Genomic DNA, 45,767 nt, shown 5'->3' with positions numbered 1-45,767 from the left:
CACACCCACACCCAAGATCGCTAACAATCCATCGGTGGATCCGGGCTCAGGTGAACAAAAGCGCCGTTCATCGTTTTTTCGGGGCTAGCTGACGGACTGGACGATCACGGCGCCGTTGCCGACGGTGTTCTCGTCCGACGTGCGCACCTCGAGCTCACCGCGCAGCACGCGGCCGGCACCGGGCTGGCCGAGCGGCGTGAGGACGCCCGACGCGTTCCACGACGCACCGGCGGCGCGGTCGGCGTTGCTGTCGGTCACGGTCAGCGTGCCGAGACCGGCGGCGGTGTAGACGTCGAAGTAGTCGTACTCCGTGGTGCCCGCGGGCACCGAGTAACCATCCACCTGGACGCGCCACAGACCGGCGGCCGGAGCGTTGACGGTGACGGACTCCTCGGAGTCACCGTCCGCCGACTGACCGGCGACCACGCACGTGCCGGACGTGCAGTTCAGCACGAACAGGTCGAGGTCGGCAGACGCGTCGGCCGGGTTGCCGATGGTGGCCGTCAGCTTCGAGGCACCAGCGGGAACCTGGATGTCGAAGAAGCTGGTCGCCAGGTTCGCGATCGACGGACGGCCCGACTTGGCGCTGCCGACCGCGCCCGCCACGAGCCGGCCGTTGAACGCGGCCTGCGTGTTCGTGACGGTGTAGCTGCGGTTCAGCGGGACGCCCAGCGCCGCGGACGCGATGACGTCCGGGTTCGGGCTGATCGACGTGCCGAGCACGGACGCGGTCACCGAGTACGGCGCCAGGTCGGCGTCGGAGGTGCGGCGCGCCTCGACCACGATCTCCCACACACCGGCCATCGGGCTGGTCACCGTGCGGCTGGTCGGGGTGCCACCGGAGCAACCGGCACCCGCGTCGGGGTTGTAGCAGTTGGTCGAGCTGGTCACGTCGAGCGGAACGCCCTGCGGGGTGAAGCGCAGGAAGCGGACCTGGCCCTTGCCGGCCTCGGCGCCACCGGCGTTCATGTCGACCTTCAGCGCGGTCGTGCCCTTCGGCACGTTCACGAAGAGGCTGGTCGACTGGTTGCGCGCGATCGTGCCGGACTTGGTGACCGAGAACTGGTTGGCGGCGTTGAAGGTCTGCGCCGCGAACACGGTGTTCAGGGTCTGCACGTCGACACCGGGGGTCTCGACGTCGTCCAGCTGCAGGACGGCGCTGTGCACGCCCGCGCTCGTCGCCTTGATCTTCACCGGGAACTGGACCGGCTTGTTCAGCGGCAGGTCGACCGTCTTGGCCGCCTTGAACGTGCCGTCGTTGCCCTTCCAGGAGACGTTCCACGTCTCCATGTGGTCGTGACCGGTGGTGCGGGTCAGCGTGTAGGTGCGGGTGTACTCCTGGCCCGCGGTCACGCCCTCGCGGTCGTGGATGCCGACACCGGTGTTCGGGGTGGCCAGCAGTCCACTGAGGACGGTGTTGACCGGAACCGAGGTGGTGACCTTGTTCGGCACGCCGTGCTTGTCCAGCAACGACCACGCGGCGTTCGTGTTGAACAGACCGGCGCCCTGCTCGTAGGCACCCAGGGTGCTCACGAAGTTGGCGCTGCGCTGGATCGCGTACCGCAGCTCGGCGCTCGTCGGGCGCTGGCCGTTGTGCTCGGCCTTGTAGGCGCTCACGAGCAGCGCGGCGGCACCGGTCGCCTGCGGGGCGGCCATCGAGGTGCCGTTGAACATCGCGTAGCCGGCGGGGAGGGTGTAGGTGCCCGCCACCGGGCCGGGCTGCTGCCAGCGCGGCGTGGTGGAGATCGCCGAACCCGGCGCGACGATGTTCGGCTTGAAGCCGCCGTCCTCACGCGGGCCGCGCGACGAGAAGCCGTGCAGGTTCTGCTTCTGCGCGGTCTTCGAGCCGTAGTTGGAGAGCCAGGTCGCGCTGGTGATGTAGGAACCGACGCTCACGGCGTCCGTGGCGACCGACGGGTCACCGACGGTGTTGGCGCCGGCACCCGAGTTGCCCGCCGAGATGAACAGCTGGACGTTGTACTCGTTGATCGTGCGGTTGTAGAGCTCCGCACGGGCGTTGTTGCCGTCGTTGAGGGCCGGGAGGCCACCGATGGAGATGTTCACGACGTCGGCGCCGTTGCGCGCGGCGTAGAGGACACCGTCGATCAGGCCGGAGCTGGTGCAGGACGGCGTGGAGAGGCAGGCCTTGATGGCCATCAGCTTCGCACCGGGCGCGGCACCGGCCATCTTGCCGTCGAACAGCTTGTAGGCCGAGGTGATGCCGGCGACGTGCGTGCCGTGCGCGGCACCCGAGATGCCCAGGTTGACGTACGGCGTGCCCGCGTTGTCGTAGATCGAGCGGTCGGTCTGCACGACGAACGCGACGCGGTCGACCACCGGGGTCGCGGGGTTGTCGGTGCCGAAGAAGCCGACGTCCTGCTTGACCTTGTAGTCGAGCATCCGCTTGTTGTTGGTGAAGTCGCCGTCACCGTCGGTGTCGACGAAAACTTCCTTCGTCGTGATGTCCTGGATGACACCGAACGAGTCGGTGCGGTCGCCGTCGCGGTTGATGTCACCGCCGGTCTCGGACGCGGCCGTGCCCAGGTCGCCCGCGGTCTCGCGGAAGAGGCCGAACGAGTAGGGGCCGCCGGTCGCCGGCGCGGTCCACTCACGGCCGCCGTTGGTGAACTTGCCGACGACGCCCGTCTTGGTCATGGTGACCCAGGTGCCGTCGCCGGAGTTCGTGGCGTTCGCGTTGTACCAGTCGATGATCTTGCGCTCACCGGTGCTGGTCGTCTGCAGGGCCGGGGTGTCCAGGTCGATGCCGGAGTCGATCACGGCGATCGTGGTGCCCCGGCCGTCCCACTGCGGGTGCGCGGTGGCGAACTGCGCCGCCTGCGTGTCCTGCGTCGGCATGTACGGGTTGGTGCGCGGCGTCTTCGGACCGGGCGGCGTCTGCGGCGCCGGCTGCTCCATGCCCTGCGGACGCGGGTCGTCGAGCGCGATGAGGCCGTCGACGTCCACCGTGCTGACGGACTTGAGCTTGGCCGCCTTCTCCGCGTTGTCGCGCGGGATGGTGACCTTGACGTAGTCGACGTCCTTCTCGGTCTTCTGGACCGTGGCGCCGAGCGCCTTCAGTTCGCTGACCGCGGCATCGGTCTTGCCGTCCTCGGCGGCGACCAGCAGGTCGACGGTCGGCTTGCCCTCGCGGGCGGCCTGGTCGACGAGCTCGCGGTCCTTCTTGTCCAGCTGCTTGTCGGCGGCCGGCTTGTCCTGCTGCGCTGCGTTCTGCGCGATGGCGGGGGTGGCGGCGAAGCCGAGCCCGGCAGTGCCCAGCACCGCGGTCAGCAAGACCGTGCCGGTGCGGCGTCTCCAGTTCTTCACGGCGCGAATGCCCTTCGTGGGGTAAAGAGTGCTCAGAAGCACATCTCTTCGCCTCGCGAGGGGCAATAGTCTCCCCGGAGCATTCTGTGGTTCCACATTGGACTGTTCAGCGGCTTGTCAGGGCAACGTTTTAGTGCCGCACGTTTCGCATTTGCCGTGGAACGAGCAGTTGCCCTCCAGTCAAGAGCTGATGGAGGGGAATGTCAAGGCCTGTGTCAACGGTGAATGACGTTGCCGTGTAACAGGATCCCGTCAGCGAACGATGGACTGATCGCTATTTCCGCGCAACAGCGACCGCAATCTCGACCGCAGGCGCCCGACGATCCCCTGGCCGGTCGCGAGCGGTTTCGGCTGCGCCCCGCACGCCGGGCAGTTCTGCCGGTGCACGGCCAACGCGCGCTGGAGTTCCTTGATCTGACTCGCGGTCCGTTCGGGCACGGAGTCCTTTTTGATCGACAGCAAACTCAGCTCGGTGAGCGTTTCCGTGCGATGCCTCAACCGCACCACGGGCGCGATCGTGTGGAAGAAGATCAGGTTGCGCCGCCGCACGGGCTCGATCGCGGCAATGCCGCACCACGGGATCACCGTGCGGCCTTCGAGGTCGGTCGACACGATGCCCTCGTCGGTGAGCCGCGTGCCCATGGCAAAGCCGCGCCACGCCACGGCGCCGCCCATGACAAGCCACAGGCCGCCGAACACGATCGCGTACCAAGGGCCGTCGAGCATCGCCACCGGGCCTGCCAGGGCGACGGCGGCGCCGAGCCCGAACAGGACCCATCTCCACCTGGTGTGCATCTCCCCATCCTGTTTACCCGATTCGGGCGCATAGCATTGTTCGGTGCGAAACCAGGACCTGCCTCTGCGGGCGGAGTTCCGCGGTCTGCCCGAGGTGCCCGCGGGTCAGGTGGTCACCGGGCTGATCCCGCATGAGCCGCCCAACTTCCAAACGCCTGTCGCGCTCGCGTTGTTGAGTGAGCCGGTCTGTGTGCTGACCGGGCAGCGCGGGGTGGGCAAGACGCAGCTCGCCGCGGCTCATGCGCGGCAGCGGGTGCGGGACGGGTGGCTGGTGGCGTGGATCGGCGCGGAGACCGAGGACCAGATCAGGGCCGGGATGGTCGAGCTCGCCGACCGCCTGGGGTTGTACCGGCCGGAGGACGGCGCTGACATCACGGCCGCGAGGGTGCGCAACCACCTGCAGACGCGGCCTGGGCCGGCGCTGCTGGTGTTCGACAACGTCGTGTCGCTCGACGCGGTCAGACCCTATCTGCCGGCTGTCGGCGCGACCCAGGTGGTGATCACCAGCACGGTGCGCGGATCGCAGATCAAGGGCGAGGTCCCGGTGGAGGTCTTCGACCAGGAGACCGCCTTGCGGTTCCTGCGGGAAGCGACGGGGCTCGACGACGGCGTCGCCGCTGCCGAACTCGCCCACGAAGTCGGCTACCTGCCGTTGGCCCTGGCGCAGGCGGCGGCGCGGATCAGGTCTGCTCGCTGGGGCTACCCGAAGTACCTGGAGAACTTCCGGAAGTTCCCGGCGGAGAAACAACTCAGCAGGCGGGACGGCGACCCGTACCCGCTCGGTGCGGCCACCGCGGTGCTCATGGCGTTGGAGCCGTTCCAAGACAGCGAGCTGGTGGCGGTGCTGTCCCTGCTGTCCCCCGAGGGTGTTTCCCGGCAGGTGCTCGGCGATGAGGCCGACGACGAACTGGCGCGGTTGTACGAGGCGTCGCTCGTGGACTTCGGAGGCGATTCCTCCGTGCGCATGCACCGGTTGGTGCAGCGGGTGATCCGCGACCGCAGCAAGGGCACGACCGCCGAACTGAAGGCGTTCGTGAACGCGGTCAAGCTGCTCACTCACCGAGCGGATTTCGGCGACGGCTGGCGGCATCGCCGCCTCGGCAACGAACTGGTGCGACAGATCGAAGCGTTGTGGGCGAACACCGGCTCCACGCTGCGGCTCGAGGTGTTCGAACTCGTGCTCACGCTCCGACTCTGGGCAGCCAAATTTCTACGGGACGTCGCCGATTTGAGCTCGGCGGCATCGATCGCGGAGAGCTCCTACGCAGAAGGTCGCACGCGGCTCGGCGAAGGGCACCAGCTCGTCATCGACCTCCGAGACGAGATCGCGAACGCCGACGGCAACCTGCCCGACAACGACCTGCACCTCATGCAGGCCGAACTCACCACGGCCCAGAAGACCCTCGGCGAGGACCACCGGGTCACTCTCGACACGGCTCGGCGGCTCGGACGGCGCTACCTCGATCTCGGCCGGGCCGACGAGGGTGTCGCGGTACTCGAGCAGGTCGCGGAGCTGTCACGACGGCGCCCGCGTGACACCGGGGAGGCGCTCGACCTGGCAGACGACCTCGCATCCGCGTACGTCGCCGCAGGCAGAGCAGACGACGCGTGCACGATCATCGAATCAGCTCTGCAGGACAAGCTGACGACCCTGGGGCCGGTGTCGCCGTCGACGCTCCACACGATGATGTCGGCCGTGAACGCCTACGTCGCTGCCGGACGATACGACGACGCGGCAACGCTGTGCAGCCAACTGGCCACCGCGTCCTCGGACACTCTCGGCCTCGATCACCCGCTCACCCTGATGGCCGCCAGCATGTTCGGAGTCGTTCTCCGCCTGCGCGGGGAGCGCGAGAGCTCGGCGGACCTGCTCCTGGCCACGTCCGAGGTGGTCGAGCAGTTGTTCGGGGAGGACCACAAGCTCACGGTGATGATCAGGCAGGCGCTCGGGCACATTCGGCGAGACTGAAGGCTGATCAGGCGCTACCTTGCGCCCATGGACCTCAAGCTGGTCGCCGACGAGCTCTACGGGCTCCCCCCGAAGGAGTTCACCGCGGCCCGCAACGCCGCCGCCAAGCAGGCGGGCGACAAGGACCTCGCCAAGGCCATCGCCGACCTGCGCAAGCCGACCGTGGGCGCTTGGGCGGTGAACCGGTTGGTGAGGGACGCGCCGGCGGGGCTGGAGGAGGCTCTGGGCCTCTCCACGGCGCAGCTGACCATGCGGGAGCTCGGTCGCAAGCGCAAGGAGCTGCTGGAGACGCTGGTCTACCGCACGCTGGAGCTGACCGGGCCGCTCGCCGACGATGCCGTCACGCAGGTGCGGAACACCCTCACGGCGGCGATGTCCGATCCCGAGTCCGCTGAGCAGGTGCGGGCGGGGCACCTCACCAAGGCGCTGGAGTACTCCGGGTTCGGGTTCGCGACGCCGCTGCCGGAGCCCGCGAGCACCGACGGCGAGGACGCGCTGGCCCGCAAGCGGCGGGAGCGGCAGGAGCGCAAGCGGGCCGAGGCGCAGCAGGCGTTGGACGAGGCCGAGCAGGCCCTCGGGGAGGCGCAGGCCGACCAGCTGGCGGCGCAGCGGGCGTTCGACCGGGCCGCGGAACGGCTGGAGGAGGCCAAGCGGATCTCAGCGGCGGCGGAGAAGGCGCGCAAGGCCGCCGAGCGCAGGCTCACGGAGCTGAGCTAGAGCGGTCCAGGGAGCCCCACTCGTCGGAGTGCTGGGCGTTGACCATGTCCTCGCACTCGCTCAGCGCTGAATCGGCCACCCAGGCGAGCGGCTCCAGGCAGCGGACCAGGGGCTCGTTGTCCGGGCCGCGGCCCACCTCCTCGCCGCGGAGCACCCAGGCGCGCACGTCAGGGCCTCGCAGGTCGCGCAGGTGGCGGTAGTCGAACAGGCGGCGTGCCACCCACAGCTCGCGCGAGCGGTCCTCCCACCACGGTTCGACGCGCAGCGGGCTCGCGGACAGTCCTGGCAGGTCAACGCCGGTCAGGGAGTCGCGCGAGGTCGAGGCGGCGTCCGCGTCCGGGCCCTTGGACCAGCGGATGTAGACGTCGTCACCCAGAAGGCCGACCAGGTCGGCGAGATTTGTGATCGTGGGCAGTTCATCCGTCACACCTGGTGACATACCCCGGTCGAACCTGAAGACAACCTGAAGGAATTGAGCCTGGTCACAGTGAAAGGCGACCGGAACACCACGCTCCGGTTGTACGTTCAACAATGTGGTTGGCCGCGGGCGCTGGAGCCCGCGCCAGGACGATCCGGCACCCCCAGGCTGGAAAAGTCCTTCCGCAGGCGTCGTGCGCTCGCGCCGCGGTCAACCCGCCGTCGACCGGCACTCCGGAAACCCCCCTCACCGGTAGTGGCGGTCGACGGCACCCTCTCAGAGGTTGTACTGGTCGTGCCGGGCGTAGAACGCCTCCAGCTCCTCCGGCGGCAGCCCCTTGGCCTCTCCGACCTCCAGGAAGAACTTCTCGCGGGCGATCCCCGGCGAGAACAGGATCAGCATCCGGACGGGCGCGTCGCTGTCGTTGCGGAACGCGTGGGGCCGGTTCGGCGGCACGTAGAGGAAGTCGCCCTCCCCTCCCTTGATCCACTCGTCGCCGTCGAACAGCGAGATCTCGCCTTCGAGCACGTAGAACGACTCGGAGAAGGTCTTGTGGAAGTGCGGGCGGGCGCCGGGCTGGCGGGCCTCCATCCGCCACTCGAACAGGCCGAACTCGCCGTTCGTCACCGATCCGGGTGCCACGAACCTGGTGGTCCTGGTGCTGAACCCCACTTCAGAAGCCGGCCGGAAGGTCATCGTCGTCTACTCCCCAGAAAGTGAACTTGATTCAGGTCTCGTGCGTGACCAGCGGTGGATCTATGCTCGCCCGATGGCACATGACGCGGATGTCATCGTCGTCGGCGCAGGCCTCGCAGGTCTCGTCGCGACCGCAGAGCTCGCGGACGCGGGCCGCAAGGTCATCCTCCTCGACCAGGAGCCGGAAGCGTCGCTCGGCGGCCAGGCCTGGTGGTCGTTCGGCGGGTTGTTCATGGTGGACACCCCCGAGCAACGCAGGCTTCGGGTCAAAGACTCGCACGACCTGGCGCTGCAGGACTGGATGGGCTCGGCGGCGTTCGACCGGGAGAGCGACCACTGGCCACGGCTGTGGGCGCAGGCCTACGTGGACTTCGCCGCCGGGGAGAAGCGCTCCTGGCTCTACAACATGGGCGTGCGGTGGTTCCCGTTCGTCCAGTGGGCCGAGCGCGGCGGGTACCTGGCCGACGGGCACGGCAACTCGGTGCCGCGGTTCCACGTCACCTGGGGCACCGGTCCCGGCGTGGTCGAGCCGTTCGAGCGTCGGGTACGCGAGGGTGTGGCGAAGGGGCTCGTCACGCTGAAGTTCCGGCACCGGGTCACCGGCCTCAACGTCACCAACGGCGTGTGCGACGGCGTGTCCGGCGAGGTGCTGGAGCCCTCGTCGGTCGCCCGCGCCGAACCGAGCTCGCGCACGGTCGTCGGCGACTTCTCGCTCAGCGCCCAGGCCGTCATCGTCACGTCCGGCGGCATCGGCGGCAACCACGACCTGGTGCGGCGCAACTGGCCGGAGCGGATGGGCACGCCGCCCAAGTTCATGCTCGCCGGTGTGCCGGACTTCGTGGACGGGCACATGATGGAGGTCGCGCAGAAGGCCGGCGCCTCGATCATCAACGCCGACCGCATGTGGCACTACCCCGAGGGCATCGCGAACTACGCGCCGGTGTGGTCGCGGCACGGCATCCGCATCCTGCCCGGCCCGTCACCGCTGTGGCTCGACGCGGACGGCAACCGCTTGCCGATCCCGCTGTTCCCCGGCTTCGACGCACTGGGAGCGTTGCAGCACATCACCTCGCGCGGCGACGAGCACTCGTGGTTCGTGCTGAACAAGAAGATCATCGGCAAGGAGTTCGCGCTGTCGGGCTCCGAGCAGAACCCGGACCTCACGGGCAAGGACACCCGCGCGGTGCTCAAGCGCGCGCTGCCGGGCGCCGTCGCGCCGGTGGAGGCGTTCGCCCGGAAGTCCAAGGAGTTCATCCAGGCCGGCACGGTCGCGGAGCTGGCGCGCGGCATGAACGCGTTGACCGGGGACGACCGCATCGACGCCGCCGCGCTGGAGAAGACGATCATCGAACGCGACCGCCAGGTGACCGCGGGCCTCAGCAAGGACATGCAGGTCAACGCGATCCGCGCGGCCCGCCACTTCCTGACGGACAAGCTGATCCGCGTCGTCGAGCCGCACCGGCTGCTCGACCCCAAGGCCGGTCCGCTGATCGCCGTCCGGTTGTCCGTGATCACGCGGAAGACGCTGGGAGGCCTGCACACCGACCTGTCCTCGCGGGTGCTCGACACCTCCGGCGAGGTGCTGCCGGGGCTGTACGCGGCCGGTGAGGCAGCCGGGTTCGGTGGTGGTGGCGTGCACGGGTACCGGGCGCTGGAAGGAACCTTCCTCGGCGGCTGCCTGTTCTCCGGCCGGGTGGCCGGGCGTGCGGCGGCCGACGCGGTCTCTTAAGTTGCACAGGTCGAACTGAGACGAAGCACTCGCCGTTCCTTGCCGCGTAATGAAGTTCCCCGCGGAAAGGAACGGCGAAATGCTGTTACGAGGTGGAATCACGGCTGCGCTGGTCGTACTCACGATGGCGGGCACAGCCGTGGCGGACCCGTCCGCTCAGGTCGTCGGCGGCACACGGGCGTCCATCAAGGACAACCCGTTCGCGGTGTACCTGGCGCCGACGGCCGACACGCGCGACCCCCGGTGCACCGGTGTGGTGGTCGCACCGGACAAGATCCTCACGGCCGCGCACTGCGTCGACGAGGGCGTGACGGGTCCGAAGCCGATCCCGTTGACCAAACGCGTGGTCGTGGCGGGGCGGGAGAACGTCCACAGCACAGGCGAGGGTGTCGTCGCGAAGCTCACGAAGATCGTCATCAACCCGAAGTACGACGGCATCTCCTTCGACTCCGCGGTCCTGACCCTCGACCGCTCGCTGAAGCAGAAGCCGATCAGGATGGCCGGTGCCGCCGACCGCCACCTGTACGCACCGGGCAGGTCCGCCACCGTGATGGGCTGGGGTGCGGTCAAGGAGGGCGGCAGCACCAACGGCTACCTGATGAAGGCCTCGATCCCGATCCTGGACGACGAGACGTGCCGCGTCTTCTGGGGCAAGGACGACGAGGGCAACGACTTCTACGAGAACCGGTCGATGCTGTGCGGCGGCCACCAGGAGGGCGGGATCGACGCCTGCAACGGTGACTCCGGTGGTCCGTTCGTCGCCGGCGGCAAGCTGATCGGCCTGGTGTCGAAGGGCGTCGGCTGCGCAAGGCCTGACCACCCGGCGATCTACGCGCGAGTCGACGCCATCAACTCGTGGGTCGCAAAAGAGATTTCGCACTGATCTCGCGTGGTGGACGCGGGTTGACGGTCACCCGGCTTGCGGCTGTGCTGGAAGGCATGACGCAGATCGGTGTTCTGGTCGGCAACCCGCGGCCCGCCTCGCGCACTCTGCAGGCGGCCCTGGCGTTGCGCGAAGCCCTCGCCGCGACACTCGGCGTGCCCGTCGAGGGGCCGGTCGTCGAGGCGGCCGCGCTGGCACCCGCCGTCTTCACGGACCCGGACACCGTCAAGGCCGCGCTGGACACGGTGGCGCAGGCGGACGTGCTGGTGGTCGCGACGCCGACGTACAAGGCCGCCTACACCGGGCTGCTCAAGGCCGTGCTGGACCAGGCACCCGCGGGGTGGTTGCGGGGCAAGGTCGTCGTACCGCTCCAGATCGCCGCGTCCGACAGGCACGCGCTGGCCGTCGAGGTGCACCTGCGGCCCGTGCTGGCGGAGCTGGGAGCGCTGGTGCCCCAGACGGTGTTCCTGAACGAGGCCGCGCTACCCGCCGACGTCACGGACTTCGACCTGGACGCCCTGAAGGTGCTGCGATGAAGGAGCAACTGCGCGACGCGTTGAGGCATCACGCCCAGGCGGTCACCATCGTCACCGCGAGCGGCGCTGACGGGCCGGTCGGCACGACGGTCTCGTCGTTCACCTCGGCCTCGTTCGAGCCGCCCCTGGTCGTCGTGTGGATCGGCGAGGGTGCGTCGGTGTGGCCGGTTCTGCGCACCGCGCCGTTGTTCGCCGTGCACCTGCTGGACGCCGGGCAGACCGAGCTCGCGACGCTCTTCGCCACTAAGGGCGTCGACCGGTTCGGCGCCGGCACGCGCTGGCAGCCCGACGAGGACGGCGTGCCGCGGCTGCTGGACGCGCCGGTGCGGTTGCGCTGCCGGACCGCGCGGCGGATCGCGGTCGGCGATCACGTCGCGCTCGTCGGCGAACCGCTGGACATCACGCACTCGGACATCGACGCGCCCCTGGTGCGGCACCAGGGGCGCTACACCTCAGTCGCCTAGCGTCCGCAGGATCTCCCGCGCGAGGGTGTCGTTCTGGCGGAACGCCGGGGCGTTCGTGTTCGGGCGTGCGAAGGCCGCGAACGCTTTCTGCGTGGTGTAGGGACCAACGGCGAACCGCACCGGGTCCTCCTCGCCGCGGTCGTTGATCAGACGGCCCTCCGCGGACACCCGCACCAGCCCCGCGTCGTCCTCCGAGATATCGCCGACCGCGCGCAACGACTTCAGCACCGGGTCGGCCGTGCGCGAGAGGGTGTGCGTGGGCAGGCGTGCTTCGATCAAACCGTTGGCACGCACCACGTCCGGCGTTGTCGGGCTGCCCGCCAGGAACGCGCCGTCCACCGCCTCCACCCACATGTCGGCGCCGACGAACCGCACGATTCCCGCGCGGGACAACGCCAGCAGCTCCTCCAGCCGATCCGGTGGCGGGCCGGAGGCGAGGTAGCTGAAGTAGCCGTGCCACCAGCCGTCGAACGGCATCAGCCGCGGCAGCTGGCCGTAGACCGACAGCAGCGCCAGGAACGCACCCAGATCGGCGCTGTACCGCGGATCCGAGCGCCGGGCAACGTCCGCCTCGACGTACGAGCGCAGGTGGTGCTGGAACTCCTCTCCTGACGCGAAGGTCAGCCCGGCCAGCGGGCGGTCCAGGCGTTCGAAGTCGATGCGGTCGGCCGGATCAGGCACCGCGAGGGCCTCCAGCTCCCGCATCTCGGTGCTGTACCAGGGCAACGCCGCGAAGCTCACCGCGAACTCGGTGAACGGCATCCGCACCAGGCCGGGATGACCGGTGAAGAGCTCGTGGTAGTGACCCCACGCGATTTCCTTGGCCATCAACGGCCACACGTCGGCGCGGAAGTCCAAACTTCTTCCCTTCAACGCATCCGCGACGAAGAAGTGCGGTAGCGAAGGCCGGGTTCCCTGCAGTCGGTAGCCGGTCTTCGAGTGGTAGGGGACGCCACGCCGCGAGCCCACGAACAGGCGCGGCTCCGAACCCGAAGGCAGATAACGCACTTCGCCGCCAGAGCGGACGAATCTGCCGCCACGCCCCTCGGTCAGCAGCACCATGAGGTCGATGAAGGCGAGGCCGAAGCCGCGCATCACGACGTCGCCGGTGACAGCGGACAGATCCGCGTCGGCGGAGTACAGCGGAGGAAGGTAGACCAGGCCGTGCTCCTCGGCGTGCTCGGCCAGCTTGCGGTGCTCCGGCTCGGGTTCCGCGTCGAGGTGGCCGAGCGCCAGCACCAGCACGTCGGCCCGCAGCGACTCCCCGCTGTCGAGCCACACCCAGTTGCCGACGACCTTCAGCGCCCGTGCCGGATGCACCGACACAGAGATGTTCGCAGGCAGAGATTTCCGGACGTGGTCGAAGAACCACGCCAGATATCCGCTCTGCACCTGACGTGAGGGGAACGACGTCGGCTCGACGCCACCCCACTCCGCCAGCGTCGGGCCGGGGCGCACGGGGCCCGCGCCGTCGAAGCTGGAGTCCGTGAAGACCGTGACGTCCTCGGCCATGGAGTTCATGCGCAGCAACGGAGACTGCGCGTGCCTCCACACCCGGCCCGCACCCGGCGGGTGCGGATCGACGACGTGCACGGCCAGCTCCAGCGACGGCGACTGGGCGGCGATGCGTTCCAGCAGACCGGCGGCACGAGGGCCGCCACCGATGACGACGAGTGTGCGCATGCGCGTCTTTCCGTTGGAGGGCAACGAGAAACAAGCCGCGCCCCTCAACGCGAACACCTCCACGGTACCCCGCGTGTGCAAGCAAATCCCGCTCTGTGGACACCGTTGCGAGCACCGATCGTCCGGTGCTGGACTCGGCTGGCGTCTCCCTCAACGCACCTACCAGCTCTGGGGAATCCGCCATGCCAGTTGAGTTTCTCGGGATCGCCGCCACGAACAACGGCTCGGAGACGACGCCGCGGACCGGTGGTTCCTTCGACAAGGACTACACGATCAGGCTCGCTCGGGCGCACGAGGACCACGGCTGGGACCGCGTGCTGTTCGCGTACGGGTCGGGCTCCCCCGAACCCGCCTCGGCCGCCGCGTACCTGGCGGCGAAGCTCGACAAGCTGCAGATCCTGCTGGCGCACCGGCCGAACGTGTCGTACCCGACGTTCGCCGCCAAGACGTTCGCGACGCTCGACCAGATCAGCGACGGCAGGCTGACCGTGCACTTCATCACCGGCGGCACGGACCACGAACAGCAGCGCGAGGGCGACTACCTGACCAAGGACCAGCGCTACGGCCGCACGCGCGAATACATCCAGATCGTCAAGAAGGCGTGGCTCAGCAGGGAGGCGTTCGACCACGACGGCGAGCACTACCACTTCGCCGACTTCGTGAGCGACGTCTTCCCGGTCCAGCAACCGCGGCCGAAGGTGTCGTTCGGCGGCTCCTCCCCCGCGGCCTACGAGGCGGGCGGCGCGGAAGCGGACATCTTCTGCCTGTGGGGCGAACCGCTCGCCGAAACCGCCCAGCAGATCGAGTCCGTCAAGCAGGCGGCGAGGAACGCGAGCCGCACCGACGTGCCGAAGATCCAGGTCGCGTTCCGGCCGATCATCGCGCCCACCGAGGAACTGGCCTGGGAGAAGGCCTACCGCACGCTCGACCGGATCGAGGCGCGCAAGGCGAACGGCCCGCTGAGCCGCCGCCACTCGCTGACCAACCCGGAGAACACCGGCTCCCAGCGGCTTCTGGCCGTGGCGGAACGCGGCGAGCGTTTCGACCGTGCACTGTGGACGCCCACCGCGAAGGCGACGGGCGGCGCCGGGAACTCCAACGCGCTGGTCGGCACCCCGGAGACGGTCGCGCAGGCGTTGCTGGACTACTACGACCTCGGCGTGGAGATCCTGTCGGCGCGCGGCTACGACCTGCTCGACGACGCGATCGACTTCGGCAGGTACGTGATCCCGCTGGTGCGCGAGGAAGTCGCGAAGCGGGACCGGGCCAGGGCCGCGTGACCACTCAGGAGGCGATTCACTAGTTCAAACGAGTGAATTCAGGGGAAAACCCACGATTCACGCGCGGGGATTCGGGTTCGGTTGGACAGGCGAAGCGTGATCAGTAAGCTTGTCTGTTGGACCCACACCCGGTGGTGGTATCGCGCGGGCTGTCACCCGTTCGACCGAATCTGGCGGAAGTGGGCCGCGCAGGCGTATCGATTGGCGTCGGACGATCGATCAGCAGATCACCCCGGTCCCCACGAATGGCCAGCTGAGCTGAATGAACACGGTCGACAGCCGAGAGCACGCTGTTCACTGGGCGGCGGCGATCTCCAGCACGCTTCTCGCGAACCTCACGCGCGGGAAACTCGAGGAACTGCTCGGCGAGTACGTCGAGCAGCTGCTCACCGGTGGTGCCGCCGAGGCTCGGCGGGTCGGCCGGTCGATGGTGGAGCACGACTTCGTCTCGTCGTCGACGCTGGAGGAGACGCTCGCCCACCTCGGCGAGCACGCGCCGGTCACGCCGGCCCAGCTGGCCGCGCTCGCCGCCGGGTACGCGGAGGGGATGCGCGACCGCACGCTCGACCAGCAGGAGATCACCCGCACGGCCGCGATCAACGCGATGCGCCGGGCCGAGAGCGCGGTGCGGGCGAGCGAGGCCAAGTTCCGGGCGATCTTCCAGAGCTCGGCTTTCCCGATCGTGGTCGTCGACCTCGAAGGGCAGATCATCGACGTCAACGAGGCGTTGCTGACCATGCTCGACTACAGGCGCGACGACATGCGCACGATCACCGGCCGCGAGCTCGCCCACCCCGACGACCGCGAGGCGTTGCGGGAGGCCGGGCAGCGGCTGATCAACTCCGATCTCGACCACCTGAGGGTCGAGGCGCGGATGATCCGCAGCGACGGCGAGACGATCCAGACGCACATGGCGATCTCGTTGGTGCGCGAGAACGAGGGCTCGCCGCCGTACTTCGTCACGATGATCGAGAACATGAACGAGATGCGCGCGCTGCAGACGCAGCTCGTCCGCCAGAGCCTCAACGACGTGCAGACCGGACTGCCGAACCGGGCGCAGTTCCTCGGCTGGATCGAGGGCGCGGTCGGCTCGAAGGGTCCGGAGGCGCTCGCGTTGGTGCAGGTCGACATCGACGGGTTCCGCGGCGTGAACGACGCCTTCGGCCACGAGGCCGGCAACCGGGTGCTGATCCACGTCGCGACGCGGCTGCGGGCGGTGTTCACCGAGGACGTCGGCAAGGTCGCGCGCATCGGCGAGGACGAGTTCGGCGTCCTGATCAAGGATCCGCGGGACGTGCGCGGGGTGATCGCGCTGGTCGAGGAGTTCACCAGGCAGCTGGAAGAACCGATCTGGATCGGCGCGCACGGCGTCGGCGTGACGACGAGCATCGGCATCGTGGCGCGGGCGGCCCGCGGCGGTGACGCGGTGGACCTGTTGCGGGCGGCGGACGTCACGGTCGGCTGGGCGAAGCGCGACGGCAAGGCGCAGTGGGCTTTGTACGACAGGGAACGGGATCTGCGCGACAAGGAGAGGTACGCGCTCGCCGCGTCGATCCCCGGCGCCCTGGAGGAGGGCCAGTTCCGGGTCGACTACCTGCCCGTCCACTCGCTGGCCGACGGATCGGTGCTCGCACTGGAGGCGAAGATCGTCTGGAACCACCCGGAGCGCGGGGTGCTGTGCCCGGACGTGTTCATGGACCAGGCCTCCGGCAACGGCATGATCCTCCGCCTCGTGCACTGGGCGCTCTCGGAGGCGTGCGAGCAGGCGGGCCAGTGGTGTTCCGCTCTGGGCGCCAGGACCCCGGCACTCTCCATCGACCTGCCGCCGAGGCTGTGCCAGGAACCCGAGCTCGTCGCCGAGGTCGCCCGCGTGCTGGACCGGACGGGGCTGCCCGCGTCGTTGCTGCGCTTCGAGCTGCACGAGCACCTGCCGTCGTTGCTGAACGACGAGCAGCTGGAGGAGCTGACGATTCTGGCCGAACGCGGCATCGGGCTCGTGCTGGACCAGGTGAACGGCGGCAACGTCGGCGTCGACCGGCTGCGCCAGCTCCCGCTCAGCGGCGTGAAGTTCACCGGCTCCGTCGTGCGCGGCCTGGACGCCGGCGCGAACAAGCTGGACGAGAGCGCGTCGGTCGCCCTGCTGAAGTGGGCGTCGGTCCTGCGCCTGCCGCTCTACGCCGAGGACGTGCGGACCGCGGCCGAGGCGGCCCGGCTGGCCGAGCTGGGCGTGACGGGCGCGCAGGGACCGCACTTCGGGCCGCCGCTGCCGGCCTCAGCCGTTTCCGCGCTTCTTCTCAGCTAGTTCTTATCAGGGATTCTTTGGCTTTTCCCACAGGCTGCTCACATGATGGCGGTCCATCGTGGAGCCATGACCGAGCAGAGCTTCCCCGCGATGAGCGGGTCACTGGTGGAACCGCAGCCAGCCGTTGCGCCGGCGCCGAAGTTCTGGCGCCGCACGGCCCCGATGCTCACCGCGGCGGCACTCGTCGCGGGGTTGTTCGGAGGTGTGACCGGCGCGGTCATCGCCTCGCCGGACTCCCCTGCCTCCTCGCCGTCGTCCGTGTCGGCGCAGACGGTCCTCAACCAGTCCACAGTGGATTGGACGACGGTCGCCGCGAAGGTGCTGCCCTCCGTCGTCCAGGTGAACCTCCAGAACGGCCTCGGTTCCGGCGTGATCCTGACCGCCGACGGCCAGATCCTCACCAACAACCACGTCGTGGCGTCCTCCGGCGGCCAGCTCACGGTGACGCTGAACGACGGCCGCCAGGTGCCCGCCACCGTCGTCGCGACCGACCCGTCGTCCGACCTGGCCGTGATCAAGGCCTCCGGCGTCTCCGGACTCACGCCGATCAAGTGGGCCGACTCCGACGGCGTCAAGGTCGGTGACGCGGTGATGGCGATCGGCTCGCCGTCCGGTCTGCAGGGCACGGTGACGACCGGCATCGTCTCGGCGCTGGACCGCAAGGTGACCGTGCCCGGCGAGGGCCGGCGCGCGTCTTCCGTGTCGTACCAGGCGATCCAGACCGACGCGTCGATCAACCCAGGTAACTCCGGTGGTGCGCTGGTGAACGCGGCCGGTGAGCTGATCGGGATCAACTCGGCGATCTACTCGCCGGCGGCGAGCAGCGGGGAGGCCGGGAGCGTGGGGATCGGGTTCGCGATCCCGTCCAACACGGCCAAGCAGATCGTGGACAAGCTGAGCTGACCCAGGGGGGAGGTCGGGGCCGCGGCACCCGCCGCGGCCCTTCCCCGTGTCAGGACAGCCAGTCCGGCCGCAACGGCATGTGCGACTTCGTGCCGTCGAGCTTCACCCCGAGCACCTGGTGCAGCTGGATGTTGTTCCGGTCGAACCCGAGCCGCGACGCCGCGAGGTACAGCCGCCACACCCGAGCCCGTGCCTCTCCGACCTCCTCGACGGCCTCCTCCCAGTGCGCCTCCAGGTTGCGGCTCCAGGCCGCCAGGGTGAGCGCGTAGTGCTCCCGCAGGTTCTCCTCGTGCCGCACCTCGAACCCGGTGTCGTGCATCTGGGACACGATGTACCCCGGCCCGACCAGCTCGCCGTCCGGGAACACGTACCGGTTGATGAACGGCCCGGACAGCGACCTCTCCTTGTTGTTCGGCCGCGTGATGCAGTGGTTGAGCAGCCGTCCGCCGGGCTTGAGCTTGCTGTACAGCGACGAGAAGTAGCCGGGCAGCTTGGCCTTGCCGATGTGTTCGGTCAGGCCGATCGACGACACCGCGTCGAAGCCCGTCTCCCGCACGTCGCGGTAGTCGAGGTGGCGCACCTCGGCCAGGTCGGACAGGCCTGCCTCGACGATCGCCTTCTGCGCCCACTCCGCCTGGTTGCGCGACAGCGTGACGCCGATCGCGCGCACGCCGTACTCGCGGGCCGCGTGCATGACCATGCCGCCCCAGCCGCAGCCGACGTCCAGCAGTCTCATGCCGGGCTTCAGGCCGAGCTTGCGCGCCACCAGGTCGTGCTTCGCGAACTGGGCTTCCTCCAAAGTGGACTCGGCGGTCGGGTACACCGCGCAGGTGTAGGCCATCGACGGGCCGAGGATCCACTCGTAGAACTGGTTCGACACGTCGTAGTGGTGGGCGATGGCCTGCTGGTCGCGGGCCTTGGAGTGCCGCAGGCCGCGCAGGCGGGTCTCCTGCGGCGGCGGGGTCACCTTGTGCGACAACCGGATCCGGCCGAGGAAGCGGAGCAGCTCGACGCGTTGCAGCCACGGGAGTTGCCGCAGGGAGAACTCCGAGAGCTGGGAGAGGCCGGCGTGCACGTCGCCGAGGATCTCCAGGTGACCGGTCACGTAGGCGCGGGCGAGCCCGAGCTCACCTGGTGCCGAGGCCAGGTAGGAGAGTGCTTCCGGCGTCTTGATGTCGATGGCGACCGACGCGGCCGACGGGCCGGCGGTGCTGCCGTCGTAGGCCTGGAAGCGAACGTCGCTGCCACCCGTGATGCGCTGGAAAATGGAGGCCAACCGCATTCATCGTCCCCTGACACACTTGGCGTACAGATCAGGCAAGCGGTTCGTCTGGTCGTACCGGGACTTCACGGACCGGTAGTGCGAACCGTTGTAGTGCCGCCAGAACTCGTCCTCGCTGTAGTAGGAGTCCGAGTACAGCGACTTGTGACCGCCCAGCCGCGCCACCTCGCGCTCGATCAGCCGGTTGCGGTCACCCATCTTCTCTCCCGGCCGCACCGGGACCTCCGACCAGAACCCGACGTTGACGTACAACGTGTCCGGGTCCATCGGGTAGAGCGGCCAGCCCGTGGTGTCGCGCAGGCGAACCGGGCACAGCCACACCGGCGAGATGCCGATCTCGCGGTCGAAGAAGTCCAGGAAGTCGGCCAGCGCCGAGACCGGGATCTCCACGTCCTGGATCACCGGTTCGACGTCCACCCGCGGCCTCAGCTGCCGATGCTTGGCCACGAGCTTGCGGTACACGTCCGAACGCAGGTAGCGCTTCGGCCACAGCCGCCGCACCACCGGGTTCTGCGCACCGAACGCCCGCGAGCACCAGAACCAGTCGGTGTCCCAGCGCCACAGGTAGTCGTGGATCGTGAGGTGGTCCGTGCGGCGCTTCTGGATGGACCGGTAGTAGATCTGGTTTCCGGTGTAGTCGGACGTGTACGGCGCGATGTCGGCGTAGTGGCCCAACGTCAGGTACATCTCGCCACGCGAGAACACCGTGCCGTCGACGAAGTCCGCCGAACCGTCCGAACACACCTCCTCGATGACGGCGGCGCATTCGGCGAACGAGCCGAACGGGACGTGCCGCAGCCGCACGTACTGCCGCACCGGTTCCAGCTCGATCTCCAGCCGCAGCGCGTAGCCCAGCGTCCCGTAGGAGTTGGGGAACGCGCGGAACAGGTCGTCGTCCGGTTTGGCGACCACGACCTCGCCGTCGCCGGTGAGGATCTCCAGCTCGCGCACGGACTCGTGCGGGAGTCCGTTGCGGAAGGACGTCGACTCGATGCCCAGACCGGCGACCGCACCGCCGATCGTGATGGTTTTGAGCTGCGGCACGACCAGCGGCATCAAGCCGTGGCGCAGTGTCGCGGCGACGAGATTCTCGTAGGTGGTCATGCCCTGCACCTGCGCGGTGCGTCCGACCGGGTCCACCGCCAGCACCCGGTCGAACCTGCCGACGTCCAACCCGCCCGACTGCTCGGCGCGGAACCGGAAGAGGTTCGACGTCTTCTTCGCGAGCCGCACCGGCGCACCTTCGCGCATCGCGGCGTACTGCGCAGTCAGCGCAGCTACGGCCGTGCTGTGCCCATGGTCACTCACCAGAACGACGTTATTCCTCGTCAGCGCCGTTGGCACGCCCAAAAGCCCGAATGGGCCAGCGATCTTTCGTCACACCCTGCCCAAAGTTACTACTCAGTAGTAGCGTGCTGGGCATGGCTACGCACGAGGTGACCAACCAGGTTCCGCCGCTGAGCGGTCACGACGTCGCGGACGACCCGGCGCTGCTCAGCTGGGTCGACAACGCTGAGCTGCACTCTTTGGGCAAGCTCGCGGGCAGCGAGGAGTGGCAGGAGCGCGGCAGGCTCGCGAACACCTACCCGCCTGTCCTGCACACGCACGACCGGTACGGGAACCGGATCGACGAGGTCGAGTTCCACCCTGCGTGGCACGAGCTGATGACCGTCGCTGTTACGCACGGGTTGCACGCGTATGTCGACGGCGGTCACCTCGAACGCGCCGCCAAGTTCTACGTGTGGTCGCAGGTCGAGGCGGGCCACGGATGCCCGATTTCGATGACTTGTGCGGCTGTGCCCGCTTTGCGCGTGGCGCCGGAACTGGCCGCGACGTACGAACCGCTGCTGACGGCCCGCGACTACGACTTCGGACTCAGGCCGCCCCTGGAGAAGCGCGGCCTGATCGCCGGCATGTCCATGACCGAGAAGCAGGGCGGCTCGGACGTGCGCGCGAACACGACCGTCGCCAAGCCGGTCGACGACGGGTACGTCCTGACCGGCCACAAGTGGTTCACCTCGGCCCCGATGTCCGACGTGTTCCTGACGCTGGCGCAGGCACCCGGCGGGCTCACGTGCTTCCTCGTGCCGCGGGTGCTGCCGGACGGCACGCGCAACCGGTTCTTCCTGCAGCGGTTGAAGGACAAGCTGGGCAACAAGTCCAACGCGTCCGCCGAGATCGAGTACGACGAGGCGTTCGCGTGGCGGATCGGCGACGAGGGCCGCGGTGTGCGGACCATCATCGAGATGGTCAACATGACCCGGCTGGACTGCGTGCTCGGCTCGGCGGCGGGCATGCGGGCCGGGCTGCGACAGGCGGCGCACCACGCAGCGCACCGCAAGGCGTTCGGGAAGTACCTGATCGACCAGCCGGCGATGCGCAACGTGCTGGCCGACCTGGCCGTCGAGTCCGAGGCCGCGACCACCACCGCGATGTGGCTGGCGCAGAACCGGCCGCGGCTCGGGCTCGCCGTCACCAAGTACTGGGTGTGCAAGCGCGGCCCGGCACACGCGGCCGAGGCGCTGGAGTGCCTGGGCGGCAACGGGTACATCGAGGACAGCGGGATGCCGCGGCTGTTCCGCGAGTCGCCGCTGATGTCGATCTGGGAGGGCTCCGGCAACGTCGCCGCGTTGGACGTCCTGCGCGCGATGAAGAAGGAACCCGAGTCGGTGCAGGAGTTCCTGGCCACGGTGACCGGTGTCGACCCGCGGATCGACAGGGCGCTGAACGAGCTCGGCACGGCCTTGTCCGATGTGGACGAGTCGCAGGCGCGCCGGGTCGTGGAGAAGATGGCGTTGATCCTGCAGGGCGCCCTGCTGATCAGGCACGGGCACCCCGCGGTCGCGGACGCGTTCGTCGCATCCCGGCTCGGCGGGGACTGGGGAGTCGCCTTCGGCACGCTCCCCAGGTCCACCGACTTCGCCGCGATCATCGACCGGGCAGTGCCGAAGCTCTAAGCAGGACACCCGTTGGGCTGACGCGGCGAGTCCGGCCCGTACAGGTCGCCGGTCAGGAACACGCACGCCGGCTGCTGCTCGAAGTCGTGGATGTCGGTGAGCTCCAGGATCGTGAAGTTCCGCCGCTCACCGATCCGCGACGCGCTGAAGTCCGTGCGCCCGGTGGCCCCGAAGAACTCCAGCTCGCGGAACTCGCCGCCGATCGCCCCGCGGTGCGGCGTGTGCTGCGGCAGTCCGGCCAGGCGGGACTGCGCGTTGCGCACGGCGTCGAGGAAGAGCCCCGCCGCGTCGTAGGCGACGCCCATGTGCTCGCCCGGCCACGGCTTGACCGGCTTGTCCTCCGGCGGCAGCGAGGACTCCTGGATCTCGCGGTTCAGCCTGCTGTAGCCCGCGCAGAAGGCGTCCAACGGCAGGCCGCCGCGCGCCTTCGGGTCCGGTTTCCCCTCCACGCAGGGCTTTCCGGCCAGCACCACGAGTCCGGCCATGCTCACGTACGACACCCGCATCCCCGCCAGCGAGTCGTGCACCCTGCTGGCCTTCTGCGCGATGAACCGGATGATGGCGTCGTCGGCGACGATCCGCGGCAACCGGTTCTTGTCGTAGCAGTCCCTGCCGATCGCCCGCAGGAACTCGCCGAAGTCCTCCTCGCGGCCCGCGAAGAAGACGAGCTCGCTGGAGTGGTCCTCGACGCACTGCGACGGCAGCTCCTGGGGGCTGCGCGACCACGGGGTGGCCTGGAAGCGCACCTGGGCGTTCGCCAGTTCCTTGCCCAGCACGTTGACGAGGTCGTCGAGGTAGACGTCGCCCTTGTTCAGCGGCGGGTGGTAGATCGTCACCTTGGTCGAGCCGACGTGCTGTGCGTACCGCCGGACGAGGTCGGCCTGCCGGACGTTGCCGGGGATCAGCTGGAAGTACATCGACGACTTGCTCGGCAGCGACGCCTCGGTGAGCGTGGTGCCGATCGTCGGCACGCCGAGCGCTCCCAGTTCGGTGATGACGTCACGGGTCTCCGCGACGCTGCGGTCGAGGCCGACCACGCCGATGATGCTCTGATCGGACTCCAGCAACGGGGTCAGCATGTCCCGCAGCACGTCGGGCGCCCGCTTCATCGTCGCGCCGCCGTTCGCGATCACGACGCGCAGCAACGGTTCCGTGCGCGACCTGTCGTTCTGCTGCCGTTGCTTGAGCAGCATGCCCTCCAGCTCCTCCGCCCTGGAGTGGTCGGCGTCGGGGTTGGTGTCCTTGTGGGTCAGGCTGGAGAAGTAGATCAGCGAGACGAACGGGCGGTCTGGATCGGCCTCGTGCAGCCGGACCGCCTCCTCGTTCTGCGCGAACACCGCCTGCTGCGTCCACCGCAGCCGCTCGTTGGAGCCGAACACCTGGCTGTTGTTGTCGCTGTAGCCCACGCACTCGACGTTGCCGTCGACGTCCATCAGCCTGGTCGACACCCCCGGCGAGATCGCGGAGCCGACGATCGAGCAGTTCGCGTTGATGTGGTTCTGCACCGTCACGAACCCCGGGAGCAGCAACACCACGGCCACCGCCGCGATGATCGCCTCCAGCCGCCGCGACCGCGCGAGCCACCGCACCGGTGGCGCCTGGAACGAGGGTGTGCCCTTCCACTTCACCGCGTCCGGGTCCGGGAACGGCAGTTTGATCATCAGGTAGCGGGCGTCCGGCGCGAGCATCTGCCGTTTGCGCGGCAGCTCCTCCCGCCACGTCGTCAGCGCGTCCTCCGCCTCCGCCGGCGCAACGGGCGTGGTGCCGAGCTGCCGCGACAGCGCGGGCTGCACCGAGCTCGCCGCGATCACCAGCAACGGGTCGAGCTCGCCGGTCTCGTTGCGGACGTGGTTGATCAGCTCCAGCAGCTCCCAGCCGCCGTTGTCCTTCGACACGCCGTCGAGCAGCACCGGGATGTACGCCGTGCGCCGCCACCCGGCCCGGCGCGGCCAGAACCGCCCGCGCCGCCGCCGGTACGCGATCCGCAGGTCCTCCAGGAACGCGTGCACGAGCAGCAGCTTGATCTGCTCCTCGTTCTCGGACTCACGCCGTCCGAGCGTGAGCCGCTCGGCGAACCCGAGGAACTCGATGGAGTGGTTGGGCAGCGCGAAGTTCTGCTTCCGCATGAACCACTTCGACTCGCGCGCGAGCCCCGGCACCCGCTTGCCGAGCCACCGGAAACCGGCCTTGCTGCCCACCCACGCGACCAGCCCGAGCCCCAGCCGCGTGACGAGGTTCGGGATGAACGCGTCGACGGCCCGGTTCAGCGCCTCGCCGTCCTGGGTGGCACGGCCGGTCCACTGGCGCAGCAGCTCGATGACGCTCGCCCGGTCGTCACGCCCCGGCTTGCGCGGCAACCGCCTGCCGGTGAGCCAGTCGACGAGCCGGTAGTGGTCGAACCGGGTCAGCCGCTCACTGCCGACGTGGATCGCCGACAGCTGAGAGGAGAGCTGATCGAGCAACGGCAACAGCGGCGGCGTCTCCCGTGCCTCCGGTGGCCATCTTTTGGCCACCTCCGCAGGCACCGCGGACACATCGACATACGCATGCGGTATTGCGGGGCGCCCCTCGTCGAGCTTGCGCTCGAGGGTGCGCAGAAATGGCGTCGGGCTGGCTTCGCTCTCCAGGTACAGCAAGGGAAGTGGCTGGTCACCGACCACTTCCTCGGTTGTGCTGCGGAAGAAGAAACCCGGCCGGTCACAAAGAGTGCGAATGACTTCGAGGAGCACTCGCAAACCGGGAAAGACGGGCTCGGTCCGGCTACCTGTCATCTGCACCCTCACACTCGCGCGGAAGGGAGACGACGGTAGCCGGACTCGGCGATTCGAACCGGCGCTTTCGCGTTATTTAGATGGAACGGACTAAAGACCGAGTTCGCGGGCGATGAGCATCTTCTGCACCTCGGACGTGCCCTCGCCGATCTCCAGGATCTTGGCGTCGCGGTAGAAGCGGCCGACCGGGTACTCGTTCATGAAGCCGTAGCCGCCGAAGATCTGCGTGGCGTCACGGGCGTTGTCCATCGCCGCTTCGGACGACACCAGCTTGGCGATCGCGGCCTGCTTCTTGAACGGCTCGCCGCGCAGCATCCTGGACGCGGCCTCGTAGTAGGCGAGCCGCGCGGTGTGCACGCGGGCCTCCATCTCGGCGATCTTGAACTGGATCGCCTGGTACGTACCGATCTTCGCACCGAACGTCTCGCGTTCGTGGGCGTAGCGGACCGACTCGTCGACACAGCCCTGGGCGAGGCCGACCGACAGCGCGGCGATGGCGACACGGCCTTCGTCCAACGTCCGCAGGAACTGCGCGAAACCGCGGCCGCGCTCACCCAGCAGGTTCGCCGCGGGCACCCGGCAGTCCGAGAAGGACAGCTCACGCGTGTCCGAGGCGCACCAGCCGACCTTCGAGTACTTCTTCGACACCGTGAAGCCCGGCGTGCCGGACGGGACGATGATCGACGAGATCTCCTTGCGGCCGTCGGGCAGCGTGCCGGTGACCGCCGCGACCGTCACCAGGCCCGTGATGTCCGTGCCGGAGTTCGTGATGAACGCCTTGGTGCCGTTGATGACCCACTCGTCGCCCTCAAGGCGCGCGGTGGTGGCCAGCGCACCGGCGTCCGAACCGCTGCCGGGCTCGGTCAGGCCGAACGCGCCGAGCTTCTCGCCGGACGTGAGCGACGGCAGCCACTCGGCCTTCTGCTCGTCGGTGCCGAAGCGGTAGACCGGCATGGCACCGAGCGAGGTCGCGGCCTCGACCGTGATCGCGACGGACGAGTCGACGCGCGCGAGCTCCTCCAAGGTGAGGCACAGGGCGAAGTAGTCGCCGCCCATGCCGCCGAACTCCTCGGGGAACGGCAGACCGAACAGGCCCATCTGCCCCATCTTGGCGATGATCTGGTACGGGAACTCGCCCCGCTCGTAGTACTCGCCGATGACCGGGGCCACCTCGTCGCGAGCGAACTCCTCGACGGTCTTGCGCAGGTCCTCGTACTCGCTCGGGAGCCTGAAGTCCAACATCGGTGTCACTCCTCGTGAGAGACGACGAGAGCCAGCACCTGATCGAGTGCGACCTGCTGGCCCGCTTGCACGTTCACTTCGGCGAGCACGCCGTCGACCGGTGCGGTGACGGTGTGCTCCATCTTCATGGCCTCGACCACGAACAACGCCTGACCTGCTGTCACCTCGTCGCCCTGCTGGGCGCGGACCACCAGCACGGTGCCCGGCATCGGCGACTTCACCGGACCGCCGGACGCGGCGGCGCCACCCGAGGCGCCGACCAGGAACTCGGCCTCGGTCAACGCCCAGGAGGCGCCGTCGTGGCCGAGCCACAGCACGTCCCCGTCGCGCGCGATCGCGTACCGCCGCGACCCGACGAGCAGGTCGCTGCCCTCGCGGCGAGCCCGTGCCCGGACCGGTTCTCCCTTGCCCACAACGACTTCATCGCCGCGAACCCGCACGTCGACGTCGTTGATCCGCCACGTCGTCCACGCGTGCTCGCCGACGCGCCACCCGGACAGCTGGTCCCACGGGTCGTCGCCACGCGGCTCCAACGACCGTTCCAGGCCGGCCGCCACGTACACGTCGTCCGGGATCTCGGCGGACGTCAACGAGTCCAGCTTCCGCTCCACCAGACCGGTGTCCAGCGCGCCGGAGCGAACGTCCTCGTCCCACAGCAACGCCCGCAGGAACGGGATGTTCGTCGTGACGCCGAGCAGCACCATCTGTCCCAGCGCGTGGTCCAGGCGCCGCAACGCTTCCTCGCGGGTGCGGCCGTGCGCGATCACCTTGGCGAGCATCGGGTCGTAGTCGGAGCCGACGACAAGTCCCTCGTACAGCCCGGAGTCCACGCGGACGTCGGTCGGTTCGCGCAACGCCAGCACGCGACCACCGGTGGGCAGGAAACCGCGCGCCGGGTCCTCGGCGTAGACCCGCGCCTCGACCGAATGCCCGGTCAGTTCGACGGAGAGGTCCAGCACCTCGCCCGCGGCGACGCGGAGCTGCCACTCGACCAGGTCGACGCCCGTGACCATCTCGGTCACCGGGTGCTCGACCTGCAGCCGGGTGTTCATCTCCATGAAGAAGTAGTCGCCAGACGCACCGTCCACGATGAACTCGACCGTGCCGGCGCCGACGTAACCGACGGACTTGGCCGCGTCGACCGCGGCGGATCCCATCGCCTCGCGCACCTCGGGCGTGAGGAACGGCGAGGGTGCCTCCTCGATGATCTTCTGGTGCCGCCGCTGGAGGCTGCACTCGCGCTCACCGAGGTGGATCACGTTGCCGTGGGAGTCGGCGAGCACCTGGATCTCGATGTGCCGCGGGTTCGTGATGAACCGCTCGATCAGCAGCGTATCGTCGCCGAACGACCCGCGCGCCTCCCGCCGGGCCGACTCGATGGCTTCACGCAGGGTGTCTTCGACGTGCACCAGCCGCATGCCCTTGCCGCCACCGCCGGCGGAAGGCTTGAGCAGCACGGGAAAGCCGATCTCCAGGGCGGCGTCGACGATCTCGTCGTCCGACATCCCCTCGCGGGTGCGGCCCGGCACAACGGGAACGCCCGCCGCCGACACGGTCAGCTTCGCGCGGATCTTGTCGCCCATCGCGTCGATCGCCGACGCGGGCGGCCCGACGAACACGATCCCCGCTTCGGCGCAGCCCGCCGCGAACGCCGTGTTCTCGGCGAGGAAGCCGTAGCCGGGGTGGATCGCCTGCGCGCCCGTGGACACGGCGGCCGCGACGATCTTCTCGATGGACAGGTACGAGTCACGTGCCGCCGCGGGCCCGATCCGCACGGCCTCGTCGGCCAGCCGGACGTGCAACGCGTCGGCGTCCGCGTCGGAGTACACGGCGACGGAACGGATCCCGAGCGACCGCAGCGCGCGGATCACCCTGACCGCGATCTCCCCGCGGTTCGCCACCAGAACGCTGTCGAACATGATCACATCCGGAAGACGCCGTAGGAAACATCGTCGATGGGGGCGTTCGCCGCGGCGGACAACGCCAGCCCGAGCACCATGCGGGTGTCGCGCGGGTCGATCACGCCGTCGTCCCACAGCCGCGCGGTCGAGTAGTACGGGTTGCCCTGGTCCTCGTACTGCTGACGGATCGGCGCCTTGAACGCCTCCTCGTCCTCCGCCGACCAGGAGTCGCCGAGCTGGTCACGACGGACCGTCGCGAGCACCGACGCCGCCTGCTCGCCACCCATCACGGAAATGCGCGCGTTCGGCCACATCCACAGGAACCGCGGCGAGTACGCCCGGCCGCACATCGAGTAGTTGCCTGCGCCGAAGCTTCCACCGATGATCACGGTGAACTTCGGGACGCGCGCACACGCCACCGCAGTCACCATCTTGGCGCCGTGCTTGGCGATGCCACCCGCCTCGTACTCGCGGCCGACCATGAACCCGGTGATGTTCTGCAGGAACACCAGCGGCACGGAACGCTTGTCGCACAACTGGATGAAGTGCGCGCCCTTGACGGCGGACTCGCCGAACAGGATGCCGTTGTTGGCGACGATCCCGACGGGGTGGCCGTGGATCCGCGCGAACCCGGTCACCAGGGTCGCGCCGTACTCCTTCTTGAACTCCTGGAACTTCGAGCCGTCCACGATCCGCGCGATCACCTCGCGCACGTCGTACGGCGTCCGGGAATCCGTCGGCACGACACCGAAGAGATCGTCCGTGACCACCGGCGCCTCGACCGGCGCGACGTCCCACGGCCGCTGAGCCCGCGGCCCGAGCGTCGAGATGATCGACCGGACCATCCGCAGCGCGTGCGCGTCGTTCTCCGCCAGGTGGTCGGTGACACCGGACGTGCGCGAGTGCAGTTCGCCGCCGCCCAGGTCCTCGGCGCTGACGACCTCACCGGTCGCGGCCTTCACCAGCGGCGGCCCACCGAGAAAGATCGTGCCCTGGTTGCGAACGATGATCGCCTCGTCGCTCATCGCCGGCACGTACGCGCCACCCGCGGTGCACGAGCCGAGCACGGCGGCGATCTGCGGGATGCCCTTGGCCGACATCGTGGCCTGGTTGTAGAAGATCCGGCCGAAGTGCTCGCGGTCCGGGAACACCTCGTCCTGCTTGGGCAGGAACGCGCCACCGGAGTCGACGAGGTAGATGCACGGCAGGTTGTTCTGCAGCGCGACTTCCTGCGCGCGCAGGTGCTTCTTGACCGTGATCGGGTAGTACGTGCCGCCCTTGACCGTGGCGTCGTTCGCGACGATCACGCACTCACGACCGGAGACCCGCCCGACGCCGGTGATGATGCCCGCGGCCGGAGCCTCGTCGCCGTACATGCCGTTCGCGGCCAGCGGCGACAGCTCGAGGAACGGCGAACCGGGGTCGACCAGCGTGTCCACCCGCTCGCGCGGCAACAGCTTGCCGCGGTCGACGTGACGCTGACGTGCCTTCTCAGGGCCGCCCAGTGCGGCGGCGGCGAGCTTGCCGCGCAGCTCGTCGACGAGCGCGGTGTGCTCCTTGGCGTAGCGGTCCGACGGCTCGGCGGCGCTGCGCAGGACAGGTGCGTCCATGCTCCCCAGACCTCAGGTTAGCGGGCGTTAACCAGGCCATGTTAACGCCCGCTCACCTGGCGGTCCACCGGAACGACTGGAGAGTGACCCGAACGCAGGTCAACGGCTATTTCGAGCACTCTCACGTTCCGGAATCTAGCCGACGACCGCCCGCAATGCGGGCAGGTAGCCGCTCTGGTGACCGGCCTTGTTCGGGTGGTACGACTCCTCGATCGGCCAGCTCAGGCTGTTCAGCCACCAGCTCGACGAGCAGATCTCGTGCCCGGTGAACGCCCCGCGCACGTCGATGTAGCCGAACCCGGCCGCCGCCGCCCGCGCGCTGATGGTGTTGTGCAGGGCGTCGGAACCGGAGTTGATCGCGGACCGCTTGGTGTCGCTCAGCCCGACGTTGCACGTGCCGGGCACCTTGTAGATGCGCGGGTAGCCCAGCACCACGACGCGTGCCGACGGCGCCTTGCCGCGAACCGTGCCGTAGGTGTTGTCGAGCAGGCCGGGAAGGGTGTTGGCGATGTACGTCTTCGCCTGGTTCACCCGGTTGACGCAGTCCTGGTCGGAGCCGAAGGTGCACGTCGTGATCACGTCGGTGAAGCCGGCGTCGTTGCCGCCGACCTGCAGGGTCACCAGCGTGGTGGACGTCGAGAGCGCGGCAGCCTGGCCGTTGATGACGTCACCGGTTCGCGCGCCGGAGCACGCGACCGACTTGAAGCTCGCGGGCGCTGTCGCCGCCGCCCACAGGGCCGGGTAGGCGAGCGGGCCGCGCTTGCAGCTGCCGCTGGTGCCGTCGTAGGTGCCCGTGCCCAGGCCGGACGCGTACGAGTCACCGAGAGCGACGTAGTTGACGGGGGCAGCGCTCGCGGGATTGGCGAGGGCGATGACGGCCGCGGCGGCGGTGACCACCGAGGCGATGAAGTGAGCAGGGCGCATCGAAGACTCCCGAAGGGGCCGCAGGGATGTGATGCATTGCACGCCAATGGTTACCCACGAGTAAGACCTGTGTGAAGTATTGGTCAAGAGTCAACATTTGGGCCTTGTACCAGTTGAAATTCCACCCATCGGACGACTAGGTAAACGGCTGCTAACCTCCCCGTGTGGCCGAGAAACCCTCACGTCGGGACCAGATCCTCACCGCCGCGGCCGAGCTCTTCGCCCGGCACGGCTTCCACGGCGTGGGCATCGACGACATCGGCGCGGCCGTGGGCATCTCCGGCCCGGCGCTGTACCGCCACTTCCGCAGCAAGGACGCGATGCTCGGCGAGATGCTGACGTCGATCTCCGAACGGCTGCTCGACGGCGGCCAGGCCAGGGTGGACGCGGCGGCGAGCGCCGACGAGGCGTTGCGGGCGCTGATCGGCTGGCACGTCGACTTCGCGCTGGACGACCCGGCGCTCATCACCGTCCAGATGCGCAACCTCGCGAACCTCACCGACCCGGACCGCCGGCGGGTCCGCGCGTTGCAGCGGCGTTACGTCGAGGTGTGGGTGGAGACGATCCGGCGCACCGTGCCGGAGTTCGACGAACCGACCGCGCGGGCGGCCGCGCACGCCGTGTTCGGGTTGATCAACTCGACGCCGCACAGCGCGCATCTCGATCGCGACCAGATGGCCGCCCTGCTGTCCCGCATGGCGCTCGCGTCCCTCACCCCGGTCGTCGTGACCTCCTGAATTGGCGATCAGCCGAGACCCTTCCGTAACCTGGCGCGACGATGGGCGCGCGCACACTCCTCCTCCGGCTCCCGGCCTGGTTCCGGTTCACGGTGATCACGCTCGCGGTGTTCGTGTGCGGGGTGATCGCCTCGCGCCCCGCCACCGGCGACGACGGCGTGCCGCCGAGCGGTGACGTGATCGCGGCGGCCAACGCCGTCGACGCGTTCGTGGCACCGTCCGCCACGCACGACCCGAAGATCAACCTGCCGCCGGACTTCGCGCGGCACATGGGGCGCGACCCGAAGACGGTGACGGCGCCGGACGGCACGCTGCGGGTGGTCGACGCCTCGGGTGGCTGCTCCGGTCCGGCCGGCGACACCGAGTGGGACTTCAGCGTCGGCTGCCGCGCTCACGACCTCGGCTACGACCTGCTGCGCTACGCCGAGGACAAGGGGCATCCGCTCGGGCAGAACGCGCGCAAGGCCCTGGACGACCGGCTCACGGCCGACCTGCACACCCAGTGCCGCCTCAACCCGCGCGGAGCCGAACAGAGCTGTCACGCGGTCGCCGAGACCTACGCGATGGGGCTCAAGTTCAACTCGTGGCGTCAGCGGTGGGGGCCGCCGGGGCACGAACCCGTGGTGGCGTGGGCGTTCGGCAGTGCGGTCGTCGCGTTCCTGTGTTTGATGGCCGCTGCTCCGCAGACGGCGGCGAGTTCGCCTTCAAGTCGGTCGTCCGGCCGCCGCTTCGGCCCGAATCGCCTTCGGCGGTTGACCCGAAGGGGCGACCGGACGACCGACGCGAACTCGCGAAAACCTGTCGTGGAAGACCGGACGGCCCTTGTTGCGGAGGATCGGTACTCCACTTTCCTCAGACTGTTCAGCCTCGTCTTGCTGGTGCTCGGCGAAACCATCGCCACGCTCGCACACCTGCGCGGTGTCGGCACGCCGTGGCTGTGGGCGTTGCAGGCGGTACCGCTGTTCTTCTTCGCGGGCGGGCACGCGAACCTGAGGTCGTGGCAGGCGCACGAGGGCGGCTTCGGCTGCTGGGTGTCGAGCCGGACGTCGTGGCTGTTGCGGCCGGTGCTCGCGTTCGTGCTGCTGTGGGTGGTGTTGTTCACCGCGTTGAACCTGATGGACGTCAAGGTCGACGCGTACAGCCGCCTGATCACGCATCCGTTGTGGTTCCTCGGGGTCTACCTGCTCGCGGTGGCCGCCACGCCCGCCGCCGCGTGGCTGCACGAGCACTTCCGCCGCGCCACGCCGTTCGTGCTGATGCTCGTCACGCTCTGCGTCGAGGTCGCGCGCACGTCGACGGACTGGAAGACCGGCGGGTACGTGAACCTGATCGTCGGCGCGTTGCTGATGCAGCAGATCGGGTTCTTCTACGCGGACGGCACGCTGCAGAAGATCTCCCGCCGGGTGCTGGCCGCGCTGGGCGCGATCACGGTGCCGGCGCTGGTGTTCTTCAGCGACTACCCGCGCTCGATGATGGTGCTCGGGGTGGCGCAGGTGTGCCTCGCGCTGCTGGCCCGCGGGCGCGTCACGACGTGGCTGGAAGGCCGGTCGTGGCACGTCGTGAACTTCGCACGCCGGGCACCGATGACGGTGTACCTCGCCTATCTGACGGGGGTCGGCGCGCTGGTCGGGCTGCTCGGGCTGACGCAGGCGCCGATCTGGCTGGTCTTCGGGCTGGTGCCGCTGATCCTGCTGTTCCACCGGTTCGAGCGGCGCCTGGTCAGGTTCCCGAAGCTCGCGCACGAGTCGCACCGCACCCGGCTCGCGACCGCGATGGGCGTGGTGTTCGGGACGCTCGGCGTGCTCGGGTTCGTGGTGAGCGGGTTCCTCGGCGACGGGACGCTGGTCCTGCTGCCGGTGGACCCCCTGCAGAACGTCATCCACCTCCTGCTCGGCTGGTACCTGATCCACACCGCCCGCACCGGCAGCTGCGACACCCGGTTGCCGTGGCTGCTCACGGCGCTGGCGTGCGTTCCGCCGATGCTGGCGCTGGAACCGACCCCTCCGGTGGTGGTGCTGCACGCCGTGGCGATCGGCCTCGCAGTGCTCGGAGCCATCCCCAGGTCACGACCGCGCACACCGGCAGCCACAGCACTCGTTGCCACACCCAGCCCGGATGATCTGGTGGCAGCTGCAGCCACGGCAACGTCAGCACCACGGTGATCAGCGCGCTCTGATGCGCTAGGAAGATCCCCAGCGCGCGTTTGTTCAGCCACCGCACGGGTTTCGTCGTACCGAGCCTGGTCAGCACCGGCGCGATCGTCAGCACCAGGCCGATCTGGGCGAACGCCAGCGCGAGCGTCGCGTAGTTCGGCGGGTTCAGGTTCGAGACGGCCGCACCGGGGATGCCGACCGCCGACGCCGGATAGCCACCGACCGTCGTCAGCAACGCGTACCCGGCGGCACCGAGAACGAGCAGCGGTGGACCGGGGATCTTCCTGCGTGCCAACGAGTGGCCGAGCTGCCAGGCCGCCCACCACACCGCGTACGGGACCACGAGCACCAGCACGACCGGGACGAGCACACCCCACGAGTACTCGTCCAGCTTGCGCACCAACGGTTTCATGGCCAGCAGGACCAGGTAGACGCCGAGGAACCACAACGGCGTCGTGACCAGGAAGCCGATGTTGTAGGCGGTGTCCTGGTCGACACCGCGCATCGACAGTCCGAAGAGGACGGCCGTCCACGCGCCGAGCATCAGCAGCGTCGGTACGGCGAGTTGCTTCAGCCTGACCAGGAACGGCGTCCGCGAGTGTGCCGCCGCGAACCCGCCCGCGAAGAAGAACAGCCCCAGCGTTTGCAGGATCCACGAAACCGGCGTGAGTTCGGGCATGTGCTTGAGCGGGCTGTCGATGTACATGCCCGTCGGCGTGTCCACCAGCGCGGTCACGAGCCAGTGGCCGAGCACGACGGTGACCACCGCGATCGCGCGAACTGCGTCTATGAACGGGTTTCTCACTGCTGCTTCTCCCCCGAAGCGATCTTCACGAGCGCGGCGAGCGTCTCGCTGCCCGGCTCGTAGTAGGTGTCGTGCTTGCCGCCCTCGAACCGCAACACCGCGGCCCCGAAGCCGTCACTCGCCGGATCGGTCCCGTGCCCGAGGTCGAACAGCCGCACGTTGGGCACGAACCGCATCCAGTCACCGCTCGACCGGATCGCCCACACGTGCGCCCGTGTCCCCAGCTCCGCCACCGATTTCGCCCGCACACCAGGACTTCCGGTGAACACGATGTCGTCCACGGCCAGCTCGTGCGCCGCCAGCGCGACGACAACCGAGCCGTAGCTGTGCCCGAAGACGTGGATGCGCGCGTTGGTCTGCAGTGCGCGAACGAAGTCCACGAGTGCCGTGGCGCCTTGCCGTGCGAGGCCACCGGTCGCGGCGTCCACCCCAAGCCCTTGCGGCGTCCGGTATCCGAGCCACGCGATCACCGCGAGGTCGTCGCGGTGCGCCTGCTCGTACAGGTTGGTCGCCATCCTCCCGACGGTCCGTTCGAACCTGTCGACGTCCACATCGGACCCGGGAACGACGATCACGACGTCACGTGCCGTGGCGAGGTCGCCGACGATCGCGACCCGGCGGGCGGCGTCGCCGCGCCACTGCGCGATCGACGGCGCGACCGACGGGACGGCGATCAGCAGGAGGAACAACACGACTCGGCGCATGAACAGAAGCTAGGAGGACGACGAGCCGCCGATCGTCCCTCTGACGTGCCGTTTTGCCGTTGCTACCCCGGTACTACGAGCCCGCTCTCGTACGCCGCGATCACCGCTTGGGCGCGGTCGCGGAGGCCGAGCTTGGTGAGCACGCGGCTCACGTGCGTCTTGACCGTCTGCTCGGCGAGCACGAGGTGCGCGGCGATCTCGGTGTTCGACAGGCCCTGCGCGATCAGCACGAGGATCTCGGTCTCGCGTTCGGTCAGCACCGCGAGCTGGGCAGGCTTCACGCGTTCGGTGCGGCGGGACTTCACGAAGTCCTCGATCAGCCGCTTCGTGATGGACGGCGCCAGCAGCGCTTCTCCCGCCGCCACCACGCGGACGGCGTTGAGCAGCTCACGCGCGGGCGCGTGCTTGAGCAGGAAGCCGCTCGCACCGGCCTGCAACGCCTCGTAGACGTAGTCGTCGAGGTCGAACGTGGTCAGCACGAGGACCTTCACGTCCTCGGCGCCGTTGAGCAGCAACCTGGTCGCGGTGAGTCCGTCCATCTCGGGCATGCGGATGTCCATCAGCACCACGTCCGGTTTGACCGCCCGCGCCAACGCGACGCCCTGCACGCCGTTGCCCGCCGCGCCGACGACCTCGATGTCGTCCTGGGCGTCGAGCAGCGCGGAGAACCCCTCGCGCACCATCTCCTGGTCGTCCACCACGACCACCCTGATCACTTGTCCCCCAACGGAATCCGCGCGCGCACCAGGAAGCCGCCGTCCTCGGTCGACTTCACGGTCAGCGTGCCACCGTGCACGGCGACGCGCTCACGCATGCCCACCAGTCCCTGCCCGCTGCCACCGCCCCTGGACGGTCCCCCAGCGGTGTTGATCACCAGCACGTCCAGCTGATCGTCGTCGCGGTGCACGTGGACGGACGCCTTGGAGCCGGGCGCGTGCCTGGTGGCGTTCGTGAGCGCCTCCTGCACGATCCGGTACGCGGTGAGCCCGACCGCCTCCGGCACGTCGTCCACGTCGACCTCGGCCTCGTCACCGGGCCGCACGAGCTCGGGGATGCGGCTGATGCCCGGCTGCGGCTCGCGTTCCGGCTCCTGGCCGTTGGTCCGCAGCACGCCCAGCAGGCGTTGCATGTCGGTGATGGCCTCGCGCGCCGCCTGGCCGAGTTCCGCGAACTCCCGTTCGGCTTCCTCGTTCAGTCCCTTGAGGCGGTAGGGCGCGGTCTCGCACCGGACGACGACCATCGACATGTGGTGCGCCACGACGTCGTGCATCTCGCGTGCGATGCGGGCACGTTCCTCAAGGGCGGCTTTGGAGCTTCGTTCTTCTTCGAGCTCCTGTTCGGCCCTGCCACGCGCACCGAAGAGGTAAACCGTCGCCGTGATCAGGGGCACGGCGAAAGCCCACTCCGCGCTGTACCGCTCGACGATCGGCACCAGCAGCATGCTGATCAAGGTGACCGTGACGACGATCCCTCGCGAGTAGAACGCGGCGACCGCGACGAGGAGCGGCACGGAGGTCCAGTACTGGAAGCTCGCGGCACCGGCCCCGTCCATGAGGAAGGCGACGAAGAAGTACCCGGCGGCCGCCAGCCGCCACGCGTAGAGCGGCGACCAGATCAGCAGGACGTACGGCACGAACGTGAGCACGAATACGACGACCCACCAGCCGTCCGAATCGTCCTGGCGCACGTACGCCACGCTGCCGACGACCGCCCAGACGAACGCGTAGATGATCAGCGCGGCGTGCGCGGGGAGGCGTAGCCGCCCGAGCACTTTGGCGAGCACTCGGGTTCGATCGGGACCGAGCACCGTTCGGTACAGCGTGCGAAACACCACCCGATGCTAGGTGGATTCGCTGATTCCCACATTGACCTGCGGAGTGACATACCCCGGTAGCACTCTGATCAAGATGGGGCATTGCGGACGCGTCACACCGCGCGGTAGGCAGTACCTGTGAGACCACCACAGGATCCAGATCGCTGGTCACGGCTGACCGCCGTGGCCGGTGAGGCGCTGGCCGCGGCCAGGGCCGGTGAGGACGCTGTGGCGGTGGACCTCGTGACCGGCTACCTCAGCGGGTCACCGGAGGGCAACGAGGAGATCAGGGAGCTCGTCCTGCTGCTGTTCGCGGAGTGCAGCAGCATGGTCGGCGCGCTCGGCTCCGGCGGCGCCACCCCGGTGAAGATGCAGGTCTTCGACGAGGAGGGCCGCGAGGTCCAGATCGACGACGCGGACCCGCCCGTGCGCACCGCGATCCGCGCGCTGCTGGCCGAGGTGCACGGCGACCAGGACGCGGCCTCGGAGCAGATCGAGATCGCACTGGCCAACGGGGCACCGCAGGAGCTCGCGACGGTCGTCCTGCAAGCCCTGCGGTGGACCCTGAAGCTGGCGATCGAGTGCGAGACGCGCGACCTGCCCGTCGCGTCGTGGATCACCGCGTCACTGGACGACCAACCCTGACGTGCAACAGGGCGTCCACGCCGGCCAGCAGGTGCTGGTCGAGCGGGAAGTAGCCCATCACTTGCGACGTGTCCTGCCGCGTCCTGCCCTGCGGCTTGTCCGCGGTCATGCCCCAGGTGGTGAATCGGCCCTGCAACTGGCCTTCGAGGGTGTCCTTGTCCGGTTCACCCAGCCCGAAACCGTCGTTGCGGCCGAGGGTGCCCGCCATGACCGTGTACTGGTCACCGAGCACCGGCGCCACGAGCGCACCCGCGGAGAACCACTCGATCCGCTCACCCGCCATCTCCATCGAACTGTTCGTGCGCTGCAGGTGAGCGTTGTGGGCGTGCACGAACGTCGGCCCCCTGCCCGCCTCGATCCGCCGGATCTCCAGCAGGTTCCGCGCCATCACGCCGTCCCGCATCTGACAGAGCCGGGTGATCCGCACCCCCAGCGGGTTCGGCTCCGCACACTGCCGGTGGTACCTCAGCAGGCTCAACCCGGCCGTCAGGTACGCCTCCGCGCGCACCCAGGCCTCGTCGGCCGTCTTCCGCTGATGCAGCTGCCTGAGCAGCCCGGTGCCGATCTCCCGCAGCCTGACGGCCTCCTCCGACCGCCCCGGCGACTGGGCGAAGTCCAGCACGGCCTCGTCCCTGCTCCACTTCTCGTCGTCGATCGTCAGGTCGACGTCCACCCCGAGGTAGTCGCGGGCGTGCTCGAGGTAGGGCCGCGGGCTGGGCGCGCTGGTCGTCTCGGTCTGGAAGTCGAAGCCGTGGAACGAAAGGCGCTCGGCCTCCGCCTTGCCCGCGTTGTACTCGCGCATCCACTGCACGAGCTCGCGGTTGGCAGGCCAGTTCTCGCCGAACGAGTGGGAGAACCCTTCCTTCATGACCGTGTCGAGGTCGCCCGGCCCGCCGTGCACGTAGTCGTTGACGAGCATCCCCCTGATCCGGCAGGTCTCCAGCGCGATCGACCGGTAGCCCAGCCCGGCCAGCTGCTCGAACAGCTCGTTGCGGATCCAGGTGTGCGCGTGCTCCAGATGCGTCGGCTCACCGAGCGCGAAGATCTCGGTGAAGGGGCTGATGAACTCACGAATGTCCTGACTCATGTGGCTCAACCGTAACATTGAAAGCTCCGTTGAAACTTTCACGCAGTTTCTCCTGCTTTCAGCCTCTAAAGTCTCAACCGTGCGTCCGTCCGACCTCGCCCGCGAACACGGCCTCTCAACGCAAGCGGTGCGCAACTACGAGCAGTCCGGCTTCATCCCACCCGCCGAGCGCACCCCGTCCGGCTACCGCGTCTACACCGAGGTCCACGCCGCAGCGCTGCGCACGTTCATCGCCCTGATCCCAGCCTTCGGCCACGCGACAGCGGGCCAGATCATGAACGCGATTCACGCCAACTCCCTCGACGACGTCCTGCACACCATCGACCGCGGCCACGAACAACTCCTCCGCGACCGCGAGACCCTCAACGCGGTGAGCCGGGCCGCCGAGGACCTGACCGACTTCGAGCCAGTCCTGCACCCACGCTCGATCGGTGAACTGGCCAGACGCCTGAACGTCACCCCGGCCACACTGCGAGCCTGGGAGGAGGCCGGCATCCTCGTCCCGGCCCGCGAACCCACCGGCCACCGCGTCTTCACCGCCGAGGACGTCCGCGACGCCGAACTGGCCCACCTCCTCCGCCGAGGCGGCTATCCCTTGTCCCGCATAGCGCTGGTGGTGGACCAAATCCGCACGGCAGGCGGCACCGACACCCTGGCGGCAGCCCTGACCGACTGGCGCCACCGCCTGAACACCCGAGGCCGCGCCATGCTCACCGCCGCCGCCCACCTCGACGACTACCTGACGGCCCGCTCCACCCCACAGCCCACGAAGCAGGACGCTTAGGCTGATCGCATGCGCACAGCACTGGTCGGCTACGGACTAGGCGGGGCGGCCTTCCATGCCCCGTTCATCGCCACCACCCCAGGCCTGGAACTCTCCGCCGTGGTCACCGCCAACCCGGCCCGCCAAGCCGAGGTCGCCGAGCGCTACCCGTCCGCCCGCCTGCTGTCCTCTCTGGACGAAGTCTGGTCCGGCAAGTTCGACCTGGTCGTCATCACGACCCCGAACCGCTTCCACGCCACCCACGCCCGCCAGGTCCTGGAACACGGCCTCAACGTGGTGGTCGACAAGCCGTTCGCCGGCTCAGCCGCCGAAGCCAGAGCCCTGGCCTCCATAGCCTCCTCCAGGGGCCTGATGCTGGTCCCGTTCCACAACCGCCGCTGGGACGGCGACTTCCTGACGGTCCAAAAACTCCTGTCCACCAACGCCCTGGGCAAAGTCCACCGCTTCGAGTCCCGCTTCGAACGCTACCGCCCGGAAATCAAGTCCTCGTGGAAGGAATCCGGCGACCCAGCCGACCTGGGCAGCATCCTCTTCGACCTGGGCACCCACCTGGTGGACCAGTCCGTGGCCCTCTTCGGCCGCCCCCTGACCGTCCACGCCGAAATCGCCACAGTCCGCCCCGGCGCCCGAGCCGACGACGACGTCTTCCTCTCCCTGTCCCACGAAAACGGCGTGCGCTCCCACCTCTGGATGAGCGCCCTGGCAGCCGACCTGGGCCCCCGCTTCCGCGTCCTGGGCCACGACGCGGCCTACGTCAAACACGGCATGGACCCCCAGGAAGAGCGCCTGAAGGCAGGCGAATCCCCCACCACCGAGGGCTGGGGCGAGGAACCCGAGGAATCCTGGGGCACGCTGGGCGGCAAACCACTCCGCACCGAACCGGGCGCCTACCAGGACTTCTACGCCTCAGTCGCCGCCGGGGTGGCCCCGGTGTCGCCTCAGGACGCCGTCACGGGCCTCGAAGTGATCGAGGCGGCCAAGCAGTCGGCGGCCACCGGGGACTCAGTCGCTCTCTGACCAAAGGGCAACCCCTCGCGTGCCTCCCTCACCTGGTGCAAGCAGCGCCACCACGACAACTTCCTGTCCGACCACGACCTGTGGATGCACCTGGGCTTGCTGACCGAGGTGCTCCCCTCGTTCATCTGCGCGTCAGAGGAAGCGGACCGCCGACGCTACCTCTTACAAACCGGCCAGGATCGGCAGATACAACACAGAAGCCGCCCCACGCCGATACAAAGCAGCCGGCCACCACAGGGGACTCGGTCACTCTCTGACAGGCTCACGCTGCCACCGCACCAGCTCACGTAGTTCGTGCTGAGGCACGGCTGGGCGTTGCAGGGACCAGACAGTCACGCCTGGCTTGTGCGGGTGGGAGAGTGCACGGACGACCCGCCAACCCTGCGACTGGTAGTACCGCACGAGCCCGAGATTGTCCTCGCCGACCGTCAGAACACCCCGCCGGGTCCACCGCTTCCCGTTCACCGCGGCATAGTCGAGCGCCCAATAGGCAATCAACACGCCGAGCCCGGCTCCGGCGAATGATGGATCGGTGACAGTGGTCTGCAGGAAGACAGATGGTTCAGCGATCTCGTCTTCAGCCCACCCCAGATGCGGCACCGTGAAGGTGGCCGTTGTCATGCCGACGATCCGGTGGTCCTTGGTCAGGACGAAGACCGGCCAACGACCTGTACCGATCTGCTCGGCCAACTGACCCGCCCTCGCGTGCCAGGACTGCCAGCGCTGTCCCCGCTCGCGCATCCACACCGCTCGCGATCTGATCATCTCGGCTGCGGCCGGGCGATCGGCCTCTCTGCCAGGCCTCATCTCGAACACGCCCGCCCCGGACATCACGACACCATGCTTCGCACGCCGAGCTCCATCCGGAGAAAGGCGAAGATGGAAAGGTCCATCTCACCACCATCGGCGATTCGGTCATGAACGGCACGCAGCTCGTTCCCGTCGACATATCCGAGATCAACCAAGATCGAGTGATGTAGTCGCTGCTTCAGCAAGGACATGCCGAACTCGGCAAGCGCGTACTCCATCACGTGCGTGAAGTTCTCCCGAAGGGGTGGGTTGACCACATCGGCCGAGAATGCCAGCCGTCGCAGTCGTTCGCGAGCCAGGTGCTTGCGCATCCGCCATTCGACGGGCAGTTGCTCGCAGAAGGCAGCCAGCCGGGGCGAGCAGAGAGGCGAAACCTGCCACATCCCGGCTGCCATGTACTGCGGCGTGCGTGACGCGAAGCCCAACAACGCGGAAGGGTTGAGGACAGTGGCGGGAGCCAGGTTCGAGTCCACTGCCTCCAGCTGCTCGAGGGTGCGCTCGCCGAGCCAGGTGGGCAGAGGTCGATGGGGGTTGTTGCGGCCAGGACGAGTTCCCAACGCCGCCCACTCGGCCTCACGCAAGCTGAAGAGCTGATCACCACCATCGCCCGTGAACACTGTCGTGACTCCGCGACCACGAGCGAGTTCGAGGATGTGTTCCAGTCCTTCGTGGTACGGCTGAGCGAGCGGATGCAGCGGCTCTCCGCTCGCCCTCGCCCCGAACGGCCGCAGCGGTGGGTGGTCCAGCGCATCGACCCGCAAGTCCTGGAAGCCGCAGTGCTCGATCATCTCGCGACGACGCCTCGACTGCTGCCGCCCGATGTCGCCGCCGAAGATCAGCGCGTAGGCCAGGACATCACGGTGACCGAGAGCCGCCAACGTCATCGCCACGTTCGCGGAATCAAGACCGCCGGACAACTCGACGGCGGTTTCCCGGGAGACGAAGGGCCACGCGGAGACAGCCCGCTCCAGCTCCTGCTCGAAAACGTCGACGAGGTCGACGTCCTCCCGGATGTCTCGGGGCAGTGCGTGCTTCGCAGGTTCCGGGTACCTCATCCGCAGACCAAGGACTCGCGTGTACTCCGCCTCCGCGCGTTCGGTGAGCTGAAAGACACCTTCGAAAGGCGTCTCACGGCTGTACCGCAAGCGGTACGTGAGTCCTCGCGTCACCTCCAACGCATTCAATCGATCGGCTCGCACGTAGGGCCGAAGTTCAGGCAGGGACCACGCTCCGCGGAGTTGCTGCCCCACCTCAACCAGGTACACCGGAGCACTTCCCCACTGACCCGCTCGAACGCAGAAGGTGCCCTCATCGTGATGATGCTCCACAACCAGGGACTCCAGCGGCCACGTCCGCATCTCCGACCGATACTTCTCATAAGTCGGTGGGTCAACGAACTCCACGTCATCCGACAAAGGCACGGCCAGAGCCGACGCCTGACGCTCTCGTGTGATCAACAGCGTCGACCCGCCGTTCGTGACAGCGAACTGCTCCAGCAGCGGATGCTCGAACGGCTTGATCCAACTCGGGCCACACATCCAACGGCCGTCGCCCTTGCGCCACCTCAGATCCGATGTGGACAGGTCGAGCCGGAAGTCCAACACTGCGCACCTCCGTTGCAGCGCCGAGGGCGGCGACGCAGAACGGCCGCCACCCCAAGCGGTTGATCACATCTCGTCGTACTCGTCGCTGGTGTCGGAACTACCTGCCTCCTTCGTGTACTCGCTGATCACTTCGAGTACGAAAGGACCGGTGAACACGTGCGCGAACTCGTCCATCTCCCCTCCTCTCACACTTTCGATCCGTTCATGGAGACGCGAGTACCGGTGAGTTCCGCGACTGGAACCAAGGTGCAGCCCCGAAGCTCACGAACAAGGGCAGTGGCCACAACCCGGCGAACAACGGGGTCGTCGTAGGACACGTTGGCCGCTGCGACTGCAACGGGAGCGGGCACTCCATTCCGGTAGACCGCACCCCGTACGCCCGCGATCGGGAACTCACGAACCCGGACAGCCACAGCGCCACGCCGTAGCGCAGGACAGAGCTTCAGCGAGATCGCGAAACAAGGCACGCAGACAGGCGGTTCGACCGAAGCCATGCCTTCCGGCCAGCCCGGCCAGTCATCCTGGTAGTCCCGCAGCAGCCAGAGGACGCCGTCCTCCGTCTGATCGGCAGGACCGGCACAGACCTGACACAACAACCTGAGCATGGCGCGCCGTTGACGCAACGGATGAACCCTGCCGAACTCCGGTCGTCCGACCTGCCGGCGCACCGCAACTCGATGCCACAACACTCCACGGGAATCTCGATCGGTCAACAACTCGTCCGCGTAGCCCACGCCGCAACCAGGGCGTTCTACCAACTCGTACGGCAAGTTCTGTTCGGCGCTCCAAGCCGTGACGTAGGGAACGACGCGCATCCACTGTGGCGCCATGCACTTCTTCCTCACCCAGGAACACGATCAGTTGGTGAGCAACACCGTCGCAGTTGAGAGGGCTTCTGACACCTGTACCGCGGACCGACAACAAACGGATTGGTGGGTGCGCTGACCTGCGACGATGACCGAGCAACCAAGGTTGCCCACTGTGATGGGTAAGATGCCCAGTGTAGTTGCCGATCCTCGGATCGAGGGGCACCCGTGGTCACTTCGTCCAGCTCACCGCAAGGGCACACGCGTGGGAACAAGCACGTGAGCCCGCAAGCACGAGGCCGCGAACTGGCCGCCCAAGGCAGGCGCCTGTGGTCCGAGCTGGGTTCGGTGAAGCTCGCGGCAGCGGAACTGGCTGCGAGACATCCGGATGTACCGAGCTTGCAGGCTCATCGATACGCGGCGGGCTTGTCGCAAGATCAAGCAGCAGTCCGCTACAACGAGGTCACCGGGAATCAGACCAGTCTGGGCGGCACCACGATCAACGCTTGGGAGACCTGGGCGCGCAGCCGCGGACAGGGCTCGCCTCCGTCGATATCAGCACTGCTCATCTTGTGCGCCGCCTACGGCCGAGGACCGCTGGGGGTCGCCGACGAGAACATCAGCCCCATCGAATTGATCGCCGAAGCGTACGAACGACTCGGAGCCGAGGACCAACTCGCCCTCAAGCAGTACACAGTAGACAGACGTCCCGCAACGGACGCATCACGGAACACCACCGTCACGCCCGTTCGCATTGCCAGCTCCCACAAAGCACCAGCACAGGTAGGCCCCGAATTCACACTGACGGTGCCCACCGTCGAACACGGCAACCCGGACATCTGCGTCTTCAGCTTGCCCAACCCCCAGCCGGGACAACTGCTGGATCTGACCTGGGACACCTTCGGCTACGGCGTGGAACGCCTGTCGCTGCAGATCAAGAATCTCGGCAGACGACTCGATGCCGACATCTGCTTCGGAATCAACGAAGCCGGCCTGGTGATGGCGACCTTCCTCGCCTCGTCGCGTTTCTCCCGCTGCCCCATCGGCTACCTGCGCTGCAACAAGGTCCGCGACGGCATAGAGCTGGACGTCAACTCGTTCTACCCAGAAGCCGCCGAAGCGTCCACGATCATCATCTGCGATTTCGAGGTCAAGCACGCTGACGTCATCGGCTACATCGCCCGGCAACTGCGCACCCGCTACCCGAAGGCAGAGCTCTACTTCGCGGTCTTCGGTGCAATGACCAAAGACCGAAATCTCGAGGTCTCCGGCTTCGACGACCTGACCGGCGCGAAGATCATGCGCGCCGCGAACTTCGAGGCGATCTTCATCGCCGCAACCATGAGCCCACCCGGCATCGAGCCACCTCTAGAGTTGCGATAGACAGCAAAGGGCGACCCACCACATGACCACCGATAGCCCGATCCCGGAGCTGGCGCTGCGCATCGCCGACCTGGTCACCGGCATGATGAACGAGATCCGGCCGCGCCTCGTGCAGGCAGCACTGACCGGTCAGCGCGCAGAAAACGTGAACCTGCGCCACCACGACAACTTCCTGTCCGACCACGACCTGTGGATGCACCGGCGCTACAAGGACTTGCTGACCGAGGTGCTTCCCTCGTTCATCTACGCGTCAGAGGAAGCGGACCCCCAGATCGTCGGACCGGACCAGGAACCGGATCTGTGCGTGCTGGTCGATCCGCTGGACACCAGCGAGCTCGCAGTACGAGCGTTGCACGGCTACACCCACATCATGATCTACTCACGATCCCTGAAACGACCGATCCTGGCTGTCGTAGGCGACATCTTCCATCATGTGCAGCTCTACATCGCAGCACGCGACGACAACGGCGACGATCACGCGTTCGCGATCACCGCGGACGGCGAGCAACACCCGTTGAACCGACCCTCGCACGCCCATCTACCGGAGGCGCTGGTCACCAACTACCTCATGCGCCCCGCCGAGCGATTTCAGCCTCTTGCAGGCCAGCAACAGTTCCTCGACGCCCTCGCCGCACCAGCAGACAACGGCAAGAGCAAGGGCCGCATCGGCGTCGACTTCGGGTCCGTCAGCCTCTGCCACGTCGCCGCAGGGTTCACCGACGCGACGGTGGAGTTCGCCAAAGGCTTCGCCGTGTGGGATCTCTCTCCAGGCCACTACATCCTGCACGCTGCAGGAGGCGTCACCATCGACCTAGAAGGTCGCCCTATCCCTCTGGACCACGGCCTGAACAGCCTCCCCGAAATCAACAAGACCATGAGCACCCGCCGCAAGTTCATCGCCGCAGGCAACCACGAACTGGCAGAAGAGATCCGCCGCGCCATCCATCCCTGACGCGACAAGCCGAAGCCGAAGGCGAGGCCAGCGAAGGCGGAGCCGAGCCCCAAGCGATGGCGCAGCCGAGCAGTCCTTGGC

At 68.3% G+C, this 45,767-nt stretch carries 36 protein-coding genes and 1 pseudogene; 17 read left to right on the top strand and 20 right to left on the bottom strand.

What is annotated here, in order from left to right:
* Positions 1-84: 84 nt before the first annotated feature.
* Complete coding sequence (locus tag IEZ09_RS38880) at positions 85-3,324, bottom strand: S8 family serine peptidase (RefSeq protein ID WP_189258852.1); 3,240 nt, start codon at positions 3,322-3,324, stop codon at positions 85-87.
* Positions 3,325-3,576: 252 nt separating this feature from the next.
* The gene (locus tag IEZ09_RS38875; RefSeq protein WP_189258851.1) at positions 3,577-4,056 is read right to left on the bottom strand and encodes a hypothetical protein; all 480 of its coding nucleotides are present in this window, start codon (positions 4,054-4,056) and stop codon (positions 3,577-3,579) included.
* 106 nt (positions 4,057-4,162) lie between these two features.
* On the opposite strand from IEZ09_RS38875, the gene IEZ09_RS38870 reads away from it, so the two are divergent.
* Together IEZ09_RS38870 and IEZ09_RS38865 are read left to right on the top strand one after the other, a co-directional pair.
* Positions 4,163-6,088, top strand: a complete 1,926-nt coding sequence (locus IEZ09_RS38870; protein WP_189258850.1) for a tetratricopeptide repeat protein — start codon at positions 4,163-4,165, stop codon at positions 6,086-6,088.
* Positions 6,089-6,115: 27 nt separating this feature from the next.
* Positions 6,116-6,805, top strand: coding sequence for a hypothetical protein (locus IEZ09_RS38865; protein ID WP_189258849.1), 690 nt, complete (start codon positions 6,116-6,118; stop codon positions 6,803-6,805).
* Here IEZ09_RS38865 and IEZ09_RS38860 read toward each other — a convergent pair.
* Both IEZ09_RS38860 and IEZ09_RS38855 read right to left on the bottom strand, forming a co-directional pair.
* Positions 6,789-7,232 carry a DUF6098 family protein gene (locus IEZ09_RS38860; RefSeq protein WP_229813334.1) on the bottom strand — a complete coding sequence of 148 codons (444 nt, stop codon included), beginning with the start codon at positions 7,230-7,232 and terminating at the stop codon, positions 6,789-6,791. The two genes, IEZ09_RS38865 and IEZ09_RS38860, sit on opposite strands and share 17 nt — an antisense overlap.
* A 267-nt stretch (positions 7,233-7,499) precedes the next feature.
* Positions 7,500-7,919: a cupin domain-containing protein gene (locus IEZ09_RS38855; protein WP_189258847.1), complete on the bottom strand. Its 420-nt coding sequence runs from the start codon at positions 7,917-7,919 to the stop codon at positions 7,500-7,502.
* A 73-nt stretch (positions 7,920-7,992) separates the two neighbouring features.
* Between IEZ09_RS38855 and IEZ09_RS38850 the strand changes: the two genes are divergently transcribed.
* From IEZ09_RS38850 to IEZ09_RS38835, 4 genes are all read left to right on the top strand, one after another.
* Complete coding sequence (locus IEZ09_RS38850) at positions 7,993-9,648, top strand: FAD-binding dehydrogenase (protein WP_189258846.1); 1,656 nt, start codon at positions 7,993-7,995, stop codon at positions 9,646-9,648.
* A 79-nt stretch (positions 9,649-9,727) separates the two neighbouring features.
* Positions 9,728-10,531, top strand: a complete 804-nt coding sequence (locus IEZ09_RS38845) for a S1 family peptidase (protein WP_189258845.1) — start codon at positions 9,728-9,730, stop codon at positions 10,529-10,531.
* A gap of 56 nt (positions 10,532-10,587) precedes the next feature.
* Positions 10,588-11,067 carry an NADPH-dependent FMN reductase gene (locus tag IEZ09_RS38840; RefSeq protein WP_189258844.1) on the top strand — a complete coding sequence of 160 codons (480 nt, stop codon included), beginning with the start codon at positions 10,588-10,590 and terminating at the stop codon, positions 11,065-11,067.
* Entirely contained in the window at positions 11,064-11,531 is a 468-nt protein-coding gene (locus tag IEZ09_RS38835) for a flavin reductase family protein (RefSeq protein ID WP_189258843.1), read from the top strand. The genes IEZ09_RS38840 and IEZ09_RS38835 overlap by 4 nt, the downstream gene beginning before the upstream one ends.
* Here the strand turns inward: IEZ09_RS38835 and IEZ09_RS38830 are convergent.
* A complete protein-coding gene (locus tag IEZ09_RS38830) occupies positions 11,520-13,214 on the bottom strand; it encodes an FAD/NAD(P)-binding protein (RefSeq protein WP_189258842.1) in 1,695 nt (564 codons plus the stop codon). The genes IEZ09_RS38835 and IEZ09_RS38830 overlap by 12 nt on opposite strands.
* 182 nt (positions 13,215-13,396) lie before the next feature.
* Here IEZ09_RS38830 and IEZ09_RS38825 point away from each other — a divergent pair, with 182 nt between their 5' ends.
* From IEZ09_RS38825 to IEZ09_RS38815, 3 genes are all read left to right on the top strand, one after another.
* On the top strand, positions 13,397-14,494 hold the full coding sequence (locus tag IEZ09_RS38825; protein ID WP_189258841.1) for an LLM class flavin-dependent oxidoreductase: 1,098 nt from the start codon (positions 13,397-13,399) through the stop codon (positions 14,492-14,494).
* Between the two features lie 262 nt (positions 14,495-14,756).
* Positions 14,757-16,796 (top strand): putative bifunctional diguanylate cyclase/phosphodiesterase, encoded by a 2,040-nt coding sequence (locus tag IEZ09_RS38820; RefSeq protein WP_189258840.1) that lies wholly within the window; start codon positions 14,757-14,759, stop codon positions 16,794-16,796.
* A gap of 66 nt (positions 16,797-16,862) precedes the next feature.
* Positions 16,863-17,699, top strand: a complete 837-nt coding sequence (locus IEZ09_RS38815) for a S1C family serine protease (protein ID WP_189258839.1) — start codon at positions 16,863-16,865, stop codon at positions 17,697-17,699.
* A 49-nt stretch (positions 17,700-17,748) separates the two neighbouring features.
* On the opposite strand, the gene IEZ09_RS38810 is transcribed toward IEZ09_RS38815, so the two are convergent.
* Entirely contained in the window at positions 17,749-18,981 is a 1,233-nt protein-coding gene (locus tag IEZ09_RS38810; RefSeq protein WP_189258838.1) for an SAM-dependent methyltransferase, read from the bottom strand.
* Positions 18,982-20,232: an FAD-binding oxidoreductase gene (locus IEZ09_RS38805; RefSeq protein WP_189258853.1), complete on the bottom strand. Its 1,251-nt coding sequence runs from the start codon at positions 20,230-20,232 to the stop codon at positions 18,982-18,984. It abuts the gene before it with no gap.
* Between the two features lie 170 nt (positions 20,233-20,402).
* Between IEZ09_RS38805 and IEZ09_RS38800 the strand changes: the two genes are divergently transcribed.
* The gene (locus IEZ09_RS38800) at positions 20,403-21,938 is read left to right on the top strand and encodes an acyl-CoA dehydrogenase family protein (protein WP_189258837.1); all 1,536 of its coding nucleotides are present in this window, start codon (positions 20,403-20,405) and stop codon (positions 21,936-21,938) included.
* On the opposite strand, the gene IEZ09_RS38795 is transcribed toward IEZ09_RS38800, so the two are convergent.
* The 5 genes from IEZ09_RS38795 to IEZ09_RS38775 form a co-directional block, all read right to left on the bottom strand.
* On the bottom strand, positions 21,935-24,451 hold the full coding sequence (locus IEZ09_RS38795) for a hypothetical protein (RefSeq protein ID WP_229813333.1): 2,517 nt from the start codon (positions 24,449-24,451) through the stop codon (positions 21,935-21,937). The two genes, IEZ09_RS38800 and IEZ09_RS38795, sit on opposite strands and share 4 nt — an antisense overlap.
* 348 nt (positions 24,452-24,799) lie before the next feature.
* Complete coding sequence (locus IEZ09_RS38790) at positions 24,800-25,951, bottom strand: acyl-CoA dehydrogenase family protein (RefSeq protein ID WP_189258835.1); 1,152 nt, start codon at positions 25,949-25,951, stop codon at positions 24,800-24,802.
* 5 nt (positions 25,952-25,956) lie between these two features.
* Entirely contained in the window at positions 25,957-27,870 is a 1,914-nt protein-coding gene (locus tag IEZ09_RS38785; protein WP_301326360.1) for an acetyl/propionyl/methylcrotonyl-CoA carboxylase subunit alpha, read from the bottom strand.
* A gap of 2 nt (positions 27,871-27,872) precedes the next feature.
* Positions 27,873-29,462, bottom strand: a complete 1,590-nt coding sequence (locus tag IEZ09_RS38780) for a carboxyl transferase domain-containing protein (protein ID WP_189258833.1) — start codon at positions 29,460-29,462, stop codon at positions 27,873-27,875.
* A gap of 135 nt (positions 29,463-29,597) precedes the next feature.
* Positions 29,598-30,386 (bottom strand): SGNH/GDSL hydrolase family protein, encoded by a 789-nt coding sequence (locus IEZ09_RS38775; RefSeq protein ID WP_189258832.1) that lies wholly within the window; start codon positions 30,384-30,386, stop codon positions 29,598-29,600.
* Between the two features lie 164 nt (positions 30,387-30,550).
* Here IEZ09_RS38775 and IEZ09_RS38770 point away from each other — a divergent pair, with 164 nt between their 5' ends.
* Both IEZ09_RS38770 and IEZ09_RS38765 read left to right on the top strand, forming a co-directional pair.
* Positions 30,551-31,123 carry an SACE_7040 family transcriptional regulator gene (locus tag IEZ09_RS38770; RefSeq protein ID WP_189258831.1) on the top strand — a complete coding sequence of 191 codons (573 nt, stop codon included), beginning with the start codon at positions 30,551-30,553 and terminating at the stop codon, positions 31,121-31,123.
* A gap of 41 nt (positions 31,124-31,164) precedes the next feature.
* A complete protein-coding gene (locus IEZ09_RS38765) occupies positions 31,165-33,285 on the top strand; it encodes a phospholipase A2 (protein WP_189258830.1) in 2,121 nt (706 codons plus the stop codon).
* Here the strand turns inward: IEZ09_RS38765 and IEZ09_RS48030 are convergent.
* The 4 genes and pseudogenes from IEZ09_RS48030 to IEZ09_RS38750 form a co-directional block, all read right to left on the bottom strand.
* A pseudogene (locus tag IEZ09_RS48030) lies at positions 33,245-34,012 on the bottom strand (acyltransferase family protein); the annotation flags it as partial. The gene IEZ09_RS38765 and the pseudogene IEZ09_RS48030 sit on opposite strands and share 41 nt — an antisense overlap.
* A 65-nt stretch (positions 34,013-34,077) precedes the next feature.
* Positions 34,078-34,785: an alpha/beta hydrolase gene (locus IEZ09_RS38760; RefSeq protein ID WP_189258829.1), complete on the bottom strand. Its 708-nt coding sequence runs from the start codon at positions 34,783-34,785 to the stop codon at positions 34,078-34,080.
* 62 nt (positions 34,786-34,847) lie between these two features.
* Positions 34,848-35,501 (bottom strand): response regulator, encoded by a 654-nt coding sequence (locus tag IEZ09_RS38755; protein ID WP_189258828.1) that lies wholly within the window; start codon positions 35,499-35,501, stop codon positions 34,848-34,850.
* Positions 35,498-36,616, bottom strand: a complete 1,119-nt coding sequence (locus tag IEZ09_RS38750; RefSeq protein WP_189258827.1) for a sensor histidine kinase — start codon at positions 36,614-36,616, stop codon at positions 35,498-35,500. The genes IEZ09_RS38755 and IEZ09_RS38750 overlap by 4 nt, the downstream gene beginning before the upstream one ends.
* 120 nt (positions 36,617-36,736) lie before the next feature.
* Between IEZ09_RS38750 and IEZ09_RS38745 the strand changes: the two genes are divergently transcribed.
* Positions 36,737-37,243 carry a hypothetical protein gene (locus IEZ09_RS38745; protein ID WP_189258826.1) on the top strand — a complete coding sequence of 169 codons (507 nt, stop codon included), beginning with the start codon at positions 36,737-36,739 and terminating at the stop codon, positions 37,241-37,243.
* Here IEZ09_RS38745 and IEZ09_RS38740 read toward each other — a convergent pair.
* The gene (locus IEZ09_RS38740) at positions 37,215-38,330 is read right to left on the bottom strand and encodes an erythromycin esterase family protein (protein ID WP_301326361.1); all 1,116 of its coding nucleotides are present in this window, start codon (positions 38,328-38,330) and stop codon (positions 37,215-37,217) included. The two genes, IEZ09_RS38745 and IEZ09_RS38740, sit on opposite strands and share 29 nt — an antisense overlap.
* A gap of 79 nt (positions 38,331-38,409) precedes the next feature.
* On the opposite strand from IEZ09_RS38740, the gene IEZ09_RS38735 reads away from it, so the two are divergent.
* Complete coding sequence (locus tag IEZ09_RS38735; protein ID WP_229813332.1) at positions 38,410-39,114, top strand: TioE family transcriptional regulator; 705 nt, start codon at positions 38,410-38,412, stop codon at positions 39,112-39,114.
* Positions 39,115-39,123: 9 nt separating this feature from the next.
* Complete coding sequence (locus tag IEZ09_RS38730; protein WP_189258823.1) at positions 39,124-40,131, top strand: Gfo/Idh/MocA family protein; 1,008 nt, start codon at positions 39,124-39,126, stop codon at positions 40,129-40,131.
* Positions 40,132-40,377: 246 nt separating this feature from the next.
* On the opposite strand, the gene IEZ09_RS38725 is transcribed toward IEZ09_RS38730, so the two are convergent.
* The 3 genes from IEZ09_RS38725 to IEZ09_RS38715 form a co-directional block, all read right to left on the bottom strand.
* Positions 40,378-40,962 carry a GNAT family N-acetyltransferase gene (locus IEZ09_RS38725; protein ID WP_189258822.1) on the bottom strand — a complete coding sequence of 195 codons (585 nt, stop codon included), beginning with the start codon at positions 40,960-40,962 and terminating at the stop codon, positions 40,378-40,380.
* Complete coding sequence (locus IEZ09_RS38720; RefSeq protein ID WP_189258821.1) at positions 40,962-42,542, bottom strand: asparagine synthase-related protein; 1,581 nt, start codon at positions 42,540-42,542, stop codon at positions 40,962-40,964. The genes IEZ09_RS38725 and IEZ09_RS38720 overlap by 1 nt, the downstream gene beginning before the upstream one ends.
* A 188-nt stretch (positions 42,543-42,730) precedes the next feature.
* Positions 42,731-43,375, bottom strand: coding sequence for a hypothetical protein (locus tag IEZ09_RS38715; protein ID WP_189258820.1), 645 nt, complete (start codon positions 43,373-43,375; stop codon positions 42,731-42,733).
* A gap of 324 nt (positions 43,376-43,699) precedes the next feature.
* Between IEZ09_RS38715 and IEZ09_RS38710 the strand changes: the two genes are divergently transcribed.
* Positions 43,700-44,734, top strand: coding sequence for a helix-turn-helix domain-containing protein (locus IEZ09_RS38710; protein ID WP_189258854.1), 1,035 nt, complete (start codon positions 43,700-43,702; stop codon positions 44,732-44,734).
* 22 nt (positions 44,735-44,756) lie between these two features.
* Positions 44,757-45,686 carry an inositol monophosphatase family protein gene (locus tag IEZ09_RS38705; RefSeq protein WP_189258819.1) on the top strand — a complete coding sequence of 310 codons (930 nt, stop codon included), beginning with the start codon at positions 44,757-44,759 and terminating at the stop codon, positions 45,684-45,686.
* Positions 45,687-45,767: the final 81 nt, after the last annotated feature.

It is taken from the genome of Lentzea flava, assembly GCF_014648475.1.
In the GTDB taxonomy this organism is placed as follows: domain Bacteria; phylum Actinomycetota; class Actinomycetes; order Mycobacteriales; family Pseudonocardiaceae; genus Lentzea; species Lentzea flava.
The sequence above is the reverse complement of the archived record's forward strand: the minus strand, read 5'-3'. Positions and strand labels throughout refer to the sequence as shown.

Coding starts and splice junctions, on each gene's coding strand:
- IEZ09_RS38715 (WP_189258820.1), bottom strand. CDS start 43,375: ATGGCGCCACAGTGGATGCGCGTCGTTCCCTACGTCACGGCTTGGAGC.
- IEZ09_RS38815 (WP_189258839.1), top strand. CDS start 16,863: ATGACCGAGCAGAGCTTCCCCGCGATGAGCGGGTCACTGGTGGAACCG.
- IEZ09_RS38840 (WP_189258844.1), top strand. CDS start 10,588: ATGACGCAGATCGGTGTTCTGGTCGGCAACCCGCGGCCCGCCTCGCGC.
- IEZ09_RS38775 (WP_189258832.1), bottom strand. CDS start 30,386: ATGCGCCCTGCTCACTTCATCGCCTCGGTGGTCACCGCCGCCGCGGCC.
- IEZ09_RS38800 (WP_189258837.1), top strand. CDS start 20,403: ATGGCTACGCACGAGGTGACCAACCAGGTTCCGCCGCTGAGCGGTCAC.
- IEZ09_RS38725 (WP_189258822.1), bottom strand. CDS start 40,962: ATGTCCGGGGCGGGCGTGTTCGAGATGAGGCCTGGCAGAGAGGCCGAT.
- IEZ09_RS38765 (WP_189258830.1), top strand. CDS start 31,165: ATGGGCGCGCGCACACTCCTCCTCCGGCTCCCGGCCTGGTTCCGGTTC.
- IEZ09_RS38855 (WP_189258847.1), bottom strand. CDS start 7,919: ATGACCTTCCGGCCGGCTTCTGAAGTGGGGTTCAGCACCAGGACCACC.
- IEZ09_RS38760 (WP_189258829.1), bottom strand. CDS start 34,785: ATGCGCCGAGTCGTGTTGTTCCTCCTGCTGATCGCCGTCCCGTCGGTC.
- IEZ09_RS38850 (WP_189258846.1), top strand. CDS start 7,993: ATGGCACATGACGCGGATGTCATCGTCGTCGGCGCAGGCCTCGCAGGT.
- IEZ09_RS38810 (WP_189258838.1), bottom strand. CDS start 18,981: ATGCGGTTGGCCTCCATTTTCCAGCGCATCACGGGTGGCAGCGACGTT.
- IEZ09_RS38845 (WP_189258845.1), top strand. CDS start 9,728: ATGCTGTTACGAGGTGGAATCACGGCTGCGCTGGTCGTACTCACGATG.
- IEZ09_RS38805 (WP_189258853.1), bottom strand. CDS start 20,232: ATGCGCGAAGGTGCGCCGGTGCGGCTCGCGAAGAAGACGTCGAACCTC.
- IEZ09_RS38835 (WP_189258843.1), top strand. CDS start 11,064: ATGAAGGAGCAACTGCGCGACGCGTTGAGGCATCACGCCCAGGCGGTC.
- IEZ09_RS38790 (WP_189258835.1), bottom strand. CDS start 25,951: ATGTTGGACTTCAGGCTCCCGAGCGAGTACGAGGACCTGCGCAAGACC.
- IEZ09_RS38865 (WP_189258849.1), top strand. CDS start 6,116: ATGGACCTCAAGCTGGTCGCCGACGAGCTCTACGGGCTCCCCCCGAAG.
- IEZ09_RS38740 (WP_301326361.1), bottom strand. CDS start 38,330: ATGAGTCAGGACATTCGTGAGTTCATCAGCCCCTTCACCGAGATCTTC.
- IEZ09_RS38730 (WP_189258823.1), top strand. CDS start 39,124: ATGCGCACAGCACTGGTCGGCTACGGACTAGGCGGGGCGGCCTTCCAT.
- IEZ09_RS38820 (WP_189258840.1), top strand. CDS start 14,757: ATGAACACGGTCGACAGCCGAGAGCACGCTGTTCACTGGGCGGCGGCG.
- IEZ09_RS38705 (WP_189258819.1), top strand. CDS start 44,757: ATGACCACCGATAGCCCGATCCCGGAGCTGGCGCTGCGCATCGCCGAC.
- IEZ09_RS38780 (WP_189258833.1), bottom strand. CDS start 29,462: ATGGACGCACCTGTCCTGCGCAGCGCCGCCGAGCCGTCGGACCGCTAC.
- IEZ09_RS38825 (WP_189258841.1), top strand. CDS start 13,397: ATGCCAGTTGAGTTTCTCGGGATCGCCGCCACGAACAACGGCTCGGAG.
- IEZ09_RS38830 (WP_189258842.1), bottom strand. CDS start 13,214: ATGCGCACACTCGTCGTCATCGGTGGCGGCCCTCGTGCCGCCGGTCTG.
- IEZ09_RS38785 (WP_301326360.1), bottom strand. CDS start 27,870: ATGTTCGACAGCGTTCTGGTGGCGAACCGCGGGGAGATCGCGGTCAGG.